The organism is Delftia sp. CH05 (genome assembly GCF_009827015.1).
Taxonomy (GTDB): domain Bacteria; phylum Pseudomonadota; class Gammaproteobacteria; order Burkholderiales; family Burkholderiaceae_C; genus Comamonas; species Comamonas tsuruhatensis.
The window spans coordinates 1-56739 of record NZ_WUMG01000007.1 but is presented as its reverse complement, the minus strand read 5'-3'; the positions used below and the strand labels follow the sequence as shown (position 1 = coordinate 56739).

General features: G+C 69.1%; 49 protein-coding genes (1 of these 49 only partly in view). 26 read left to right on the top strand and 23 right to left on the bottom strand.

Annotated features, from left to right (window positions below):
* Positions 1-529 carry the 5' end (the start) of a UDP-N-acetylmuramate dehydrogenase gene (gene murB, locus GRX31_RS08485; protein ID WP_016449248.1) on the bottom strand. Its footprint begins 572 nt before the window's first position, so the window shows 529 of its 1101 coding nt (coding positions 1-529); its start codon is at positions 527-529; its stop codon lies off the left edge, out of view.
* 104 nt (positions 530-633) lie between these two features.
* On the opposite strand from murB, the gene GRX31_RS08480 reads away from it, so the two are divergent.
* The 3 genes from GRX31_RS08480 to GRX31_RS08470 are packed head-to-tail and all read left to right on the top strand — an operon-like array spanning position 634 to position 2851.
* Positions 634-1119, top strand: coding sequence for a YajQ family cyclic di-GMP-binding protein (locus GRX31_RS08480; RefSeq protein WP_012206580.1), 486 nt, complete (start codon positions 634-636; stop codon positions 1117-1119).
* 36 nt (positions 1120-1155) lie between these two features.
* Complete coding sequence (locus tag GRX31_RS08475) at positions 1156-1821, top strand: retropepsin-like aspartic protease family protein (RefSeq protein WP_016449247.1); 666 nt, start codon at positions 1156-1158, stop codon at positions 1819-1821.
* 40 nt (positions 1822-1861) lie between these two features.
* Entirely contained in the window at positions 1862-2851 is a 990-nt protein-coding gene (locus GRX31_RS08470; RefSeq protein WP_160852204.1) for an HD-GYP domain-containing protein, read from the top strand.
* A 45-nt stretch (positions 2852-2896) separates the two neighbouring features.
* On the opposite strand, the gene GRX31_RS08465 is transcribed toward GRX31_RS08470, so the two are convergent.
* The 7 genes from GRX31_RS08465 to ybaK all read right to left on the bottom strand — a co-directional run bounded on the left by GRX31_RS08465 (position 2897) and on the right by ybaK (position 11817).
* Complete coding sequence (locus GRX31_RS08465) at positions 2897-4657, bottom strand: FAD-dependent oxidoreductase (protein ID WP_202396528.1); 1761 nt, start codon at positions 4655-4657, stop codon at positions 2897-2899.
* Positions 4636-6180 (bottom strand): polyamine aminopropyltransferase, encoded by a 1545-nt coding sequence (locus GRX31_RS08460; protein ID WP_034363641.1) that lies wholly within the window; start codon positions 6178-6180, stop codon positions 4636-4638. Before GRX31_RS08460 ends, GRX31_RS08465 begins: the two co-directional genes overlap by 22 nt.
* A gap of 87 nt (positions 6181-6267) precedes the next feature.
* On the bottom strand, positions 6268-8418 hold the full coding sequence (locus tag GRX31_RS08455; RefSeq protein WP_160852200.1) for a TonB-dependent receptor: 2151 nt from the start codon (positions 8416-8418) through the stop codon (positions 6268-6270).
* Between the two features lie 187 nt (positions 8419-8605).
* Entirely contained in the window at positions 8606-8824 is a 219-nt protein-coding gene (locus GRX31_RS08450) for a DUF350 domain-containing protein (RefSeq protein ID WP_016449242.1), read from the bottom strand.
* An 18-nt stretch (positions 8825-8842) separates the two neighbouring features.
* Entirely contained in the window at positions 8843-10375 is a 1533-nt protein-coding gene (locus GRX31_RS08445) for a DUF4178 domain-containing protein (RefSeq protein WP_160852198.1), read from the bottom strand.
* Between the two features lie 98 nt (positions 10376-10473).
* Positions 10474-11154 (bottom strand): glycerol-3-phosphate 1-O-acyltransferase PlsY, encoded by a 681-nt coding sequence (gene plsY / locus GRX31_RS08440; protein WP_016451416.1) that lies wholly within the window; start codon positions 11152-11154, stop codon positions 10474-10476.
* A gap of 168 nt (positions 11155-11322) precedes the next feature.
* Positions 11323-11817: a Cys-tRNA(Pro) deacylase gene (ybaK, locus tag GRX31_RS08435; protein ID WP_160852196.1), complete on the bottom strand. Its 495-nt coding sequence runs from the start codon at positions 11815-11817 to the stop codon at positions 11323-11325.
* A gap of 57 nt (positions 11818-11874) precedes the next feature.
* On the opposite strand from ybaK, the gene GRX31_RS08430 reads away from it, so the two are divergent.
* The 4 genes from GRX31_RS08430 to GRX31_RS08420 are packed head-to-tail and all read left to right on the top strand — an operon-like array spanning position 11875 to position 13423.
* On the top strand, positions 11875-12423 hold the full coding sequence (locus tag GRX31_RS08430) for a DUF2975 domain-containing protein (protein ID WP_016449239.1): 549 nt from the start codon (positions 11875-11877) through the stop codon (positions 12421-12423).
* Entirely contained in the window at positions 12420-12578 is a 159-nt protein-coding gene (locus GRX31_RS30525; protein ID WP_016449238.1) for a hypothetical protein, read from the top strand. The genes GRX31_RS08430 and GRX31_RS30525 overlap by 4 nt, the downstream gene beginning before the upstream one ends.
* 3 nt (positions 12579-12581) lie before the next feature.
* Positions 12582-12797: a helix-turn-helix domain-containing protein gene (locus tag GRX31_RS08425; protein WP_013801570.1), complete on the top strand. Its 216-nt coding sequence runs from the start codon at positions 12582-12584 to the stop codon at positions 12795-12797.
* Positions 12794-13423 (top strand): hypothetical protein, encoded by a 630-nt coding sequence (locus tag GRX31_RS08420; RefSeq protein WP_160852194.1) that lies wholly within the window; start codon positions 12794-12796, stop codon positions 13421-13423. Before GRX31_RS08425 ends, GRX31_RS08420 begins: the two co-directional genes overlap by 4 nt.
* A gap of 17 nt (positions 13424-13440) precedes the next feature.
* Here the strand turns inward: GRX31_RS08420 and GRX31_RS08415 are convergent, their stop codons facing one another.
* From GRX31_RS08415 to GRX31_RS08405, 3 genes are all read right to left on the bottom strand, one after another.
* Complete coding sequence (locus GRX31_RS08415; RefSeq protein ID WP_043790114.1) at positions 13441-14502, bottom strand: aldo/keto reductase; 1062 nt, start codon at positions 14500-14502, stop codon at positions 13441-13443.
* A 104-nt stretch (positions 14503-14606) separates the two neighbouring features.
* Positions 14607-15701, bottom strand: coding sequence for a 4-hydroxyphenylpyruvate dioxygenase (gene hppD / locus GRX31_RS08410; protein WP_160852193.1), 1095 nt, complete (start codon positions 15699-15701; stop codon positions 14607-14609).
* Between the two features lie 21 nt (positions 15702-15722).
* A complete protein-coding gene (locus tag GRX31_RS08405) occupies positions 15723-17147 on the bottom strand; it encodes an amino acid permease (RefSeq protein ID WP_160852191.1) in 1425 nt (474 codons plus the stop codon).
* A 320-nt stretch (positions 17148-17467) separates the two neighbouring features.
* Here GRX31_RS08405 and GRX31_RS08400 point away from each other — a divergent pair, with 320 nt between their 5' ends.
* Positions 17468-18115, top strand: coding sequence for a TetR/AcrR family transcriptional regulator (locus GRX31_RS08400; RefSeq protein ID WP_160852189.1), 648 nt, complete (start codon positions 17468-17470; stop codon positions 18113-18115).
* Here GRX31_RS08400 and GRX31_RS08395 read toward each other — a convergent pair.
* The 4 genes from GRX31_RS08395 to GRX31_RS08380 all read right to left on the bottom strand — a co-directional run bounded on the left by GRX31_RS08395 (position 18088) and on the right by GRX31_RS08380 (position 23346).
* Positions 18088-18999 carry a LysR family transcriptional regulator gene (locus GRX31_RS08395; protein ID WP_061287831.1) on the bottom strand — a complete coding sequence of 304 codons (912 nt, stop codon included), beginning with the start codon at positions 18997-18999 and terminating at the stop codon, positions 18088-18090. The two genes, GRX31_RS08400 and GRX31_RS08395, sit on opposite strands and share 28 nt — an antisense overlap.
* Before the next feature lie 83 nt (positions 19000-19082).
* Positions 19083-20174 (bottom strand): ABC transporter ATP-binding protein, encoded by a 1092-nt coding sequence (locus GRX31_RS08390; protein WP_160852187.1) that lies wholly within the window; start codon positions 20172-20174, stop codon positions 19083-19085.
* A gap of 6 nt (positions 20175-20180) precedes the next feature.
* Positions 20181-21920, bottom strand: coding sequence for an ABC transporter permease (locus tag GRX31_RS08385; protein WP_012206599.1), 1740 nt, complete (start codon positions 21918-21920; stop codon positions 20181-20183).
* Positions 21921-22017: 97 nt separating this feature from the next.
* Positions 22018-23346, bottom strand: coding sequence for an ABC transporter substrate-binding protein (locus GRX31_RS08380; protein WP_160852185.1), 1329 nt, complete (start codon positions 23344-23346; stop codon positions 22018-22020).
* A gap of 209 nt (positions 23347-23555) precedes the next feature.
* Between GRX31_RS08380 and GRX31_RS08375 the strand changes: the two genes are divergently transcribed.
* Complete coding sequence (locus GRX31_RS08375) at positions 23556-24533, top strand: alpha/beta fold hydrolase (RefSeq protein WP_017404109.1); 978 nt, start codon at positions 23556-23558, stop codon at positions 24531-24533.
* 35 nt (positions 24534-24568) lie between these two features.
* Here GRX31_RS08375 and GRX31_RS08370 read toward each other — a convergent pair whose 3' ends face one another.
* Positions 24569-27103, bottom strand: a complete 2535-nt coding sequence (locus GRX31_RS08370; protein ID WP_160852184.1) for a penicillin acylase family protein — start codon at positions 27101-27103, stop codon at positions 24569-24571.
* A gap of 185 nt (positions 27104-27288) precedes the next feature.
* Between GRX31_RS08370 and GRX31_RS08365 the strand changes: the two genes are divergently transcribed.
* Positions 27289-27669, top strand: coding sequence for a hypothetical protein (locus GRX31_RS08365; RefSeq protein ID WP_034363630.1), 381 nt, complete (start codon positions 27289-27291; stop codon positions 27667-27669).
* A 133-nt stretch (positions 27670-27802) separates the two neighbouring features.
* Here GRX31_RS08365 and GRX31_RS08360 read toward each other — a convergent pair whose 3' ends face one another.
* The 4 genes from GRX31_RS08360 to GRX31_RS08345 all read right to left on the bottom strand — a co-directional run bounded on the left by GRX31_RS08360 (position 27803) and on the right by GRX31_RS08345 (position 32478).
* A complete protein-coding gene (locus tag GRX31_RS08360) occupies positions 27803-28552 on the bottom strand; it encodes a sterol desaturase family protein (protein WP_016449226.1) in 750 nt (249 codons plus the stop codon).
* Between the two features lie 19 nt (positions 28553-28571).
* Positions 28572-29564 carry an LD-carboxypeptidase gene (locus GRX31_RS08355; RefSeq protein WP_126312158.1) on the bottom strand — a complete coding sequence of 331 codons (993 nt, stop codon included), beginning with the start codon at positions 29562-29564 and terminating at the stop codon, positions 28572-28574.
* Positions 29565-29856: 292 nt separating this feature from the next.
* Positions 29857-31176 (bottom strand): tRNA adenosine(34) deaminase TadA, encoded by a 1320-nt coding sequence (tadA, locus tag GRX31_RS08350; RefSeq protein WP_202396532.1) that lies wholly within the window; start codon positions 31174-31176, stop codon positions 29857-29859.
* Between the two features lie 60 nt (positions 31177-31236).
* Positions 31237-32478: a branched-chain amino acid ABC transporter substrate-binding protein gene (locus tag GRX31_RS08345; RefSeq protein WP_034363626.1), complete on the bottom strand. Its 1242-nt coding sequence runs from the start codon at positions 32476-32478 to the stop codon at positions 31237-31239.
* Between the two features lie 468 nt (positions 32479-32946).
* On the opposite strand from GRX31_RS08345, the gene GRX31_RS08340 reads away from it, so the two are divergent.
* Complete coding sequence (locus GRX31_RS08340; RefSeq protein WP_016451402.1) at positions 32947-34953, top strand: peptidase U32 family protein; 2007 nt, start codon at positions 32947-32949, stop codon at positions 34951-34953.
* On the opposite strand, the gene GRX31_RS08335 is transcribed toward GRX31_RS08340, so the two are convergent.
* Both GRX31_RS08335 and GRX31_RS08330 read right to left on the bottom strand, forming a co-directional pair.
* The gene (locus tag GRX31_RS08335) at positions 34917-35198 is read right to left on the bottom strand and encodes a hypothetical protein (RefSeq protein WP_160852182.1); all 282 of its coding nucleotides are present in this window, start codon (positions 35196-35198) and stop codon (positions 34917-34919) included. The genes GRX31_RS08340 and GRX31_RS08335 overlap by 37 nt on opposite strands.
* Positions 35199-35208: 10 nt before the next feature.
* Positions 35209-37551 carry an FdhF/YdeP family oxidoreductase gene (locus GRX31_RS08330; protein WP_160852180.1) on the bottom strand — a complete coding sequence of 781 codons (2343 nt, stop codon included), beginning with the start codon at positions 37549-37551 and terminating at the stop codon, positions 35209-35211.
* Positions 37552-37679: 128 nt separating this feature from the next.
* Here GRX31_RS08330 and GRX31_RS08325 point away from each other — a divergent pair, with 128 nt between their 5' ends.
* Positions 37680-38138, top strand: coding sequence for a GNAT family N-acetyltransferase (locus GRX31_RS08325; RefSeq protein ID WP_160852178.1), 459 nt, complete (start codon positions 37680-37682; stop codon positions 38136-38138).
* Between the two features lie 12 nt (positions 38139-38150).
* On the opposite strand, the gene GRX31_RS08320 is transcribed toward GRX31_RS08325, so the two are convergent.
* Entirely contained in the window at positions 38151-40913 is a 2763-nt protein-coding gene (locus GRX31_RS08320) for a LuxR C-terminal-related transcriptional regulator (protein ID WP_160852177.1), read from the bottom strand.
* A 177-nt stretch (positions 40914-41090) separates the two neighbouring features.
* On the opposite strand from GRX31_RS08320, the gene GRX31_RS08315 reads away from it, so the two are divergent.
* From GRX31_RS08315 to GRX31_RS08245, 14 genes are all read left to right on the top strand, one after another.
* Positions 41091-41873 (top strand): SDR family NAD(P)-dependent oxidoreductase, encoded by a 783-nt coding sequence (locus GRX31_RS08315; RefSeq protein ID WP_160852175.1) that lies wholly within the window; start codon positions 41091-41093, stop codon positions 41871-41873.
* 133 nt (positions 41874-42006) lie between these two features.
* Positions 42007-43191 carry an acetyl-CoA C-acetyltransferase gene (locus GRX31_RS08310; protein ID WP_160852173.1) on the top strand — a complete coding sequence of 395 codons (1185 nt, stop codon included), beginning with the start codon at positions 42007-42009 and terminating at the stop codon, positions 43189-43191.
* Positions 43192-43259: 68 nt separating this feature from the next.
* Entirely contained in the window at positions 43260-44084 is an 825-nt protein-coding gene (locus GRX31_RS08305) for an ABC transporter ATP-binding protein (protein ID WP_046240651.1), read from the top strand.
* Positions 44068-44793 carry an ABC transporter ATP-binding protein gene (locus tag GRX31_RS08300; protein ID WP_160852171.1) on the top strand — a complete coding sequence of 242 codons (726 nt, stop codon included), beginning with the start codon at positions 44068-44070 and terminating at the stop codon, positions 44791-44793. The genes GRX31_RS08305 and GRX31_RS08300 overlap by 17 nt, the downstream gene beginning before the upstream one ends.
* 5 nt (positions 44794-44798) lie before the next feature.
* Positions 44799-45671: a branched-chain amino acid ABC transporter permease gene (locus tag GRX31_RS08295; RefSeq protein ID WP_160852169.1), complete on the top strand. Its 873-nt coding sequence runs from the start codon at positions 44799-44801 to the stop codon at positions 45669-45671.
* A gap of 130 nt (positions 45672-45801) precedes the next feature.
* Positions 45802-46839 carry a branched-chain amino acid ABC transporter permease gene (locus GRX31_RS08285; RefSeq protein WP_160852167.1) on the top strand — a complete coding sequence of 346 codons (1038 nt, stop codon included), beginning with the start codon at positions 45802-45804 and terminating at the stop codon, positions 46837-46839.
* Between the two features lie 29 nt (positions 46840-46868).
* Positions 46869-47735, top strand: coding sequence for an enoyl-CoA hydratase-related protein (locus tag GRX31_RS08280; RefSeq protein WP_160852166.1), 867 nt, complete (start codon positions 46869-46871; stop codon positions 47733-47735).
* A gap of 156 nt (positions 47736-47891) precedes the next feature.
* Positions 47892-49118 carry an ABC transporter substrate-binding protein gene (locus GRX31_RS08275; RefSeq protein WP_160852164.1) on the top strand — a complete coding sequence of 409 codons (1227 nt, stop codon included), beginning with the start codon at positions 47892-47894 and terminating at the stop codon, positions 49116-49118.
* A gap of 35 nt (positions 49119-49153) precedes the next feature.
* Positions 49154-50809, top strand: a complete 1656-nt coding sequence (locus tag GRX31_RS08270; protein WP_160852162.1) for a long-chain-fatty-acid--CoA ligase — start codon at positions 49154-49156, stop codon at positions 50807-50809.
* A 12-nt stretch (positions 50810-50821) separates the two neighbouring features.
* A complete protein-coding gene (locus GRX31_RS08265; RefSeq protein ID WP_012206624.1) occupies positions 50822-51904 on the top strand; it encodes a CaiB/BaiF CoA transferase family protein in 1083 nt (360 codons plus the stop codon).
* Between the two features lie 9 nt (positions 51905-51913).
* Complete coding sequence (locus GRX31_RS08260) at positions 51914-53476, top strand: long-chain-fatty-acid--CoA ligase (protein WP_160852161.1); 1563 nt, start codon at positions 51914-51916, stop codon at positions 53474-53476.
* Between the two features lie 25 nt (positions 53477-53501).
* Positions 53502-54650, top strand: a complete 1149-nt coding sequence (locus GRX31_RS08255; RefSeq protein ID WP_016449209.1) for an acyl-CoA dehydrogenase family protein — start codon at positions 53502-53504, stop codon at positions 54648-54650.
* 77 nt (positions 54651-54727) lie between these two features.
* Positions 54728-55618: an SDR family oxidoreductase gene (locus GRX31_RS08250; protein ID WP_074921410.1), complete on the top strand. Its 891-nt coding sequence runs from the start codon at positions 54728-54730 to the stop codon at positions 55616-55618.
* A gap of 17 nt (positions 55619-55635) precedes the next feature.
* Entirely contained in the window at positions 55636-56448 is an 813-nt protein-coding gene (locus GRX31_RS08245) for a crotonase/enoyl-CoA hydratase family protein (RefSeq protein WP_160852159.1), read from the top strand.
* Positions 56449-56739 lie beyond the last annotated feature (291 nt).

The window sequence follows — 56739 nt, the reverse complement described above, 5'->3', positions numbered from 1 at the left end:
GCGTGGGCTCGGCCGGCGCATGCTTGAACACCGAGTCGCGGTAGCCGAAGGCGCATTGGGCGGCATCCAGCGTGAAGGACTCCCCCGTGGCCAGGTCGATGGCATCCAGCGACTCGAACCGGTCCTGCAGCTCCAATCCGTAGGCGCCGATGTTCTGCACCGGCGACGCGCCCACGGTGCCGGGAATCAGCGCCATGTTCTCCAGGCCGCCGTAGCCCTGCGACAGGGTCCAGGCCACCAGGTCGTGCCAGCGTTCGCCGGCACCGGCCTCGACGATCCAGTGGCGATCGGTCTCGCGCAGCAGGCGCATGCCCGCTATCTCCATCTTGAGGACCACGGGATCGACGTCGCCCGTGATCACCACATTGCTGCCGCCGCCCAGCACGAACACGGGCTGGCGGCCCCACAGCGGATCGGCCAGGAAATGGCGCACGTCCTCGTCGCTGCGCACGCGCACCAGGGTGTGGGCACGGGCGGCGATGCCGAAGCTGTTGCAATGCTGCAGCGGAACATTTTTCTCGACTAACATCGACCGGATTGTCGCACCGCCTCCCTGCGCCGCCGGCCCCGCGCCCGCATCGCCCGGCCGCGCGCTGCGGTACTTTTTCAGAACATTTACAGGAAATATTTGCCATGCCTTCTTTTGACACCGTGTGCGAAGCCGACTTCGTCGAAGTGAAGAACGCCGTGGAGAACACCGCCAAGGAAATCGGCACACGCTTCGACTTCAAGGGCACCTCGGCCGCCATCGAGCTCAAGGACAAGGAAATCACGCTGTTCGGCGATGCCGACTTCCAGCTGCAGCAGGTCGAGGACATCCTGCGCAACAAGCTGACCAAGCGCAGCGTGGACGTGCGCTTCCTGGACATCCAGAAGGCCCAGAAGATCGGCGGCGACAAGCTCAAGCAGACCATCAAGGTCAAGAACGGCATCGAGGCCGAGCTGGGCAAGAAGCTGCAAAAGCTGATCAAGGACAGCAAGCTCAAGGTGCAGGCCGCCATCCAGGGCGACGCCGTGCGCGTCACCGGCGCCAAGCGCGACGACCTGCAGGCCGCCATGGCCCTGATCCGCAAGGACCTGGCCGACCATCCCCTGTCCTTCAACAACTTCCGCGACTGATCGCCTGGCACCCGCCTCTGCGCCACAAGCCACCCCATGCGCCACCTACGTGCCGTACTTCTGAGCCTGGCCGCAGCGGCCGCGCTGGCTCCACCATCGGCGACGGCGCAGTCCGTGGCGCTCAGCGGCGTGCTGGGCAGCAAGGCCTTGCTGGTCATAGACGGCGGCACGCCGCGCGCGCTGGCGGCGGGCGACAGCCTGCAGGATGTGCGCGTGCTGCAGGTATCGGGCGACACGGCCGAGGTGGAAATCAAGGGCCGCCGCCAGACATTGCGCCTGGGCGAGGCGCCCATCAGCCTGGGCGGCCGGGGCGCGGCGGCGGGCGATCCTGCGCTCGGCCGGCGCGTGGTGCTCAAGGCCGACAACCGGGGGCACTTCATCGAACGCGGCCAGATCAATGGCAAGACCATGGTCTACATGGTGGACACGGGCGCCAGCTCGGTCGCCATCGGCCGGTCCGACGCCGAACGCATGGGCCTGCCCTTTCTCAAGGGCCAGCCGGTGATGATGCGCACCGCAAACGGCGATGCCCAGGGCTGGCGCCTGCGGCTGGATTCGGTGCGCGTGGGCGATGTCGAGGTCTTCGGTGTGGACGCCGTGGTCGCCCCTCTTCCCATGCCCTATGTGCTGCTGGGCAACAGCTTTCTTGCCCACGTCCAGATGACCCGCCAGGGCAGCGAGATGGTGCTGGAGCGGCGCTGATGCGGCCTGCATGCGCCCCGCTTCCCGCACCCCGCCAACGATGAGCCGACGCCCCGACGATTCCTACGAAGACCTGCTGGGCCTGTGGTCCGACCTGGAGGCCGCACTGTCGGTGCTGCTGTCCGCGCCGCTGCAGGTGCAGGACTTCCTGGTCAAGCTGCAGCAGATCGACCTGTGGCTGCAGGAGCTGATCGCCCACGACAGCGATGCCGCGCTGTACCTGATGTTCCAGCGCGCCTGCTCGTCCACCGTGGGCTACAGCGCCTCCCATGCCCTGGTCTGCGCCTGCCTGTGCCATGTGCTGGCGCGTGAGCTGCGCCTGGACGAGTCCGAACACCGCACCCTGGTGTATGGCGCACTGACCATGAACATCGGCATGAACGCGCTGCAGGACGAACTGGCGCTGCAGCGCGAGCCGCTGACCCCCGCCCAGCAGCAGGCCGTACAGCGCCACCCGCTGCACAGCCAGGCCCTGCTGGCGCGGCTGTTCGTCAACGATGCGCTGTGGCTGGAGCTGGTGGGCCACCACCACGAGGCCGTGCCGCAGCAGCCGCTGTCCACGCTGGCGCCCGTGCAGCGGCTGGTCCGCATCCTGGGCACGGTGGACCGCTACGCCGCCCTGATCAGCCCGCGCAAGTCACGCGAAGGCCGCAGCGCCGCCGAGTCGCTGCGCGCGCTCACCCAGCAGCAGCGCTACTCCGACGAGGTGGGCTTCGCGCTGGTGCGCGCCGTGGGCCTGTGCCCGCCGGGCACCTATGTGCGGCTGGACAACGGTGACATCGCCGTGGTGCTGCGCCGTGGCGAGCCGCCGCAGCCGCCGCTGGTGGCCAGCGTGATCGGCGCCGACGGCGCGAGCCTGTATCCGCCCGTCATCCATGAAGGCGAGGACGGCCCCCGCATCCGCTCGGCACTGGCGCGCGCCGCCATCACGCTGGAGCTGGACCCGCGCACGCTGGCCCAGCTGGGCGTGCTGGCCGCACGCGGCAGCCAGTCGCTGTACCGCATGGTGCAGATGCCCGGGCCTGTCTGACCGATCTGGCGCCTGAAGCGCGCGACACCGGCGCCGCGGCCCGTGTCAGGTCCGCGCGCCAGCCCACAGGCCCGCATGGTGGCCACGCGTGAAGGCCTCCTCCAGTACCGAGTAGCCGGCCCAGTCGGAATGTGCGAACCACAGGCGGCGCGTGCCCGGCGTGGGCAGCAGGGCCACGCGCTCGCCGGCGCACAGCGCGCTGCGCCCCCGGTGCAGCGACTGCAGCGCCACCTGGCTGAGCAGCTGCTGGTCACCGGGCCGGGGTATGGCCATGGCGTGGCCGTAGCGCGTGATCTCCATGCGCGTGGCCTTGTGCAGCAGGTCGGGATGGGGGACGAGCAGGCTGCCGACGATGCGGTCCCGCCAGAAGCCGAAGGGCTGGCCCAGCAGTTGGGCGCGCCCGTCAGGCCAGTCGCCCAGCGCCTGGTAGTAGCTGAGCACCGTGGGCCGGGGCGTGAGCCGGTCCAGGCCCTGGTGGCCCGCGTCCACATAGCCCAAGCCGCCCGCATTCGGATCGGCAAACAGCACGTTGTCCCAGGCCGGATCGGCGCCGGGCCGGTCGGCCAACGGCCGCTGCAGATGGATGTTGGCCACCAGCCAGGGCGCCCAGTCCAGCCGGCCGGCCACCGCGCGCAGGAAGTCCGGCGCATCGCGCACCACGCGTGCCGCGATGAAGCTGGGCAGGGCCACGATGCAGCGCGCGGCCAGCCAGCGCTCGTGCTGCTGGCGACCGTGGTGGTAGACGTCGATCTCCACGCCATCGGCACTCTCGGCAATGGATAGCACGCTGCAATCCGTCTGCAGGTCGGTGGAGCCCAGCCCGGCCACCAGTTGCTGCGACAGCCAGCCATTGCCCTGGGGCCAGGTCAGCACGGCATCACCCGCGTCTTCGGGCGTGCGCTCATCCTGGCGGCGCGGGGCCGAGAAGCCGTGGCGGCTGGCGAAATAGTGCAGGCCCGCCCAGGCCGACACGCGCGCCAGGCCCGCGCCAAAGTCGTCGCGGCAGCAGTACTCCAGATACCAGATCAGCTGCGCATCATCGATGCCCTGGCTGGCCAGCCAGGCCTGCATGGTCTGGCCGTCCAGCGCGGCATGGGCGGCGGGCAACCGGCCCTGGCGCTGCCAGACGCGGATGGACGGCATGGCAAAGGGCGCCCTGTCCATCTCCTTGGCCACGCTGCGCGCAAAGAGTTCGTACTGCTCCAGCGTGCGCGGCGCCACGCCATCGACGGGCAGCAGGCCCTCATGCCAGGCGCCCTGCCAGAACAGGCGCTCCTGCGGGCTGTGGCACAGATGGCGCTCGTCGTACTGCCAGCGGCCTGCGCGGCGCTGGCGCAGGCCCAGGGCCTCGAGCCAGTCCTGGACCTCGGATGCATCGTCGCCAGGCAAGGGCAGATAGTGGGCGCCCAAAGGACAGGCCAGCCCGGACATGCTGCCGCCCTGGCTGTTTCCGCCCATGGCCGGCTGCGTGTCCAGCAGTGCCACACCCTGCACCCCCGACAGCTCCAGCGCCCGCGCAGCCGCCAGGCCCGCCATGCCGCCACCGGCGATCACCACGTTGGCACGGTGCACCACGGCCGGCGCCGGCAGCGCCAGGCCCTGGCCCAATCGCTGCCAGAACGCGCGCAAGGCATGGCCGCGCTCCAGCGCCACGCCGCTGAAGCCACCAGGCAGGTCTTCCAGACGAGGCGGCGTTGGCGTGCAGCCGACCAGGCCTGCGGCCGCACCGCCGGCCAGGCCCTGCAGCCATTGGCGCCGGCTCCACAAAGACGGGCGGTCGGGGCTCAACGCTCCACCCTGCCCCATTCGCGTTCGTAGGTATTGACCAGCACCTGGTTGGACAGGCGGTTGACCTCGGCCGGCACACGCGCCATGTCCAGCGGAAAGTCGAACATCAGCGCCATGGTCTGCGCGCTCAGAAAGCGCAGGCCCGCAGGCAGGGCATCGGGCTCGCGCCAAGGCCGGTGGCTGGCGATGACGAAGCCCCATTCGCCAAAGCTGGGCACATGCGCGTGGTAGGGCGTGGCCTGCAGGCCGATGGATTCGATGGTCTGCACCACGGTCCAGTAGCTCTTGCGTGCGATCAGGGGCGAGGTGGTCTGCACCACGGCGTAGCCGCTGGCCGCCAGGCGCTTGTCCAGCAAGGCATAGAAGCTGTTGGTGAACAGCTTGCCGATGGCGAAATTGGTCGGGTCGGGGAAATCGACGATGACCACGTCGAAGGTGTCTCCGCCCTGCTGCAGCCAGTGGAAGGCATCGGTGTTGACGATGCGCACGCGCGCATCGCTGAGCGCATCGCCGTTGAGCCGGCGCAGCATGGCGTTGTCCTTGAACAGGTCGGTCATGGCCGGGTCCAGCTCCACCAGGGTGACCGACTCCACCGAGGGGTACTTGAGCACCTCGCGCACAGCCATGCCGTCGCCGCCGCCCAGCACGGCCACGCGCTTGGGCGCGCCATGCGCGGCCATCACGGGATGGACCAGGGCTTCGTGGTAGCGGTACTCGTCGCCTTGCGCGAACTGCAGGTTGCCATTGAGGTACAGCCGCGCGCCCTGGCGTCCCTGCGTCACCACGATGCGCTGGTAGGGCGAGCTGCTGGAGAGCACGATGCGGTCCTGGTAGAAATGGTCGTCGGCCAGGCGCGTCAGATGGTCGGCTCCCCAGATGCCCGTGCCCAGCAGGGCCAGCACGGCCGCGCAGGCCAGGGCATGGGCGCGCGGGCGCCGCAGCTCATGCCGAAACAGCAGCAGCGCCCACACCGCCACCGCCGCATTCATGAAGCCGAACAGCAGCCCCGTGCGCACCAGGCCCAGCTTGGGCACCAGCAGCAGCGGAAATGCCAGCGACACGGCCAGCGCGCCCAGGTAGTCGAAGGTCAGCACCTGGGACACCAGGTCCTTGAGCGTCACATTGCGCTTGAGGATGCGCATCACCAGCGGAATCTCCAGCCCCACCAGCGTTCCCACCACCAGCACCATGCCGTACAGCAGGAACCGGAACGCGCCGGGCGCGTAGGCATTGGCAATGAACAGCGTGGCCGGCAACGCACCGCCGATCAGGGCCACCATCAGCTCGATGCGCAGAAAGTGCGCAGGCAGGTGGTCCTCGAAATAGCGCGACAGCCAGGAGCCTATGCCCATGGCGAACAGGTAGCTGCCGATGATGGTGGAGAACTGCAGGACGGAATCGCCCAGCAGATAGGAAGCCAGCGCGCCCGCAGCCAACTCATAGAGCAGGCCGCAGGCCGCGATCACGAAGACGCTGACCAGCAGGGCGATGTCGATGGGGCGCGCCGGCTGCGCGCCGGCAAGAGAGGCTGAGGTTTGCACGGCCGGTATTGTGCGCGATGCGCCCCTTCCCGCGTGCAACGGACACCGTGCAAAGCGGGAAGGAGCGCAGCGCCTCGGGCGCCGCCGTCAGAACTGGTAGTTGGCGCTGACCAGAACGCTGCGCGGTGCGCCTGGCATGGAGCTGGAGCGCCAGTACTGCTTGTCGAACAGGTTGGACAGCGCCACGGTCACCGTCCAGGCGTCCTGGCGCCAGCCCACCAGCGCATCCCAGCGCGAGTAGCCGGGCAGGATGGCCGTGTTGGCGGCGTTGGTGAAGCGGCTGCCCGTGTAGGTCACGCCGACTTCGCCATACCAGGGTCCCTTGGGCGCATAGCGCAGGAACAGGTTGCCGTTGCGCTTGGCCGTGTCACGCAGGTACAGGCCCACGTTGGCGGGGTTTTGCGCGTCTTCAGCCACCTTGGCCTGCATGAAGGCCACGCCGCCGCGCACATACCAGGAACCGGCCACGCGGCCGGCCGCGCTGAACTCGATGCCGCGCGAACGGTCCTTGCCCCGGATGGCCCAGGTGTAGGGATCATTCTCGGGATCGGGGCGGTAGCGGATGTTGTACTTCTCCAGCTGGTAGACGGAGACCTGGGTGGACAGCGCACCGCCCAGCCAGTCGCTCTTGACGCCGACCTCGGACTGGCGCGAGTACTGGGGCTCGTCGTCCGGCACCGCGCCCACGGCGGTTTCCACGGTCAGGATGCCGCGCCCGCCATAGGGCGAGTAGCTCTTGTTCCAGGACGCATAGAAGCTGTGCTCGCGCACCGGCTGCCACACCACGCCCACGCGCGGGCTGAAGCCGTTGCCGTCGGTCTTGCGCGTGAGGTTGGCGATCTTGTTGGTGCTCTGGAAGTCATAGCTGTCGTAGCGCAGGCCCAGCAGCAGCTTCCACTGCTCGGTCAGGCTGACCAGGTCCTGCATGTACAGCGCCTGGCCTTTGCCCTTGTGATAGTTGTCCTGGGTCGGCTTGCCCTGCGCCGGACGGCTAGGCCAGACGATGGGCTGCAACGGGTCATAAGCGAAGGTGCTGCCGGGCTGGCCGACGCGCGGCGCGCGCTCTTCCTCGCTGGCCTCCAGGCCCACCAGCAGGTCGTGCTTGATGCTGCCCGTGCTGAACTTGCCCGTCAGGTCCAGCGTGTTGGACAGCGTGGTGTTGCGGGTCTGCTGCCAGGCGTAGTTGGGCGTGATCTTGCCGGTGGCGGCACGATAGGTGCCGGCGAAGTAGTGGTCGAAATCCTGGCTGGCCTCGCGCTTGCTGGCCACCCAGCGCAGACTCCAGCGGTTGTTGAAGTCGTAGGACAGGTCGGAGCGCAGCACGCGCAGGCGGTCTTCCACATAGTCGCCCGGCGCCGCAAAGCCCTTGCGGATGGAGACACCGGCTGGCAACTGGTCGTAGACCGGGCCGCGATCGGGCACGCGCCAGACGTTGTCATAGGTGTACTGGCCGGTCCAGCGCCAGCCCGTGCGCGAGTCCACCAGGATGCTGGGCGAGACCATCTCGTTGCGGTTGCGTATGCCTTCGCGGAAGCTGTGGGCCTGCTCGCGGTCGGCCGTCAGTCGCACGGCCACGTTCTCGTTGAGCACGCGGTTGATGTCGATGGTGCCGCCCACGTTGTCCCAGGAGCCGCCGCGCAGCGTGATGCTGCTCTTGGCATCGAAACGCGCCTGCTTGCTCACCATGTTGACCACGCCGCCGCCCGCGCTGCGGCCATAGAGCACCGAGGCCGGGCCCTTGAGGATCTCGATGCGCTCCACATTGGCGGTGCTGCGGCGTACCTGGCCGCTCTCGCGCACGCCGTCGCGGTAGATGTCGCTCTCGTCGGCCTTGAAGCCTCGGATGTACACGCCTTCGCCGCGCATGTCATAGCTGGTGTTCACGCCGGGAACGCCGTCCAGCATGGTGGCCAGGTCGTTGATGCCGTAGCTCTTGTACTTGTTGACCTCCAGCGTGTCGATGGTCTGCGGGATGTCCTTGGGCGCCAGGTAGGTCTTGGTCGCCGTGGTCACGCCTTCGGGCCGCACGTCGTCAGGGTCGTACTGGGAGGCGTTGACCTGCAGCGTGGGCAGGGTGTGGGCCTGTTGAGGATGCGTCTGCGTCTGCGTCTGTGCCAGGGCCGGATCGGCTGGAGCGGCCTCCTGGGCATGGACCCCGCCCGCCAGCGCGGTGGTGATGATGCCAGCGGTCACACCCACTGAAAGCCTTGCCCTGCGGGCAGCTTGATGGTCTGTCATGGAAACCCTCTCTTCGAATGAAGGGGGCGATTTTATTTAGAATGCAAACGAATATCATTTGCAAACTCACTATCGACAAGGAATTTGTTGCGACGCAGCAACGCCGCCATGCGCAGCGCAGCCGCACCTTTTCAGGCGGGCTGCGTGTCGGCAGGAGATGGGGAATGCGGGGGCCAGGCGGCCCCGTTCAGTGGATGGCGGCCGCGACGATGATGCTGATTCCCAGGCACATGGCGGCCACCACCATGGCCAGCGCCTTGTTGTGCTTCTCGACGATCTCGGCCCACATGTCCACGGGTGTGATCTTGTCGATGATGAAGAAGCACAGCCAGAACACCACCACGCCCACCAGCGCATAGAGGATCGAGCCGAAGAAGGCGGCGGGGTTGAGCCAGTCGAAGTTCATGATCAGTTTCTCCGTTGTTTACTTGTGGCTGCCGCCCGAGGTGTAGCCACCCCAGGAGCCGCCGCTGCTGCGGGTGTAGCTGTTGCAGTTGGCGTCGGTATTGGGGTCGCAGTTGGTGCGCGATGCGCAGCCGCGCAAGGTGACGAACACCAGCCAGAGGATGAGCAGCCCGATGATGATGGTCCACAGCCCGAAGCGGCTGCCCGACATCACACCGACCTGCGAGCGGTCACGCAACTGCTTGAGGCCGAAGGCCATTGCCAGCGTGGTGGCCGAGACGGCGCTGCCATGCGACCAGGTGGTCTCGCCGCTCTCGGTCTCGCTGGCCAGGAAGGCCTTGTTCTGCGCGCCTGCGCTCACATAGTCCACATTGCGCGTGGTCTGGCCGCGCTGCACGGGCCAGTAGAACTCGCCCAGGGCGTAGGTGGTCTCGGCCGTGTAGCGCGATTCAAGCTGGTACTGCCGGCCCATGTACTTGGCCGTGCTGCGGTTCTTGGAGAGCTTGGGCACGCCCGTGGTCACGCGGGCCATGCTCCAGCCATCGGAGGAATCGACCAGGAATGCGAAGCCGGCCTTCTGGTTGAACAGCAGGTACTCCTCCCAGCCAAAGCTCTCGTCGTCGCCAGGCTCCTGGCCCATGCGGTGCTGAAAGCCCACCACCTGCCATTGCTGGCCTTCCAGCACACCCTTGCTGCCCAGCGGGATGGCCGGGCGCACGGGCTCGTTCTGTTCCGCATAGGCCAATTCCTTGCCAATGCCCTGGCTCAGGTCCACCAGCGACCCGCAGCTGGGGCAGCTCAGGCTCTTGGTGGTGGAAAAGCGCACGGGCACCACGGCGCCGCACTTGGGGCAGTTGAAGTGCCGGCCCTGCTCACCCTTGAGCGAGGCGCCGTCGCGCAGCCCCTGCATCCTGAGGTCGTCCAGCACCACGCGCTCGCCCAGGCTCAGCGCGGGCGGCTGGACGGAGAAGTCCACGGACAGCACCTGGCCCTGCTCGCTGCGCAGCTCCACCAGCCGGTACGGTGTGCCGGGCTCGGGCAGCTGCGCCAGCTCGCCCTGGGCCGATACCAGCCGCGCGTTCTGCACGCTGCTGACCGTGAAGCTCTTGCCGCCCAGCACACGCTGCGAACCCAGCAGCCAGTCGGAGGCCTTGAACGGCCCGTTGCGCAGGGCCTCGGCCTCCCAGGGCCAGGACCAGACGAACTGGCCGTTGTCCTCGCTCAGGAAGCCCAGCGCGCCATCGCTGAACGCGGCCACCCATTCGCTCCAGGCGCCCGCCTCGCTCTTGAGCTGCAGCCGCCCGACCAGGGTGAAGTGCTCGGGCTTGCCGTTGCGCAGCATCTGGCCCGTGGCGCCGATGCGCAGGGGGCTGTAGTCCTCGAAGACCTCGGCCATGGAGCCACGGCGCTGCAGCACATCGCCCTGGCGCACCACGGTGCTGCGGCAGAACTCGCAGACGGCATAGCTGGCCTGGGCGCTGGCAAATTCCACGGGCGCGCCGCAGCCGGGGCATGGTGCGCGGTACACGCGCTGCGATGGACTGGATGCCATGTGAGAGGGTCGTCAGTGAAGAGAGGGCCTGGAGCGTGACCGGCCGGCCACGCCCCGCACGCAAGCTGCGCCCGTGGTGCGCAGCGCGGCGGCGACGGTCAATGCGGCTTGCCTTTGGCCGTGCCGGGCTTGGCCGCGGCGGCTGCCGGGTCGGCCTTCTTGCTGCCCAGCCTGGATTCCTTGCCGGCCATCAGGCGCTGGATGTTCTCGCGGTGGCGCCAGATCAGCAGGGCCGCCATGGCGACGATGGCGGCGGCAATCGGTGTCTCGGCATACCAGACCACGCCACTGCACAGCAGGTAGTAGACGGGGGCGAACACGGAGGCCACCAGGGCCGCCAGCGAGGAATAGCGGAAGAACACGGCAATGATCAGCCAGGTCAGCGCCACCGCCAGGCCCAGCCAGACGCTGATGCCCAGCAGCACGCCCAGGGCCGTAGCCACGCCCTTGCCGCCCTTGAAGCGGAAGAACACCGGGTACAGGTGGCCCAGGAAGGCAGCCAGCGCCACCATGGCCACCGTGCCATCTCCCATGCCGAAGCGGCTGCCGAACCATTGCACCAGGGCCACGGGCAGCCAGCCCTTGGCGGCGTCCAGCAGCAGGGTGACGGCCGCTGCCGCCTTGCTGCCGGAGCGCAGCACATTGGTGGCGCCGGGGTTGCCGCTGCCATAGGTGCGCGGATCATTCAGGCCCATGGCCCGGCTGACGATGACGGCGAACGACAGCGAGCCGATCAGGTAGGCCGCCACGGTGGCGAGAAGGGGGTAGAGCGCGTTCAATTGAAGTCCTTGGCCGGTCTGTGGAGCGCCGGCGCGCGATCCGGCCGGCCCTGATGGCCCGCCCTCCCTGATCGCCGACACATGTTTTTCATCAGGACCTGCGCGAACCCGGTGGAGGCGGTGGCCGCCTTCCCGTGTGCGCAAGTCGTGTTCATTTCTTCAGGGCATCTATTCTGCCAGCGCGCAGTGCACGGGCCGTACATCCAGCAGCCGCACGCAGACCCGCGGGTCCAGCTGCACCAGAAAGCCCCGGCGCCCGCCGTTGATGGCGATGCGTGGCAGCGCCAGGATGCTCTCTTCGATATAGACCGGCATGTCGCGGCGCGTGCCGAAGGGCGAGGTGCCGCCGACCAGGTAGCCGCTGTGGCGGTTGGCGACTTCGGGCTTGCAGGGCTCCACGCTCTTGGCCCCGATCTGCCGCGCCAGGTTCTTGGTGGAGACCTTGCAGTCGCCATGCATGAGCACGATCAGCGGCCTGGCGTCCTGGTCCTGCATCACCAGGGTCTTGACCACCATGTGCTCGTCCAGCCCCAGGCTGGCCGCGCTGTGCTCGGTGCCGCCGTGTTCCAGGTACTCATAGGGGTGCTCGGTGAACTCCACCTTGTGCGCGCGCAGCAGTTGGGTGGCCGGTGTCTCGCTGACATGAGAGTTTTTCTTGGACATGAATTTTTTATCGTTTTACAATAAATTTTTATCGATTCATCAATACAAGGCTGCGCCATGAACTATACGCCCCACGCCGCAGGCAACGCCCTCAGGCGCCACTCCCAGGCGGCGCGCATCCTGATTGCGCTCGGTGCCGTCGCGCTGCTGGCCCTGCCGGCAGCCGCCCTGCTGTCGCCGCAAGATCTTTCGGGCCAGGCGCAAGGCCTGCTGGGCATGCCGCCCGGCCAGCCGCTGGACATGGCTGCGCGCTGGCGCACCGCACTGGTCAGCCTGCTGCCCGTGGGCTGCGGGCTGTATGCGCTGCGCCAGTTGTGGACACTGTTCGGCGAATACCTGCAGGGCCGTGTCTTCGGCCAGCAGGCGCAGCACGCCCTGATGCGCTTTGCCTGGACGGTGCTGGCGGGCGCGCTGGCCCTGCCCTTCACGCGCGCGCTGATGTCGGTGGCCGCCAGCATGGGCAATCCGCCAGGGCAGCGCTTCGTCACGCTGGGCCTGTACTGGCACGATGGCCTGCTGGTCCTGCTCGGCGTGGTGCTGGTCTCCATCGCCCATGTAATGCTGCAGGCGCGGCGCATCGCCGACGAGAACGCGGGATTCGTATGAGCGGCGTTCCCATCACGATCCACCTCATGGTGCTCCCCGGCCAGCGCCCGCTCTCGCTGCACCTGTACGAGGCCGCATTGGTGCTGCTGGGCCTATTCCTGCTGACCCTGGTGATCTTCCTTCGCGACGCCAACCGATTCCGGGATGGCGACTGAACCATGCCCATCATCGTCCACCTCGATGTGATGCTGGCCCGCCGCAAGATGCGCTCGCGCGAACTGGCCGAGATGGTCGGCATCACCGAACAGAATATTTCCCTGCTCAAGAGCGGCAAGGTACGCGGCGTGCGCTTCGACACGCTGGAGCGCATCTGCGAGGCACTGCAGTGCCAGCCCGGCGACCTGCTGGAATGGGTCGCAGGGCCCGAGGCTTGAGCAGCGCACGGCTGCGGCTGATCGCGGGCCTGCTGCTGTCGCTGCTGCTGCACGGGGCGCTGCTGTGGCAGGGTCTGGCCCCGGACATTGCGCGGCCCGGCACCGGGCAGGCCGAGGCGCACCGCCTTCAGGTGGTCTGGGTCGAGACGCCGACTTCGACGCCGACGCCGGCGCCGGCGCCATCTCCTGCTGCAGCGGCTGCCCGGCCCGGACCGGCGCCGGCGCCCGCGCCCGCGCCTACGCGACGGCCGGACACCGCCGCCGTCACACCGCCATCAAGGCAAGGCGCAGGGGCTGCAAAGGCCATGGAGGAAGACGCAACAGCCGCCGCGCCGCAAGCGCCTGTGCCCGCCGACACCGAGGCCGCTCCGGACGCCGCGCGCAGCGCCAGGGCCATGGGCCGCCTGCTGGACTCGGCCGCAGGCCGCGAGGCCGTGCAGTCGGCGGCCCGGCAGGGCCTGGTCAGGCCCCAGATTCATGCGCAGCGCGAGGACCCGCTGGCCAGCGGCATGCGCGAGACCGCCCAGGGCGACTGCATGAAGGGCGAGTTCAAGGGCGGCGGCATGGGCCTGCTGAGCCTGCCCATGCTGGCGGCCGCTGCGCTCCAAGGCGAGTGCAGCCGTTGAAGGCGCAGGGCCTAGGCCTATTGCGCAGGGTCGCGCACTTCCCAGCGGATGGCGTCGATGGCCGACAGCAGTTCGGGCGACAGTTGCGTACCCCAGGCGTTCAGGTCCTCATCGAGCTGGGCCACCGAGGTCACGCCGATGATGGTGCTGGCCACCTGCCACTTGGTGTAGCAAAACGCCAGCGCCAGCTGCGTGGGCGTCATGCCATGCTCGCGCGCCAGCGCGTTGTAGCGGCGCGCGGCGGCCAGGGCTTCGGGCCGGCCCCAGCGCTGCTTGCGCACAGACTCGTAGCGCGCAATGCGTGCGGCCTGCGGCGCAGCGGGATCGGTGGGCGCATGCACGTCGAACTTGCCCGTGAGCAGGCCGAAGGCCAGCGGCGAATAGGCCAGCAGCGACACGCCCAGGCGGTGGCAGCTTTCATCCATGCCGTTTTCCCAGCTGCGGTTGAGCAGGCAGTAGGCGTTCTGCACCGAGGCCACGCGCGGCAGGCCGTGCTGCTCGGCCAGGCGCACGAATTCGTGCACGCCCCAGGGCGTTTCGTTGGACAGGCCGATGTGGCGCACCTTGCCTTCACGGACCAGGCGGCCCAGCGCCTCGAGCTGCTCATGGATGCCGGTCTGCGAGCTTTCCTTGGACGGGTCGTAGTACAGCTGGCCGAAGGCCGGCACATTGCGCTCGGGCCAGTGGATCTGGTAGAGGTCGATCACGTCCGTGCCCAGGCGGCGCAGGCTGCCTTCGCAGGAGGCGGCGATGTCGGCCGCCGTCATGCCCTTGCCCTCGCGCACCCAGGGCATGCCCCGCGAAGGACCGGCCACCTTGGTGGCCAGCACGACCCTGGCGCGCGCGCCAGGGCGCTGGGCGAACCAGCGGCCGATGATGGTTTCGGTGGCGCCGCAGGTTTCGGCGCGTGCGGGCACGGCATACATCTCGGCCGTGTCGAAGAAGTCCACGCCGCGCTCCAGCGCGCGGTCCATGATGGCAAAGGCCTCGGCCTCGCCGACCTGCTCGCCGAACGTCATGGTGCCCAGGCAGATGGGGCTGACTTGCAATGCGCTTTGACCGAGCGCCACCGGTTGCATCGAGGGGGAATTCATGGGCACCGAGTGTAGGGCCGCCCGTGTTTACCCTGACGACAGCGCGCCCACCCGGCCAGGGCCGGGCGGGCGCGTTGCGTCCGTCGGGATCAGGCGCCCTGCGGTGCCTCGGCCTGCAGCACGCCGCGGTTGATCTGGTCGCGCTCCATGGACTCGAACAGGGCCTTGAAATTGCCTTCGCCGAAGCCCTCGCGGTAGTTGCCCTTGCGCTCGATGAACTCGAAGAACACGGGCCCCAGCATGGGCTGGGAGAAGATCTGCAGCAGCAGGCGCGGCTGGCCGCCCTCGGTCGTGCCGTCCAGCAGGATGCCGCGTGCCTGCAGCTCGCCCACGGGCTGGCCGTGGCCGGGCAGGCGGCCTTCCAGGTTCTGGTAGTAGATGTCGTTGGGCGCGGTCAGCAGCGGAATGCCGGCCATCTGCAGCTGGTCGATGGAGTCCAGCAGGTTGTCCGTCAGCAGCGCGATGTGCTGGATGCCCTCTCCGTTGAACTGCATGAGGAATTCCTCGATCTGGCCGCCGCCCTGGCGCGATTCCTCGTTCAGCGGGATGCGGATCAGGCCGTCGGGCGCCGTCATGGCCTTGGAAGCCAGGCCAGTGTACTCGCCCGAGATGTCGAAGTAGCGGATCTCGCGGAAATTGAACAGCTTGCTGTAGAAGTCCGCCCAGTAGGTCATGCGGCCGCGGTAGACGTTGTGCGTCAGGTGGTCCACCACCTGGAAGCCGTGGCCCTTGGGGTTGCGGTCCACGCCGGGCAGGAACTCGAAGTCGATGTCGTAGATGGACTTGCCTTCGTCGAAGCGGTCGATCAGGTACAGCGGCGCGCCGCCGATGCCCTTGATGGCCGGCAGGCGCAATTCCATGGGGCCGGTGGGAATTTCCACGGGCTGCGCGCCCAGCTCCAGCGCGCGCTTGTAGGCCTGGTGCGCATCCTTGACGCGGAAGGCCAGGCCGCAGGCCGAGGGGCCGTGCTCGGCAGCGAAATAGGCGGCCTGCCCCGGCTCATTGTTGATGATGAAGTTGATGCCTCCCTGGCGGTACAGCAGCACGTTCTTGGAACGGTGCCTGGCCACCAGCGTGAAGCCCAGCTTCTCGAACAGCGGCTCCAGCACGCCGGGCGTGGGCGATGCGAATTCCACGAATTCGAAGCCCATCAGGCCCATCGGGTTGTCGAACAGGTCTGCCATGGTTGGTTCTCCTTGAAGGTTTCAACGGGGGATGTGCGCGGGTTCCAGTACGGATTCCAGCACAGGCGTGGGACGTTGGCGGAACACGAGGCGATAGGCCCCGTAGACCACCAGGACCCAGATCGGAATGGCCAGCGCGGAGGACCGCACCGACGGTGTCAGCAGCATCACGCCCACCACCAGGGCCATGGCGGCCAGGCAGATGGCATTGGTCAGCGGCGCGGCCGGTGCGGGAAAGCCCAGCACGGTCTTGCGCGCCACATGCGCCCGGCGAAAGCGCCAGTGCGCCACGATGATGATGGTCCAGGTAATCACCAGCGCCGCCACGATCAGCGACATCAGCAACTCCAGCACGCCGGCCGGCGCCACATAGTTCAGCACGATGGCCAGCGCCGTGAAGATGGCCGGATAGACGATGGCCCGCACCGGCACGCCGCGGCGGTTGACCTGCATCAGCGAGCGCGGTGCATTGCCTTCGCTGGCCATGCCGTACAGCAGGCGGCTGTTGCTGTAGACCATGCTGTTGTAGACCGACAGCGTGGCCGTGAGGATCACGAAGTTCAGCAGGTGGGCGGCCACGTTCTCGCCCAGGCCCGAGAACACCAGCACGAAGGGGCTGCTGCTGTAGGTGTCGCCGCCGGCCTTGAGCTGGCCCAGCAGGTCGGTCCAGGGCATCAGCGACATCAGCACGGCCATGGAGCCGATGTAGAACACCAGCACGCGGTAGATCAGCTGGTTCACGGCCTTGGGGATGACGGTGCGCGGCTGGTCGGTCTCGGCCGCCGCGAAGCCCAGCATCTCCACGCCACCGAAGGCGAACATGATGAAGGCGAAGGCCATCACCAGGCCTGAGAAGCCGTTGGGGAAGAAGCCGCCGTGCGTCCACAGGTTGCGCACGGTCTGCTCGGGCCGGTCGGCGCTGAACAGCAAATACAGGCCTGCGCCGATCATGGCCATCACGGCCACGATCTTGATCAGCGCGAACCAGAACTCGAACTCGCCATAGGCCTTGACGTTGATGAAGTTCACGCCGTTGATCAGCACGAAGAACACCGCCGCCGTCACCCAGGTGGGTATGCCGGGCCACCAGAACTGGATGAACTTGCCTGCGGCCGTCAGCTCCAGCATGCCCACGAGCACATACAGCGCCACACAGTTCCAGCCCGCAAGAAAGCCCGCGAAGCGGCCCAGGTAGCGGTTGGCGAAATAGCTGAACGAGCCCGCGTTGGGCTCCTCGACCAGCATCTCGCCCAGGAAACGCATGATGAAAAAGATGATCAGCCCGCCAATGGCGTAGCCGAGCAGCACGGACGGGCCGGCCAGCTCGATGATGCCGGCCGAGCCCAGGAACAGGCCCGTGCCGATGGTGCCGCCCAGCGCGATGAGCTGGATATGGCGGTTCTTGAGCCTGCGCTCCAGATGGCCCTGCGAAGAAGAACTGTGCATCAAGGGGGTGCTCCGGCTCTCAGCAAGGCGCGCGGCGGCGCAGGGGTTGGAACACTTCGGAGGTCTTCACGGCAATGTCTCCTCGTGGGGTGCCTGTTGGAATGCGGGGCCTTGTGCGCCCCTTGTTGATGGGTATCAACTATAAAAAACAATAAATTATTATTTCTTGTAATTTATCCCTATGGACAAGCCCAAAAAGAAGGAGTAGCGAAGGCCATCGACGCATTGCCGCCCGCCATGCCGCACTGCGGCAACGGTTGAACGCCCGCAACAAACAAAAACAATCTACTATTATTTTTTTGCCCTCTGGAGCCCAGAACATGACGACGTCCGCCACGCAGCGGCGCGCACGCACGCCGCAGACCGAGCGTGTGGAGACAACGCAACGCAAGATCATCGACTCCGCCCTGGCGCTGCTGCGCGAGGGCGGCTTCAAGAGCGCCACGCTGCAGGCCATCGCGCGCGGCGCCGATGTGTCGCTGGGCGCGCTGCAGCACCACTTCGAGAGCCGCGATGCGCTGATGGAGCGGCTGGTCATCGAGGTCATGGAGCCGCTGAGCGACCAGGGCACGGTCTGGCCCGACAAGGCCCTGCCCCTGCGCGAGCGTGCACGGACCTTCGTCACCCTGGCCTGGGACAACATCTTCGGCGCGGCCAACTACCAGGCGGCCTGGAGCATGTTCTTCGGCTGCAAGGCCTCCCCCTCGCTGTTCGACCGCGTGGACGCGCGCCGGGTACATGTGGACAGCGTGTTCTACACCCGCTTCCTGGACGTCTTCCCCGAGATCGCGGCCCACCATCCCCGCCCCCAGGGCTTTGCGGCCATGGCCTTCGCCATCCTGCGCGGCACCGGCGTGCTGGAGCTGTTCGAGGTGGGCGAGCAGGAACGCCAGGGCAGCCTCGATGCGCTGGTCGAGGCCATCGTCCAGGCAGGCACCCCTCAGGCCGGCGGCGGCGCCGCCGCCTGAACCTCGGTCAGTCCCCAGACCCTGCGCAGCTGCGACAGCGTGGCCACCAGGGCCGGGTCGTGCTCGGCCTCGCGCGGGTGGATGAAGCCCAGCTGCGCCGACACGCGCGCATGCGGCCAGATGGCCACGCAGCCATGCTCGGCCGCGGCCAGGGCGCGGTCCTCGCGCAGCAGCGCCAAGCCCAGGCCGGCGCGCACCAGGCTCTCGGGCGCGGCGGCGGCATCGCTTTCCACGATCTGATTGGGGCTCAGCCCCTGGCGGGCGAACAGCGCCAGCAGCAGGGCCTGCTCATGGTGCTGCGCGGGCGCACCGATCCAGGGCAGTTGCGCCAGGTCCTTCCAGCCCGATTGCAGGACGCGCTCGCGCAGCGCGGGCGGCGCCGCCACGCGGTAGTGCAGTGTCTGCAGCACCAGCGCGCCCAGGTCGCGCGGCATGTGGGCGCCGATGTAGAACGCGCCCTGCAGGCCGCCGGCCGCGACCTGCGCGCGCAGCTCCTCGGCCCAGCCATGGCGTGTCTTGATGTCCAGCAGCGGCAGCGCCTCCACCAGGCCATGCAGCAGCGAGCCCAGGCGCAGCGCCTCGGGGTCGGCCACCGTGCCCAGCAGCAGCTGGCCGGTGACCTCGCCCTGCAGCTCGCGGGCCTGGCCCTGCAGCCGTCCTGCCGCATCCAGCACCTGCCGGGCGGGCTCCATCAGGGCCTCGCCGGCCCGCGTGAGGCTGATGCGGCCCGGGCGCCGGTCGAACAGCGCCACGCCCAGCTCTTCCTCCAGCGCCTTGATCTGGGCCGTGATGGCCGGCTGGGTCAGGTGCAGGGCCTCGGCCGTGCGCGTGACGCTGCCTAGCGTGGCCGCCGTGACGTAGGCGCGCAGCTGATACATCTCCATGGGCGGCCAGCCTAGCGCAGGCGCCAGGGCCTGCGGCCCGGGCAGGCCCGGGTGTCAGGGAACATCCCTAGCCGTCTCATCGTTCACTCATCGAGGTAGCGCAGCTGCGTGGGCTCGATGCCCAGGCGCACCGGCATGCCCATGGGGAACATGGCAATGCCCGCGTAGTGCGCCTGGTCGGCGACCACGGCCACCTCACCCACGCGCACGCGGTAGCGCGAGAACTCGCCCAGGAATTCGGCGCTCTCGATCTGCCCTTCCACCCACACACGCGAGGCATCGCCCGCATCGTCGCGCACCGCAATCTGCACCTGGTGCGGCCGGAAGGCCAGCGCCGCACGCCCCGGCGCGGGCGGCTGGGCCGGGCGCGGCAGGGTCAGCGTGCCCAGGCCCGGCACCTTGAAGACCAGCGACTCGCCTGTCGTCGGCAGCACCTCGCCCTCCAGCACATTGGCCGTGCCGACAAAGCCCGCCACGAAGCGGTTGGCCGGATAGTCGTACAGCCCGGCCGCCGAGCCCACCTGCTGCAGCACGCCCTTGTCCAGCACGGCCATGCGGTCGGCCGTGGTCATGGCCTCTTCCTGGTCGTGGGTGACGAAGATGGTGGTCAGGCCCAGCTTGCGCTGCAGGCTGCGCAGTTCCTCGCGCATCTGCACGCGCAGCTGCTTGTCGAGGTTGGACAGCGGCTCGTCCAGCAGCAGCAGCTTGGGCGCGATGACCACGGTGCGCGCCAGCGCCACGCGCTGCTGCTGCCCGCCCGACAGCTGGCCCGGGCGGCGCTGCGCGTACTGCGACAGGCCCACCAGCTCCAGCACCTCGCCCACCTTGCGGCGGATGGTGTCGCGGCTTTCGCGGCGCTCGACCAGGCCGAAGGCCACGTTGTCGTACACCGTCATGTGCGGCCACAGCGCGTAGTTCTGGAACACCATGCCGATGTTGCGCGCATGCGGCGGCACGCCCGTGATGTCCTGCCCGCCCACCAGCAGCTCGCCGCGCTGGTGCCGGTTGAAGCCCGCGATCAGCCGCAGCAGCGTGGACTTGCCCGAGCCCGAAGGCCCCAGCAGCGCGAAGAACTCGCCGGGCTCGATCTTGAGGTTGACGTCGCGCAGCACTTCGTTGCTGCCGTAGCTCAGGCTGATGTGCCTGCATTCGAGGGAGACAGGGTCCAGGTGCATGGCGGTTCACTCCGAAGTCGATTGCACGGTGGCGCGCGAGCGCTCCACGAAGCGGTGCGAGAAATACGTGCCCAGGCCGACCACGACCACGGCCAGCACGCCCAATGCCGCACCAGGTCCGCGCCCCGAGATGCTTTGCATGTACAGGTAGATGCCGTAGCTCATGGGCGCCTGGCTCTGGGCCGAGGCCAGCATGATGGTGGCCGACAGCTCCACCGCCGCCGTGATGAAGCTGGTGACGAAGCCGGCCAGGATGCCGCCGGCCATCAGCGGCACCATCACGCGCCGTATCACGCTGGTGCGGCCCGCGCCCAGGCTTTGCGCGGCCTCCTCCAGCGAGATGTGCACCTGCTGCAGCGCCGCCATGCACGAGCGCAGCGCATACGGCAGCCGCCGCACCGCATAGGCCAGCATGATCAGCACCCAGGTCGTGACGATGGGTGTGTCGGTGAAGGGCAGGTTTACGCCCTTGAACAGGCGCAGGTAGCCGATGGCCAGCACCAGCCCCGGAATCGCCAGCGCCACCGAGGCCAGGTAGTCCAGCCACTGCCGGGCAGGCAGCCGGGTGCGCAGGATCAGGTAGGCGATGGCGGTGCCGATCACCACGTCGATGCCCGCTGCCATCAGGCAGTACAGCAGCGTGTTGCCGATCATGTAGCCCGAGTCGGTGAACACCGTGGCGTAGTGCTCCAGCGTATAGCTGTCGGGCAGCACCGAGAAGCTCCAGACCTTGGAGAAGGACATCAGCAAGATGCCGATGTGCGGCGCCAGCACCACCAGCAGCACCAGGGCGATCCAGCCATAGGCCAGCAGCGCCTCCCAGGCCGACAGCCGGCGCTTTTGCAGCGCGCTTCCGCCCTTTTGCAGCGTGGCGTAGTCCTTGCCCTTCATCACCCGCGCAGCCAGCCACAGGGCGACGATGGAGAACGCGATCATGATCACGCTGATCACATAGCCCAGCGGATCATCGAGCCCCACCGAGGTGATGCGCAGATAGGCCTGGGGCGCCAGCATATTGGTCACGCCCATCACCAGCGGCGTGCCCAGGTCGTCGAACACTTTCACGAACACCAGGGCCGCGCCCGCCAGGTAGCCGGGCATGGCCAGCGGAAAGATCACGCGCCGGAACAGCCGGAATCCACGCGAGCCCAGGTTCAGCGCCGACTCCTCCATGGCCCCGTCGATATTGCGCATGGCCGCCACGAGGTTGAGCAAGATGAACGGGAAGTAGTGGATGCTCTCCACGAAGATCACGCCCGTCAGCCCCTCCATGATGGGCACGGTGAAGCCGAACCAGTCGTCCAGCAGCAGGTTGACCGAGCCGCTGCGCCCGAAGATCAGCTGCAGCGCCACCGCCCCCACGAAGGGCGGCATGATCAGCGGCAGCACGCCCAGCGTCTGTATCAGCAGCGCGCCCCGGAACTCGAAGCGCACCGTCAGGTAGGCCAGCGGCACGGCGATCAGGCTGGCGAAGAACACGCTGGCCAGGGACACGCCCAGGCTGTTGAAGAACGACTCGCGGAAGACGGTCTGGCCGAAGAAATTGCCGAAGTGCCCCAGCGTGAGCCCGCCGCCCTCATTGACGAAGGCCGTGTAGACCACCATGCCCACGGGCACGATGAGAAAGGCCAGCAAAAAGGCCAGGATCAGCGCGAAGGCCAGCCACGGCCCCCAGCCCGACGGAATGCGCCGTGCGCGCGCAGCAAGGGGGGCGGCGCCGGGCGCCGCCATGGAATCGATGCTCATGCGAATGCTCCGCAGCGAAAGAGACTGTCAAGGGGAGTGCATGCAGGCGCCCGGTGCCGGGCCCCTGCGCCACCTACCACGCCACCTACTGCGCCACCTACCGGGCCAGGCCGCGCGCCTCGGCCGCCAGCTTGGCCGCGCGCTCGTAGTTGGCACGCGCCTTGTCGGCCCACATCTGCTCCAGGCCCGTCAGCTCCTTGGACACGGCCACATCGCGCCGGCTCTTGCGGAACAGCTCCAGGAACTGCTCGTCCTTCACATTGGCTTCGCCCACCAGCGGCGAGTAGGCGATGTCGCGCGCCTGCGCCAGCAGCTCCTGCCCCTTGGCATTGGGCTTGGCCTGCAGGGCCTTGTGCGCCTCCTGGATGGCGCGCGTGGCCGCCTGCAGCTCCTTGAGGCGGAAGGTCACCATCTGGTCGAACAGGCTGATCACCACGGCATAGCGCGACTCGGACAGATTGGCATCGAACTGCACCTTGGCGCGCTGCGCCACCTCCTGCGGCACGGGGTAGCCGGCCGGCGCCTTCAGCTGGTTGTAGGGCAGGATGGGCAGGCGGCTGATCTTGGGGTCGAACAGCAGCTGCTGGCCGGGCACCGACATGGTGAAGGCCATGAACTTGCGCGCCTCGTCGGCATTCTTGGCGCCCGCGATCAGCGCGATGTTGGCCGGCACCACGGCCGTCATCGCCGGATAGGCGAAGTCCACCGGGAAGCCCGAGTACTTGCCCGCCAGCCCGAAGAAATCGATCACGATGCCTATGCCGTACTGGCCGTTGTTCACGCCATCGGGCACGGCAAAGCTGCGGTCGGTCACGGCGGCGGCGTTGCCCATCATGGACAGCAGCTGGCGCCAGCCCTTGTCCCAGCCCTCGCCCTGCAGGATGGTCTCCACCGTCAGCTGCGTGGTGCCCGAGCGCGAGGGCGAGGAGATGGCGATGTGGCCGAAGTACTCGGGCCGCGTCAGGTCGCTCCACTCCTTGGGCGCCGCCAGCTTGTGCGCCTTCAGGTAGCGCGTGTTCCACATGATTCCGTAGCCTGCCAGCGCCTGGCCGTAGTACAGGCCCTGCGGGTCGTTGAGCGGGTAGTTGCCGATCTTGGCGGGCGCGGCCGGATTGCGCGTCTCGGGCGCGGCGGTCAGCAGCTTGTTGCGCGCCAGCACCTCGAAGGCATCAGGGGCGCTGGCCCACATGATGTCGGGCCGCTGGCCCTCGGGCAGCTCGCGCACATAGGCCACGGCGGCCGTGGTGTTCTTGTTCAGGATCTCGATCTTGATCCCCGGATTGGCCGCCTCGAAGGCCTTCTGGTAGGCCGTGGTCAGCTCCTTGGGAAACGAGGTCAGCACCGTCACCGTGCCGGCCTGCGCCGCCATGGCGGCGCCCCACAATCCTGCGGCCATGGCGGCCGTCAGCCATCTGCGTTGCTGCATTGCTGTCTCCTTCGGGTTGTTGTGCGGTAGATCTGCAACCCACTGTAGGCAGCGCCGGCCCGGCCGGCCAATCATTGTTTCTGATGCCGTGCATCAGCGGCGGCGGCGCTCGGGTTACTACCTGCGGGTCTGCCGCCACAGGGAAATCCCGCGCCACCGCTGTCCCGCCCCTGACTGCTGCACAGCAGCAAACCGGAATAATCGGCGGGATGCTGCAAGCCCCCTCTTCCCTCCCCGCCACGGCCGCTGAAGAAGCACCCATCTACGCTCCCACACGCCCCTGGCGCTCTCGCATGGTGCCGGTGCGCACCATGGAGTACCACGTGCGCGAGTGGGGACCTGTGGATGGCGATCCCGCGCTGGCGCCGCTGGTGCTGGTGCACGGCTGGATGGATGTGGCGGCCTCCTACCAGTTCGTGGTCGATGCCTTTGGCGAGGCCTTCATGGCGGGGCGCCGCATCATCGCGCCGGACTGGCGCGGCTTCGGCCTGAGCCGGCCGGCCTGGCCTGCCGACCGGCATGACTTTGCCGACTACCTGGGCGACCTGGACCATCTGCTGGACACCCTGGCGGGCGATACGCCCGTGGACCTGGTGGGCCACAGCATGGGCGGCAACGTGTCCATGATGTATGCGGGCGCGCGGCCTGCGCGCATACGCCGGCTGGTCAACCTCGAAGGCTTCGGCATGCCGGCCACCCGGCCAGACCAGGCGCCTGCGCGCTATGCGCAGTGGATGGACGAGCTGCGCCAGCTGCGCAGCGGCGGCATGGAACTCAAGAGCTATGACAGCGTGCAGGACGTGGCCCGCCGGCTGATGAAGACCAACCGCCGCCTGCCCGAGGACAAGGCGCTGTGGCTGGCCCACCACTGGGCGGCGCCCAATGCGCAGGGCCGCTGGGAAATCCTGGGCGACACGGCGCACAAGCTCATCAGCGCGCAGCTGTTCCGCGTGGAAGAAATCCTGGCCCTGTACCGTGCCATCACCGCGCCCGTTCTGGCCATCGAAGCCAGCGACGACAGCCTGGGCATGTGGTGGAAGGACCGCTACACGCTGGCCGAGTACCACGAGCGCATCGGGCAGATTGCCGACTGCCGCACGGCCGTGGTCCAGGACGCCGGCCACATGCTGCACCACGACCAGCCGGCGGCCGTGGCCGGGCTGATCGAGCAATTCCTCGGCACCTGAGGCCTGCGCGCGCCGCTGCTGCAGCCTGCTGCAACCTACTGGGGCCGCAGCATCATGGAATGGCGCCAGCGCGCGGGCGCCATCTGCAGCGGCCGGTAGCGGCCGTCGGCCCATTCGGCAGACATGTCCGCATAGCGGCTGGACAGGGCCACGCCGCTTTGGCCGGTCTGGTAGATGAACAGCGAGCGCTCGGGCTCGGCCAGGTCGTAGATGGCGCGCAGCGATGCCGCATGGCGGTTGGCGAACGGCGCCCTGGCATCGCCGGGCAGGTACTGGCCCACGTTGACGGTGTAGCTGTCGCCGCCCGATGGCACGCTGACATTGAAGATGCCTGCCAGCAGCCCCACGCTGCCCAGCGGCCGGTGGCTGCTCAGGGCCGCATGCACCGCGCCCCAGCGCCAGCGGCCCAGGTCGCTGCCCTGCGTGGCCTGCAGGCGCGCCAGCGCCCGGTCCAGCGCCTGGCTGACCTGGGCGCTGCAGCCCGCCGCTGCGCACCACCAGCCATCGCGGCGCTCCAGCATGCCTTCGATGCCCGCGCGGTAATCGCGCTTGCCATAGGTGGCCGCAAAGGTCTGCGCACCAATGCGCGGGATCACCAGGCCGCGCGTGAGTTCGTCCACCCAGGCGGCAAAGATCAGGGGCGCGGCCTGCGCGGCATCCATGCGGCCGTCGAACTGCGCCATCACCCGGCGCGCCTGCCCGGCCAGCGGATGTGTGGCCGGCGCTTCGTCCAGGGCCTTGAGCATTTGCGGCAGCAGGGCGCGGGCGGCCAGCGAGGTCTGGTCGTTCTGGATGGAGGCCATGCTGACCACGTCGTGCCTGTCCTTCGCATCGATGAGTTCGGTGATGCGCTGGTGCCGGTACGGCAGGCTCCAGTCCTGGGTGAGGAAGTGGGCATAGCCCTCGCGCGTGATGCGCTGGTTGGCGGTGGCCAGATAGCCCTGCGCCGTTCCATCGTCCTGCGGGGCCTGGTCGTAGGGCAGCCAGCCCTGCCAGTCGTAGCGTGCCTCCCAGCCCGGCGCGGGCGCCACGCCGCGCAGGTCGTTGTCGGCCGCGCGCAGCGGCACCCGGCCTGCGGCCTTGAAGCCGATGTCGCCATGGACATCGGCCGCGACGATGCTCTGCATGGGCGAGTGGTAGTCGGCAAAGGCCTCGAACAGCTGGGCCACGCTGCGCGCCTCGTTGGCGCGCAGGCCGGCCTGCACGGTGAGGTTGTCGGTGTCCAGCGCGGCCCAGCGCAGGGCCACGGCGTAGCGGCGCTTGTCGAGCACGGCCTCGTACTGGGGCTGCACATCGCTGATCACGGGACCGTGGCGCGTGCTGCGCAGCGTGAGCTGCACATCGGCCCGGCCCTTGACCCTGATGCGCTCGCTGCGCTCGGTGAAAGGCGCCCAGCCGTCCGGCGTGCGGTAGCGGCCCGGGTTGCCTGGATCGATCTGCTCCAGGTACAGATCCTGCACATCGGGATTGGTGTTGGTAAAGCCCCAGGCCACCTCGCGCGTGCGCCCCAGCACCACGAAGGGCAGGCCCGGCAGGGTGGCCCCCACCACATCGATGGGCGCCAGCGGCGTGCCGTCCTGCGCATGGCCGGCGGGCGACTGCAGGCGCGCGTAGTACCAGATGGCGGGCGCGCTCAGGCCCAGATGGGGATCGTTGGCCAGCAGGGGCTTGCCGCTGACCGTGCGGCTGCCCGACAGCACCCAGTTGTTGCTGCCCTTGCCGTCGTTGGTGCCCGCATCGCGCACCATGTCGCGGGACCAGCGGGCCCAGGCATCGCTCGCCTCGCCGGCGGCAGCCACCTTGGGCGCAGACGCCGCCTGTGCCTCCTGGCGGTACACGCCCAGGCCCCGGTAGAGGGCCGCAAGGTCGGTGGAGGTGGCCGGCGCCTCGCCCGGATAGGGTGGCATCAGCTGCCACAGCTGCTGTGTGTCCAGTTGCGAGAGCGCGGCCAGCCGCGCGAACTCGTTGCCCCAGTTGCCGCCCAGGTCCAGCGCCATCATCAGCGCCCAGCCCACGCTGTCCTCGGGCGCCCAGGCCGAGCTGTCGCCTCCGCCCGGCGTGGTGCCCAGCAGCATGAATTCGGGCACCTGCGGATGCTGGCGCATGGGCAGGGCCGCATAGAAGGCCGCGATGCCCTCGCTGTAGGCCTGCAGCGCCTCGCGCGCGTTGGCAGGCAGGGATGCGTACTGGCGCCGCGCCGCGCCGCGTATGTCCAGCGCACGCATGAGCTTGTCGGTGTCCAGCGTGGCCGGCCCGAGGATCTCGGACAGCGTGCCGTGCATCAGGCGGCGGTTGAACTCCAGCTGCCAGCCGCGCTCCTGCGCATGCACATGGCCCAGCGCGCGCCACAGGTCCTGCGGCGTGAAGGCGCTGATGTGGGTGATGTCGGCCTCGTCGCGCCGCACACGCACGGGCTGCTCCAGGCCGGCCAGCGTGAGCTGTCCGTCGAGCACCGGCTGCACGCGCACGGCATAGATGGCCACCGCGCTGCCGGCCAGCAAGGCCGAGCCGACCAAGGCCACGGCGCCCACGCTCCACCATCGCGAGTTCAGGATTCGCATGATTCCCATTCTTCTCCCTTCCCCCTGCCTTTTTTCATATCGTAGTGTTGCAGTTTGTAGCATATGAACTGGTCCATTGCTCACATTGCTCACGACGAATCGTCAGCAAGTCTGGCCCCGCCTTCAGGCGACAATCAGCGCCCGCCCTGCGCAAATGGATGCAGGGCGCCAGACAGAAACAGGAAGTACCAGGAATGTGGCCTTTCAGCCTCTTGAAGAAGCTCAGCCAGGACCCGCCCGTGGGCCAGCCCCGTGGTGACTACATAGGCTGCTACCTGCTGGGAACCGAGGCGCCGGGCCAGGCCGGCGTCAGCTACGTCTCGCTGGCCACCACGCGCGAGCAGCTGCAGGCCGATGCCCGCGCCTACCTTGAAGGCTTCGTGCGCGATCATCCCGAAGCGGCCGACACCGACCTGTCCGCCATCCGCTCCCTGCTGGAGAACCTGCCCCAGCGCCTGGACGCCCACCTGTCCGGCGACACCCGCGCGCCGCTGGCCGAGCAAGGCGGCACCGTGCTCTTCCTGCGCACCGGCATGCGCGCCCGCCGCAAGGAAAACGGCCGGTATCTCGAATAGCAGTCAGCCCCCACCGCCACCGTACAGAGCCTCAAAAACTGGCGCGGCCAAGAACAAGGGACAGCGAGCAAGGGTCTACGCCGGCCGCGCCGCCCCCCCCCGCGAAGCGAGAGAGGGGAAGGCGCGCAGCGCCTCAGGGGGAGTTCTGCTTGTGCACGTCTTGCCAGCGCAGCATGTCGGTCACGCGCTCGGCCTTGTCGGCATCAAAGCCCAGGCGCTCCACCCGCTCGGCCGGATTGGCCCAGGTGCCGAACAGCAGGTCCCAGACGGGCAGGCCGTAGTTCTGCGCATGGTGGCCGTACTGGTGGTGCACGGTGTGCATCTCGGGCCGCTGCACGATGTATCCCAGCCAGCGCGGCGTGCGGATGTCGGCATGCAGGAACAGGTCGAACGCCCCCGTGAGGCCGATGGCAAAGGCGGCAGCCAGCGGGCTGGCCCCCAGCACCCAGTAGCTGGACAGCGCGCTCAGCAGCACGGCGGCGGCCGTGTCCATGGGATGGGCGAAAAACGCCGTGAGCGCCTCCACGCGCGGCGCGCTGTGGTGCAGCTGGTGGAAAAGGCGCCACAGCGTGTCCGACCGGTGCGTGGCGCGGTGCCACCAGTAAAAGACAAAGCTGGTGAGCACAAAGCTCAGTGCGCCCACGGCCCAGGCCGGCCATTGCCGGCCCACGTCCAGCAGCGCATGGCGGCGGATGCCGTCCGAGAACAGATGGCCTACCGCCAAGGTGGTGGCCAGCGTGCCCAGGCCCAGCAGCGTGGACAGGATCAGCCAGCGCCGGTCGCAATGGTTGCGCGAGGCCGGCGCGATCACCTCGCGCGTGAAGATGCCGACGAACATCAGCGCCAGCAGCGGGTAGGCCGCGAACTCCCACATCTGCAGCATGCCGTCTGCTCCTTGCCGCTCAGTGCACGTGGCCCCAGTAGATCAGCGCATCGCGCCCTTCGACAGACAGCGACACGGGCGCGCCCACGGGCAGCATCACCTTGGTCGGCACATGGCCGTAGGGCAGGCCCTGCAGCACGGGGCACTTGACCTGGCTGCGCAGCCAGTCGATGACGGTCTGCAGCTTGAAGCCCTTGTCGTGCGAGCTGAGCTTGAACTCGCTGAACTGGCCGAACACGATGGCCTTTTGCTGGGCCAGCACGCCCGCATGCAGCAGCTGGGTCAGCATGCGTTCCACGCGGTAGGGATGCTCGCCCACATCTTCCAGGAACAGGATGCCGCCCTTGATCTGCGGGAAGTACGGCGTGCCCAGCAGGGAGACCAGCACGGCCAGGTTGCCGCCCCACAGCGTGGCGCCGCCGCTGATGTAGAAGTCCTTGACGGCAGGCTTGCCGTCTTCGCGCAGGCCGATCTTCGGCATCTGCCAGCCCGCGCCCTCGCCCTGGCCGCTGAGCAGGTCGTTGAAGCAGTCCAGCATGATGTCGTCCACGCCGCCCTCGGCATCGGGGCGGCCGAAGTCGTGCACCAGCAGCGGGCCGGCCCAGGTGGTGGCGCCGGTCTTGGCCAGCAGGGCCAGCGACAGCGCCGTGAAGTCGCTCAGGCCCACGAAGCGCGTGCCGCCTGCGATGGCCTTGGCCACGGCCTTGTACTTGATGCCCGGCAGGATGCGCGTGAGGCCGTAGCCGCCGCGCGTGGGCAGCGCCAGGTCGGCACCGCTGGCCGCCGCACGGTCGATGGCCGCCAGGCGCGTGGCGTCGTCGCCGGCAAAGCGCTGGTGGCTGCTCAGCGCATCGGCATCGATCTCCACCTGGTGGCCCATGGCCTCCAGGCGGCGCACGGCCCGCTTGAAACCGGCCTTGTCGCGCACGGCGCCGGCGGGCGAGTAGATGTAGATGTGGCGCGGACCCTGGTCATGCGCATGGTCGCAGCAGCTGCCGTCGGCGGCGTGCACATGCTCGTGGTCGTGGTCGTGGGCATCCCCATGGTCATCGGCACGCCCGTGGCCATGCGCGCAGCACTGGCCGTCGGCTGAATGCACATGCTCGTGCGAGTGATCTGCGGGAGCAGAAACGGGGGCTGAAACGGTAGCGGTAGCGGCTGCCGTTTTGCGGGGGGTGCGGGAACTGCGCGAAGTGGCCAAGGTGGTTCCATGCCGGCCCTGGCCGGCATGCTCCATATTGCAAGGGGAGTGAAGACGGGGACCTGGCGCCGCGCAGCCCCGGCAAGGGGCCGGCGGCGCTGGCCTATGGGCGGAAGTATTCCACAGCGTCGGCCACCATGCCGGCTGCGCACAGGGGAACCCAATGGCCGCACGGGGATAGGCGCAGCTGCGCCGGCGGCAGCTGTGGCAGCGCCTGCAGCCAGGCCTGTCGCCATGCGGGCGCGGGCAGCAGCACATCGTGCTCGCCGCCTTGCACCCACAGGCGCTGCTGCTGGCTCCACTGCGCCAGCAACGCCATCGGCAGCGCAGGCATTTCGGCCCGCACGCGGGGCCAGGCCTGCAGCGCGGCGCGGTGGCCGGGTTGGGAAAACGGCAGGTTCCAGGCCTGCGGCTGTGCGCCGGCCTCCTCGCCCACCTCGCGCATGGCGCGGCCCACGGGCCATGACGGCTTGCGCGCCGCCTGCGCAAACCATTGCATGCAGGCATCGGGCGCCGGGCCTGCGGGCCAGGCATTCATGAGCCAGGCGCCGCAAAAAAGGGCGGGCTCGGCCTGCGCCACGGCCAGGCCCAGGTGCGCGCCATCGTCATGGCCGACCAGCACGATGTTCCGCAGGTCCAGCGCCAGCACCAGCTCGCGCAGCACTTGCACATGCCAGGCCGCGCTGTGCGCCTTGTCCTTCTTGGGCTGGTCGCTGCGGCCAAAGCCCGGCAGGTCGGGAACGACCACGCGATGGCCGGCCTGGAGCCACCCGGGCAGCATGGGCTGGAACAGCTGGCCCCATGCCGGGCTGCCGTGCAGGCACAGCCAGGTCAGCGGTGCATCGTGCGGTCCTTCATCGACCACGGCCAGGCGCAGGCCTGCCAGCGCCGGCAGGTCGCTGCGCCACTGCGGCTGGGCAAAGCCGCCGAAGGTGGAATCCGCATGGCGCAGCGCCGTGTCCTTGAGCGGATGCGGCTGGGCCGCGCGCTGCTCGGCCCGGCGCGTGCGAAAGAAGTCCGACATCAGGGCCGCGCATTCGCCGGCCAGCACGCCGCGCGTCACCTGCGTGTGGTGGTTGATCTGCGGCAGCGCAAACACGTCCAGCACCGATCCGGCCGCGCCCGTGCGCGGCTCGGCCGCGCCATAGACCACGCGGCCCAGGCGCGCATGCAGCATGGCGCCGCTGCACATGGTGCACGGCTCCAGGGTCACGTAGAGCGTGCAATCGTCCAGCCGGTAGTTGCCCAGGTGCGCGGCCGCATCGCGCAGCGCCAGCACCTCGGCATGGGCCGTGGGATCGCCGTGGGCCACGGGCGCGTTGCGGCCCCGGCCGATGATGGCGCCGTCCTTGACGATGACGGCGCCCACGGGCACCTCGCCCGCCCCGGCAGCGGCGCGTGCCAGCTCCAGGGCGGCGCGCATCCAGGCCTCGTCGTCGGCCTGCGGCAAGAATGGGTGTTCGGCAGCCACGTTGTCAGCGCGTCAGGGCAGCGCCTTGCGCACGCCCTGCGCGTAGTGGTACAGCGTGACCACCGGCGCCTGCAGCTCGCCCTGGGGCGTGAAGGCAATCGGCGCCGTCACGCCCTCATACCTGGTCTGGCGCAGATAGGGGATATAGGCATCGGGCCGGATGGAGTCGGCCCGCACCATGGCCTGGGCCAGCACCATGGTGGCATCGTAGGCGTAGGGGCTGAAGACCTGGTACTGGTCGGCAAAGCGCTGGTCATAGCGCTGCTTCCAGGCAGCGCCGCCCGGCATGCGCTCCAGCGGGCTGCCGCCGACGGCGCAGGTCACGTTGCGCAGCGGCGCCGCGTTGCCGGCCAGCTCGGGCAGGCGCAGCGTGCACTGGCCGTCGCCGCCCAGAAAGCGCACCTTGTCCATGGCCAGCTGGGCCATCTGCCTGAGCATGGGGCCGGCCTGGGCATCCAGACCGCCGAAGAAGATGGCGTCGGGCTTCTTGCCCTTGATGGCTGTGAGGATGGGGACGAAGTCCGTGGACTTGTCGCCGGTGTACTGCTTGTCCACGATTTCGATGCCCTGCTCGCGCGCCTGGGCCTCGAACAGCGCCACGATGCCCTGGCCGTAGGCCGAGCGGTCATCGATGATGGCCACGCGCTTGACGCCCAGCTTGCCCACGGCGTGGGACACCAGCGCATCGACCATGGCGCGGTCGTCGGCGATCACGCGGTACGTGGTGTCATAGCCCGACTGGGTGATGGCCGGGTTGCTGGCCGCCGGCGTGACCATGACGATGCCGCAGTCCTGATAGATGGACGTGGCCGGCAGCGTGGTGCCCGACTGCAGGTGGCCGACCACGGCCGCCACCTTCTTGTCGCACAGGCGCCGGGCCAGGGCCACGGCCTGGCCGGGGTCGCCGCCGTCGTCGCCGGCCTCCAGCTTCCAGTGCAGCTTGCGCCCGCCGATCTCCAGGCCCTTGGCATTGAGATCGTCCAGGGCCATGCGCACGCCGTTTTCCTCATCCTTGCCCAGGCTGGCAATGGGGCCGGACACCGGCCCGGCATGGGCAATGCGCACCACCAGGGGCGCATCGGCTGCACCCGGTGCAGCGGCCGTACCGGGTGCAGCCGCCGCAGCGGAAGCCCCTGCCGCCTGCCCGTTGGCCGGGCCGCTTCCCGGCAGCGCCCAGGCCAGGCCGCCGCTGCCCAGCATGGCGCACAGCAGGGCCGGGCCGGCCCACGGGAAATGGCGAATCGAGGCGTGCATGGCAACTCCTGGAAAAAACGGTCAATCAGTGAAACGGCGCCTTGGCCAGCGAAATCCGCTGCGGCGTGGCCAGTCTGGCGCTGCCCGGCCGGTCAAGGACTGGCGCAGCGAAAGCGCACCAGGCAGAGGGCGGAGCAGGCACGGGCCAGGGTGTCCGGCATGGCGGCCCGGCCCGTGCAGTGCGCATCCTAAAGGATAGGCAAAAACCGGCGCTGCGCGTCCGGGCATCGGGCGCATACCCCCTGGCGCACGTTTTTTCGGGGCTGCGGCGATAATGCTGCGCCTCACCGCAAACGGGCTGCGAGGTTTTCGTCGCCGGACCGCCCCAAGACAAAAAGCGGCCCCCTTGGGGGGCAGCGGACCTTGCGCAGCAAGGGTAGCGTGGGGGCCAGTTTCCCCCCCGCATTGCGCCCGACGCCCGGCCCCCCACGCCGGTGCGGGTACGAACACAGAACACCACAAAGCCCCATGTCCCTCCTGCCCCACCAGCTCGAACTCCTGTCTCCCGCGCGCGATGCCGACATCGGCATCGAGGCCGTGAACCATGGCGCCGACGCCGTCTACATCGGCGGCCCGGCCTTCGGCGCGCGCGCCACGGCGGGCAACGACATCCGCGACCTGCAGCGCCTGATCAACCACGCGCACCGCTTCGGCAGCCGCATCTTCATCACGCTCAACACCATCCTGCGCGACGATGAACTCGAGGCTGCGCGCAAGATGGCCTGGCAGATCTACGAGGCCGGTGCCGACGCGCTGATCATCCAGGACATGGGCCTGCTGGAGCTGGACCTGCCGCCCATCCAGCTGCACGCCAGCACCCAGACCGACATCCGCACCCCCGAGAAGGCCCGCTTCCTGCAGGATGCCGGCCTGTCGCAGATCGTCGTTGCGCGCGAGCTGGACCTGCAGCAGATCGCCGCCGTGCGTGCGGCCACCGACCCGGCGCGCACCACCATCGAATTCTTCGTGCACGGCGCGCTGTGCGTGGCCTACTCGGGCCAGTGCTACATCACCCACGCCCACACGGGCCGCAGCGCCAACCGCGGCGACTGCAACCAGGCCTGCCGCCTGCCCTACGAGGTGCTGGACGCGAGCGGCCGCATCATTGCCCACGAAAAGCACGTGCTGTCCATGAAGGACAACAACCAGAGCGACAACCTGCGCGCACTGATCGACGCCGGCGTGCGCAGCTTCAAGATCGAGGGCCGCTACAAGGACATGGGCTATGTGAAGAACATCACGGCCCACTACCGCAAGCTGCTGGACGAAATCATCGAGGAGCGCGAGTTCTCCGACACGCCGCTGGCGCGCTCGTCCTCGGGCAGCACCACGTTCAGCTTCACGCCCGACCCCGACCAGAACTTCAACCGCGAGTTCACCGACTACTTCGTCAACGGCCGCAAGGACGACATCGGCGCCTTCGACACGCCCAAGACACCGGGCCGCGCCATCGGCTGGGTCACCAAGGTGGGCGAGAACTTCGTGGAGATCGAGACCTCGAGCCGCGACACCGAACTGCACAACGGCGACGGCCTGTGCTACTACGACCTGCAAAAGGAACTGGTGGGCCTGCAGATCAACCGCGCCGAGTCGGTGGATGCGAAGAAGTCGCTGTGGCGCCTGTTCCCCAAGGACCCCATCGCCGGCTTCAAGGATCTGCGCAAGGGCCTGGAAGTCAACCGCAACCGCGACATGGCCTGGGTGCGCACGCTGGACAAGAAATCCAGCGACCGCCGCATCGGCCTGTGGGCCGAACTCAAGGAAACGCCCGACGGCTTTGCGCTCACGCTGACCGACGAGGACGGCTTCACCGCCACCGCCGCCATCGTGCAGGAACACCAGGCCGCCACCGACGCAGCCCGTGCCGAGGCCACGCTGCGCGAGCAGCTGGGCCGCTTCGGCGCCACCATTTTTTCCGTGCATGACATCGGCCTGCAGCTGAGCCAGCCCTGGTTCGTGCCGGCCTCGGCCCTGAACCAGCTGCGCCGCGACGCCGTCGCCGCGCTGGAGGCCGCACGCCAGGCCGGCTTCGTGCGCCTGCCGCGCGCCCTGCCCGTGGAGCCGCCCGTGCCCTTCCCCGAGGACACGCTGACCTACCTGGCCAACGTCTACAACCAGAAGGCGCACGATTTCTACATCAAGCACGGCGTCAAGGTCATCGACGCGGCCTACGAGAGCAAGGAAGAAGAAGGCGAAGTCAGCCTGATGATCACCAAGCATTGCGTGCGCTTTTCCATGAGCCTGTGCCCCAAGCAGGCCAAGGGCGTGATCGGCGTCAAGGGCACGATCAAGGCCGAGCCGCTGCAGCTGATCAACGGCAAGGAAAAACTCACGCTGCGCTTCGACTGCAAGCCCTGCGAGATGCACGTGGTCGGCAAGATGAAGCGCGCGGTGATCAACCAGCACGCCAAGGAAATGCAGGAGTTTCCGATGCAGTTCTACCGCACGCGTCCCGTTCCCTCGGCCAGCGCCTGACCGGCCTCGGCCTCCACCCACAAGCGCCCGCGCTCCGTCAGGGCCGCCAGCCACCGCCCCTCTTCCTGCGCCAGCCTGACCCAGCCCGGCCCCGGTGTGCCGGCAATGGGCGCATCGCCCATCAGCGCCAGGCAGCGCATGAGCACGCTGGCGCCCTGCCCCAGGCGCTTGCCCAGCCTGGGCAGGGACATGGGTGCGGGCTCGGTGGCCAATTCGCGCAGGATGGCGGCGGCCAGTTCTTCCATGCCTTGCACTTCAGGCCGCCATTTCTTCCAGCGCGGGAGACGGCACGGCAGGCAGCCTGTGCGCCACCAGCTGCACGGGAATGGACTTGGAGCTGGGCGTGCCCGCCACGATGGCCGTGGCCGACAGCGGCACCAGCGGATTGGTCTCGGGATAGTAGGCAGCGATGCAGCCGCGCGGAATGTCGTAGGCCACGAGCCTGAAGCGCTCGGCGCTGCGCTGCTGGCCGTCATCCCACACCGTCTGCAGGTCCACCCAGTCGCCATCCTTCATGCCCAGGGCGCGGATGTCCTCGGCATGGATGAAGACCACGCGGCGCTGGCCGAAGACGCCGCGGTAGCGGTCGTCCATGCCGTAGATGGTGGTGTTGTACTGGTCGTGCGAGCGCGTGGTGAACAGCGTGAACACCGGCGATGCGCCGGGGCTGCGCGCGGCGCGTGCGCGGTGCACGGGCGTGTCGCGCGGCACGGCGTGCACGAAGAAGCCGGCCTTGCCCCGGGGCGTCTCCCAGATGCGCTCGCTCGCCGCATTGCGCAGCTTGAAGCCTCCCGGCACGGCCACGCGCGCGTTGAAGTCGTGGAAGTCGTCGAAGACCTGCTCGATCAGCTCGCGTATGCGTGCATAGTCGCCAGCCAGCTCCAGCCAGGGCACGGGCCGCTGCGCGCCCAGCGTGGCGGCGGCAAGGCGCGCGACGATGGCGATCTCGCTGAGCAGGTGCTCGGACGCAGGCGGGTTGATGCCGCTGGAGATATGGACCATGCCCATGGAGTCCTCCACCGTCACGCCCTGCGGGCCGCCGGCCTGCATGTCGATCTCGGTGCGGCCCAGGCAGGGCAGGATCAGCGCCTCGCGGCCGTGCACCAGGTGGCTGCGATTGAGCTTGGTGGTCACATGCACGGTCAGGTCGCAGCGGCGCAGAGCCTGCCAGGTGGCATGCGTGTCGGGCGTGGCCGCCGCGAAGTTGCCGCCCAGCGCGAAGAAGACCTTGCCCCTGCCTTCGAGCATGAGGCGGATGGACTCGACCACGTCCACGCCGTGGGCACGCGGCGGCTCGAAGCCGAAGACCTGCTGCAGCCGGTCCAGCAGCGCGGCCGGCGGCTTTTCCCAGATGCCCATGCTGCGGTCGCCCTGCACATTGCTGTGGCCGCGCACCGGGCAGGCGCCCGCACCCGGGCGGCCGATGTTGCCGCGCAGCAGCAGCAGGTTGACCAGCATCTGCACGGCGGCCACCGAATGCATGTGCTGCGTGATGCCCATGCCCCAGCAGACGATGGTGCTGCGGGCGGCGATGTAGACCTCGGCCGCCGTCTGCATCTGCGCGCGGCTCAGGCCGGACTCGGCCTCCAGCAGGCCCCAGTCCTCGGCCCGCAGGTCCTCGGCCAGGGCCTCGAAGCCGGTCGTGTGTTCGGCGATGAAGGCATGGTCCAGCACGCCGCCGCCCCCTTGCCCCAGTGCATCGTCCTGCGCGATCACATGCTTCATGATGCCCTTGACGGCCGCGATGTCGCCGCCCACGCGCAGCTGGAAGTAGTGCGTGCTGATGGGCGTGGCGCCCAGGGTGGCCATCTCCAGCTTGCTTTGCGGGTCCTGGAAGCGCTCCAGCCCGCGCTCGCGCAGCGGGTTGAAGCTCAGGATGCGCGCGCCGCGCTTGTGGGCTGCGCGCAGCTCGCCCAGCATGCGCGGGTGGTTGGTGCCGGGGTTCTGGCCGAAGATGAAGATGGCATCGGCCTGCTCGAAATCGGCCAGCTGCACCGTGCCCTTGCCCACGCCGATCTGCGGCTTCATGCCGCTGCCGCTGGGCTCGTGGCACATGTTGGAGCAGTCGGGGAAATTGTTGGTGCCGTAGGCGCGCACGAACAGCTGGTAGAGAAAGGCCGCCTCGTTGCTGGCGCGGCCCGAGGTGTAGAAGATGGCCTGGTTCGGGTCGGGCAGCGCGTTCAGGTGGCGGGCGATCAGCGCAAAGGCGCTGTCCCAGCCGATGGGCCGGTAGCGGTCGCTGGCCGCGTCGTACACCATGGGCTCGGTGAGCCGGCCCTGGTCTTCCAGCCAGAAATCGCTTTGCGCCATGAGCTCGGCCACCGTGTGCCGGGCAAAGAATTCGGGCGTCACGCGGCGCGCCGTGGCCTCGGCCGCCACGGCCTTGGCGCCGTTCTCGCAGAACTCGAAGGTGGAATGGTGGTTGCGGTCGGGCCAGGCGCAGCCCGGGCAGTCGAAGCCGTCGGGCTGGTTGGCCGACAGCAGCGTCTTGGCGCCCTTGACGGCGATATCCTGGCGCATCAGGGCCTGGCTCACGCTGCGCAATGCGCCCCAGCCGCCAGCGGCGCCCTTGTAGAACTCGATCTTTTGTTCGGACATGGGCCGGGAGTGTTCCGCCTGTCCATGATCCAGGTCAAATCACATCTCCAAATGGAGAGATTCAGCAAAGATATGAGCACGGCATCCTTGCCCTGCGCCATGCTGGCAACCTCCGCCCTGAACCACCGATGAACTCCACAGCCATACACACCGCCATCCCCGAAGACGCCGCGCTGATCGCGCCGCTGTTCGATGCCTACCGCCAGTTCTACGAGCAACCTGCGGATGCCGACGCGGCGCTGGCCTTCATCACGGCGCGGCTGGAGCGCGGCGAATCCGTGATCCTGCTGGCCCGCCGACCGGACGGCAGCGCCCTGGGCTTTTGCCAGCTCTACCCCTCGTTCTGCTCGGTGCTGGCCGCGCCCATCTACGTGCTCTACGACCTCTTCGTGGTGCCCGATGGGCGCCGCCTGGGCGTGGGCCGCGCCCTGCTGCTGGCGGCCGAAGCCCATGCCCGCGCCACGGGCCATGCACGCATGGACCTGACCACGGCACGCAACAACCTGCGCGCCCAGGCGCTGTACGAGTCGCTGGGCTGGGTGCGTGACGAAGTGTTCCTGACCTATGCGCGCCATCTGCAGGCTTGAGCCGCCAGCGGCCTAGCGCAGAACCCGCAGCTCCCGCGCCAGCGCCACGGCCTGGGTGCGGCTGCGCGCGCCCAGCTTGAGGTTGATGCTGCGCAGGTGGGTGCGCACCGTGCTGTCGGAGACGAAGAGCTTCTCGGCCATGGCCGCATTGGAGTAGCCCGAGGCCAGCAGCTCCAGCACGCGCAGCTCCTTGCGGGTCAGGGGCTCGGCAAGCGCCGTGGCCGGCGCCGGGCCCTGGGGCGCATCCGCTGCCTGCAGCTCGGGGGGATCGGCGGGCTCGGCAGGCTCGCCCAGGGCAGACAGCAGCCGCTGCGCATGGGCGGCAGCCTCCGGCTCCGCCGCTTCCGTGCGGCGCGACAGTGAGGACGACAGTGAAGGAGACAGTGAGGGCGACAGCACGCGCTGCAGCACAGGCGCGAGCAGCGGCCCCTCATCGAGCATCAGGCGCACAAAGCCTTCGCTGGCCCCGTGGCGCAGCGGCTGGGCCAGCATGGCGGCGGCGGCGTCCAAGTCGCCGCAGCCTGCCTCGGCCAGCGCGCACAGCACCTGCAGCTTGAGGCTGCGGTGGCGGCGCCCGCGCAGTTGCGCATCGGCCAGCAAGGGGGCGATGGCATCGCGCACGTCACGGCAGTCGCCAAAGTGCAGCCCCCAGCGCAGCCGGGCGATGGCGATGTCCTCCACCTCGTGCGGCGGCAGGCGCAGGCGTTCCACGCGCGGCCATACGCCAGGGTCGTCGGCACGCTCCAGCGCCTCGGATGCGGCCGCCCGGTTGCCCTGCAGCACGAAGATGCGCGCATGTTCCAGCCGCGCGCTGGCCGTCACGCGCGGCAGCTGGCGCTCGTGCCCCAGGTATTCCAGTTCGGTGAGCAGGCCCACGGCGGCATCCACGTCGCCGCGCAGGAAGGCGATGCGCGCGCGCATGCGGTAGCTGGCGATCACGTGGTCGGGCAGGCCCACATCGCGTGCCAGCGGCAGGTAGACCTGCAGCAGGTGATCGGCGCCGTCGATGTCATTGCCCTCGTAGAGCACCCCCGCGTACAGGACGCCTGCCCAGGCATTGCCGTTGGTGGGGTTGTAGGCCGCGCTGCGCGGCGTGGCAGCCAGCGCCACCCTGAAACGCGCTGCCGCCTGGCGCAGCCGGCCGGCGGACAGGTCCAGCACGCCTTCCATGGCCTCGGTGTACATGCGGCTGAACAGGCTGCCGGCCTGGGTGCTGCGTGCCGCATCCAGCAGGCGGCGGGCCTCGTCGGTATCGCCCAGCACCGATGCCACGTAGGCCATGGCATTGGTCAGCGAGCTGTCCGCAAAGGGCCGGCAGCTGGGCAGGCGCGCCAGCGCCTCGCGGCCCAGTGGCGCAGCCTCTTCCACGCGGTCCATCATGGCCAGCAGCAGCGGCCGCAGGGCGATGACCAGGGCCTGCGCGGCAGGGTCGGCGGCCATGCCGGGCTCCAGCGCATCCAGCCACAGCTGTGCCTGCACGGGACCGCGGGTGAAGCAGTCGGCATAGGCGGCCACGGCCTGCAGCAGCGGCTCGCGCGCCAGCAGCGGCGCCGGCAGGGCCGTGAACCAGCGCGACAGCAGGCGCATGCGGCCCTGCTCCATCAGCGCCTCGGCATGGCGCCGCAGCAGCGCCAGCGCATGGGGCGGGTCGCCGCCCTCCAGCGCATGCTCGATGGCCGGCACCGGCCGGCCGCAGGATTCGTACCAGCCGCTGGCCGCCAGGTGCAGGCGCTGCACCTCGCCGGGGCGCTCGCGCTGCAGCTGGGCGCGAAGGAAGTCGGCAAACATGCTGTGGTAGCGCCAGCTGCGCCTGCCCTTCCCTTCGTCGGCCAGCGGCAGCAAGAACAGATGGGCCTGCTCCAGCGCCTGCAGCATGGCGGCGCCATCGGCGCGCGGCACCAGGGCCTGGCAGACCTGGGCATCCAGCGTGCGCAGGATGCTGGTGCGCAGCAAAAAATCGCGCACGGGCGCGGCCTGCTGTGCCAGCACGTCCTCGGCCAGGTAGTCGGCCACGGCACGCTCCGAGCCCGAGAAGCGCTCGATGAAGTCGCTGTGCGCCCCATGCCGCTCCAGCGCCAGCGAGGCCAGCCACAGCGCGCCTATCCAGCCTTCGGTCTTGTCCACCAGGCGCGCCACGGCCTCGCGCGGCAGCGCGCAGCCGCGCAGGCGAAAGAACTCCTCGGCCTCGGCCGCTGAAAAGCGCAGCAGCGCCGCATCGATCTCCAGCAGCTGGCCGCTGGTGCGCAACCGCCCCAGCCCCAAGGCCGGCAGCGCGCGCGAGCCTATGACCAGCCGGCCGTGCACGGGCAACTGCTCCATCAGCTGGCGCACCAGGCCCAGCACGGCATCGTTGTGCAGAACCTCGAAATCGTCGATAAACAACGCAAACGACCGGCCTTCGCCGGCCAGCGACTGCAGCGCCCGGGACAGCTCGCCCGGCCCGTCCGCCTCGCGCTCGGCCATGCCGCCCAGGCCGCGCACGGCCGCACCCAGGCATTGCAGAAAGCGCGAGACATCGTTGTCGGCGGCATCCAGCGTGAGCCAGGCCGTGGCCTGCCCTTCGGCCTGCAGGCGCTCGCGCATCTGGCGCATGGCCGTGGTCTTGCCGAAGCCGGCCGGCGCACGCACCAGCACCACGCGGGCGCGCAGCGCCTCGGGCCAGCGCGCGGCCACCGCCAGGCGCGCCACCTGGGCTGCGGCCGCGCGCGGCGGGCTCAGCTTGGCCTGGGGCACATAGCCGGAACCGGGAGCAGGAATGGGCACTGGGGACGGCATGCGGGCGAGGAGCACATGGCAGGAGTGAAGGAGCGGGCACTTTCGTCGGTTTCGACGATGGCGGCAATGCGGGGTGATTCCTAGACTGGCCTGCAGATCATAGGCAGCGCAGCGCGCCCTGTCGCGAGCCAAGGCGACAGCGCGCGCGGCAAAGACTCTCTCAAAGGAGACCTTCACATGCAGCTTGACGCAAGCATCAGCGCCGTCGTCACGGGCGGGGCATCGGGCCTGGGCGCGGCCACCGCGCGCCGCCTGGCCGCAAAAGGCGTGCGCGTTGCCCTGTTCGACCTCAACGAGTCGGCCGGGCAGGCGCTGGCGCGCGAGACAGGCGGCCTGTTCTGCCGCGTGGACGTGACCGACGAGGCCAGCGTGGACGCGGGCTTTGCCCAGGCCCGCGCGGCCCACGGGCAGGAGCGCATCCTGGTCAACTGCGCGGGCACGGGCAATGCCGTCAAGACGGCCAGCCGCGACAAGGCCACGGGCGAGATCCGGCATCTTCCCGTGGCCAATTTCGACCGCATCATCCAGATCAACCTGGTGGGCACCTTCCGCTGCATCGCCAAGTCGGCGGCGGGCATGCTCACGCTGGAGCCGCTGGCCGACGGCGAGCGCGGCGCCATCGTCAACACCGCCTCGGTGGCGGCGCAGGACGGGCAGATGGGCCAGGCCAGCTACTCGGCCAGCAAGGCCGGCATCACGGGCATGACCCTGCCCATCGCGCGCGACCTCATGGGCGAGGGCATCCGCGTGAACACCATCCTGCCCGGCATCTTCGACACCCCGCTGCTGCAGGGCGCGCCCGACAACGTGAAGGCCGCGCTGGCCGCCTCCGTGCCCTTTCCCAAGCGGCTGGGCCAGCCCGACGAATACGCCCACCTGGCCGAGACCATGATCACCAACGGCTACTTCAACGGCGAGTGCGTGCGCCTGGACGGCGCCATCCGCATGGCACCGCGCTAGGCGTACCGCCCAGGCCTCACGGCAGGCACCGTCCCCGCGTTTTCCCTGGCCGGAATCGTCGATTGCGACGATGCCCGGCCCGCGCCGGCCGGGCCACCATCCCCCCAGGAATACAGGAACAGGAGACATATCCATGGCACAGGCATACATCGTCGCCGCCACGCGCACGGCGGGCGGCAAGCGCGGCGGAAAGCTCTCGGGCTGGCATCCGGCCGATCTCGCGGCCCAGGTGCTGGACGAGCTGGTGCGCCGCAGCCAGGCCGACCCGGCCCAGGTCGAGGACGTGATCATGGGCTGCGTCAGCCAGGTCGGCCAGCAGGCGACGAACGTGGCGCGCAACGCGGTGCTGGCCTCGTCCCTGCCCGAGTCCGTGCCGGGCACCACGGTGGACCGGCAGTGCGGGTCGTCCCAGCAGGCCCTGCATTTCGCGGCCCAGGCCGTGATGTCGGGCAGCATGGACATGGTGATCGCCGCAGGCGTGGAGAGCATGTCGCGCGTGCCCATGGGCACGCCCAACGCCCTGCCCGCCAAGGCCGGCCTGGGCGTGTACATGAGTCCGGCCATGCAGCAGCGCTATCCGGGCGTGGAGTTCAGCCAGTTCATGGGCGCCGAGATGATGGCCGGCAAGTACGGCCTGGCCAAGGACCAGCTGGACGCCTATGCGCTGCAAAGCCATGAGCGCGCCGTGCAGGCCGCGCGCGAGGGCCGCTTCGACCGCGAGATCCTGGCCGTGCAGGCGCGCAGCGCCGAAGGCGGTGCCGAGGGCGAAGGCCAGCCGCACACGGTGGATGAAGGCATACGCTTCAACGCCACGCTGGAAGGCATTGCCGGCGTCAAGACCATCCGCGAGGGCGGCTGCGTGACCGCCGCCACGGCCAGCCAGATCTGCGATGGCGCCAGCGGCGTCATGGTGGTCAGCGAGCGCGGCCTCAAGGCCCTGGGCGTGCAGCCGCTGGCGCGCATCCACCACATGAGCCTGCTCGGGCATGACCCCGTGATCATGCTGGAGGCCCCCATCCCCGCCACCCAGGCCGCGCTGAAGAGGGCCGGCATGCGCATCTCCGACATCGACCTGTACGAGGTCAACGAGGCCTTTGCCCCCGTGCCGCTGGCCTGGCTGCAGGCCACGGGCGCCGATCCGGCGCGGCTCAACGTCAACGGCGGCGCCATTGCGCTGGGCCATCCGCTGGGCGCCTCGGGCACCAAGCTCATGGCCACGCTGATCCACGCCCTGCATGCGCGCGGCGGGCGCTACGGCCTGCAGACCATGTGCGAGGGCGGCGGCATGGCCAACGTCACCATCATCGAGCGCCTGTAGGCGCCGCCATGCCACCGTGCGGCCGGCGCGGCCCGCGCCGGCCGCCCACCATCGGGGGAGGGAAAGCCATGAGCCAGGACTCGCAGCCCCTGCTGCGCATCGAAGGCGTTTCGCTGCGCTTCGGCGGCATCGTCGCGCTGGACGGCGTGAGTTTCGATGTTGCGGCAGGCCAGATCTGCGGCCTCATCGGCCCCAACGGTGCGGGCAAGAGCAGCCTGTTCAACTGCCTGTCGCGGCTGTATGCCTGGCAGGCCGGCCACATCCGCTTTCGCGGCCAGCCGCTGGCCACGCTGGCGCGCCACCGCATGGCCGCGCTGGGCATGGGCCGCACCTTCCAGAACCTGGCCCTGTTTTCCAGCATGACGGTGGCCGACAACGTGCGCCTGGGCACGCACAGCCACCAGCACGCCGGCTTTGTGCGCGACGCCCTGCGCCTGCCCGGCGTGCGCAGGCGCGAGGAAGAAGCCCGCGCCCAGGCGCAATCGCTGATGGCCCTGCTGGAGCTGACGGGCGTGGCAGAGCGCCGCGTGGCCGACCTGCCCTTCGGCACGCAAAAGCGCGTGGAGCTGGCACGCGCCCTGGCCTGCCGCCCGCAGTTGCTGCTGCTGGACGAGCCGGCCTGCGGCCTCAACCATGAGGAGCTGGCCGGCCTGGGCGACCTGATCCTGTCGCTGCGCGACCGGCTGGGCCTGACCGTGCTGCTGGTGGAGCACCACATGGGCCTGGTCATGCGCGTGAGCGACAAGGTCGTGGCGCTGAACTTCGGCCGCAAGATCGCCGAAGGCACGCCGGGCGAGGTCCGCTCCGATGCCGAAGTCATCCGCGCCTACCTGGGCTCGGACATGCAGCCGCAGGATCAGGACAGGGAGGTTTCGCATGGCGGCACTGCTTGAAATCCGCGGACTGCATGCGGCCTACGGGTCGGTGCGCGTGCTGGACGGCATCGACATGGACCTGGCCGAAGGCCGCGTCACGGCCCTGCTGGGCGCCAATGGCGCGGGCAAGACCACCACGCTGCGCGCCATCTGCCGCCACCTCGTGGACACGCGCGGCGAGGTGCGCCTGGCCGGCGAACGCATAGACCGGCACAGCACCGAGCGCATCGCGCGCCAGGGCGTGGGCCATGTGCCCGACGGGCGCGGCACCTTCGCCCAGCTCAGCGCCGAGGAGAACCTGCGCCTGGGGGCGCAGGCCCGGCCCACGCGTGCGGCCCGTGCCGACGTGGCCGGCGACATGGAGCGCATGTTCGGCTACTTCCCCCGCCTGCGCGAGCGCCGCACCCAGCAGGCCGGCACGCTGTCGGGCGGCGAGCAGCAGATGCTGGCCATTGCCCGTGCCCTCATGGGCCGCCCGCGCCTGCTGCTGCTGGACGAGCCCTCCTTCGGGCTGGCGCCGCTGGTGGTGCGCGACATCTTCGGCATCCTGCGGCGCATCAACGCCGAGCAGGGCACGACCATCCTGCTGGTGGAGCAGAACGCGCGCCTGGCGCTGGAGCTGGCGCACAGCGCCTACCTGCTGGAGACCGGCCGCATCGTGCTGCACGGCCCCAGCGAAGCCATGCGCCGCAACGATGCGGTGCGCCAGGCCTATCTCGGGGAGTAGCGGCCATGGACGCCTTCATCCACCAGTTGCTGGCCGGCCTGGCCACGGGCGGCATCTACGCCACCGTGGCGCTGGCCCTGGTCATGATCTACCAGGCCACGCACCACATCAATTTCGCGCAGGGCGAGATGGCCATGTTCTCCACCTTCATCGCCTGGGCGCTGCTGCAGGCGGGGCTGCCGTACTGGTGGGCCTTCCTGGCCACGGTGGCGCTGTCCTTCGTGCTGGGCGCGGCGGTGGAGTTCGCCATCATCCGCCCCATGCACAAGGCGGCGGACCTGGCCCAGGTGGTGGTCTTCATCGGCCTGCTGATCGTCTTCCACAGCCTGGCCGGCTGGATCTTCGGCTACACCATCAAGGAGTTTCACAGCCCGTTCCCGGCCGACGCCTGGTATGGCAGCGCCCTGATGTCGGCCCATGAGGTGGGCACCATCTTCGTGGCGCTGTCCATCGTGGCCCTGCTGTTTGCCTTCTTCCGGCTCACGCCGCTGGGGCTGGCCATGCGCGCGGCCGCGCAGAACCCGGCCTCCTCGCGCCTGGTGGGCATCTCCGTGGGGCGCATGCTGATGCTGGGCTGGGGCCTGGCCGGCGCCATCGGTGCGGTGGCCGGGATGATGGTGGCGCCCGTGGTCTTCCTCGATCCGCACATGATGAGCGGCGTGCTGCTGTATGCCTTTGCGGGCGCGCTGCTGGGCGGCATCGACAGCCCCGCGGGCGCCGTGCTGGGCGGCTTCATCGTGGGCGTGCTTGAAAACCTGGTGGGCAGCTACGTGGTCGGCACCGAACTCAAGCTCTCGGTGGCCCTGGTGCTGATCGTGGGCGTGCTCATCGTGCGGCCGGCCGGGCTGATGGGCCGCAAGGTCGTCAGGAGGGTTTGAACAATATCCCCCCTGAGCGGCTACGCCGCTTCCCGTTGCACGGCGCCCCCTCTCTCGCTACGCGGGAGGGGGACGACACCCTCGCTTTTGGGCCACGCCAGTTTTGTGCCAAACGCCCTGGAGAACAATGATGTCCACACGATCCGCCTCCTCGTCTGACGCGCTGGTCGCCTCCACCAGCGCGCGCCGCCCCCTGCCCCTGGGCACGGTACTGATCGCGGCGCTGGCGCTGGCGGCCTGCTCGCTGGTCTTCGTGGCCAAGGGCTACCAGTTGTTCCAGGCCACCATGGTGCTGGCCTATGCCGTGGCCCTGGTGGGGCTGAACATCCTCACGGGCTACAGCGGCCAGATCTCGCTGGGCCATGGCGCCTTCTTCGCCATAGGCGCCTATGCGGCCGGCATCCTGATGGACCGCGCAGGCCTGGCCTACTGGCTGGCCGTGCCTGCAGCGGGCCTGGTGAGCCTGGCGGCGGGCTACCTGTTCGGGCGGCCCGCGCTCAGGCTGGAAGGGCTGTACCTGGCGCTGGCCACCTTTGCGCTGGGCGTGGCCATGCCCCAGCTGCTCAAGTACCGCCACCTGGAGGCATGGACCGGCGGCGTGGGCGGCATCGTGCTGACCAAGCCCGAGGCGCCCTGGGGCCTGCCGCTGGATGCCGACCAGTGGTTCTACCTCTATGCATTGGCCGTGGCGGCGCTGCTGTTCTGGATGGCGCGCAACCTCATAGACAGCGGCAGCGGCCTGGCGCTGCGCGCCATCCGCGACCACGCCATGGCGGCCGAGGCCATGGGCGTGGACAACGCGCACTGCAAGTCCATGGCCTTTGCGATTTCGGCCGGCTACACGGGCGTGGGCGGCGCGCTGTCGGCCATTGCCGTGCAGTTCGTGGCGCCCGACTCCTTCACCATGTTCCTGTCCATTTCGCTGCTGGTGGGCGTGGTGGTGGGTGGCGTGGGAACGCTGTGGGGCGCGCTGTTCGGCGCCCTATTCATCATGTTCATCCCGGGGCTGGCCGAGCAGGTGTCCAAGGCCGCGCCCTGGGCCGTCTACGGCACCGTGCTCATCGTCTTCATGTTCGCCATGCCCGGCGGCGTGATGGGCCTGCTGCACCGACTGGGCCGACCGGGCCGGCCGGGCCTGCACCTGCCCCGGCAGCGGCCGCGTGCCTGACTTTCCATCCCCACCCACAGGAGTCCCCCATGAATTCCAGTCCGGCCGTCCGCATGGAACGCCACGGCAACAACGGCGACAGCGGCAACAACGGCGAGATCGCCCTCATCGTCCTCCAGGACAGCGCCCGCATGAATCCGCTGGGCAGGCCCTTGCAGCTGCGGCTGCGCGAACTGCTGGCCGAGGTGCGCGAGGACAGCTCCCTCCGCGCCCTGGTGCTCACCGCCGAGGGCCGGGGCTTTTGCGTGGGAGCGGACCTGTCGTCCATGGGCGGCGCACAAGGCGGGGCACAAGGCGGGGCCCAGGCCGATGGCCGCACGCTGGGCGAGCAGACGGCCGACAACATGCAGCAGCTGTCCAACCGCCTCATCCTGGACCTGCAGCAATTGCCCGTGCCCGTGGTCTGCGCCATCAACGGCGCGGCAGCCGGGGCCGGCGTGGGCCTGGCCCTGGCCGGCGACGTGGCACTGGCGGCGCGCTCGGCCTACTTCTACCTGCCTTTCCTGCCGCGCCTGGGCATCGTGCCGGACCTGGGCACCACCTGGTTCATCGAGCGCCGGCTGGGCCGTGCGCGCGCCATGGGCCTGTCCCTGCTGGGCGACAGGCTGGGCGCGCAGCAGGCCGCCGACTGGGGCCTGGTCTGGGCCTGCGTGGACGACGAGGCCCTGCGCGAGCAGGCCCTGGCCACGGCCGCCCGCCTGGCGCGGCTGCCGGCCGGTGCCGTGCTGGAAGCCCGCCGCGCACTGGACCATGCAGCCGCTTCCACGCTGGAGCAGCAGCTTCACTACGAGGCTGAACGCCAGCGCGAGCTGGTGGGCGCGCCGGCCTTCATGGAAGGCGTGCAGGCCTTCATGCAAAAGCGCGAGCCCGTGTTCGCGCCACGCCAGCCGGGCTGACCACCGCGCCTTCCCGCCCCGCCTTCCCGACGCACCTTGCTGCGCCCGCACATGCATTCGTCGGAATCGACGATGGGCGCGCGCCGGGCCGGTTCCTACCATGGACCGGCCACCACAAGAAAAGCGGGCACGGCGCCCGCAAGCCAGGAGACCACCATGCGCAACCCCTTCGCCCGCGGCCCCCGGGCCCTGATCGCCTGCCTGGCGCTGGTCCTGCCGGCCGTCACCCAGGTGCCAGCCCAGGCCCAGACCCAGACCCAGACCCAGAAGAAGTACGACACCGGCGCCAGCGACACCGAGATCCGCATCGGCAACTTCGTGCCCTACTCAGGTCCCGTGTCGGCCTATGGAACCATAGGCAAGGCCCATGCGGCCTACTTCGCCAAGATCAACGCCGAAGGCGGCATCAACGGCCGCAAGATCACCTACCTCTCGGCCGACGACGCCTACAACCCCGCCCAGAGCGTGGAGCAGACGCGCAAGCTGGTCGAGCGCGACGGCGTGCTGCTGATGTTCGGCGCGCTGGGCACCTCGCACAACCAGGCCGTGCATCGCTACATGAACCAGCGCAAGGTGCCCCAGCTGTTCGTCTCCACGGGCGCCACGCGCTGGGGCGATCCGAAGAACTTCCCCTGGACCATGGGCTGGCAGCCCACCTACCAGCTCGAAGGCCGCACCTTCGCCCAGCACATCCTGGCCACGCGGCCCCAGGCCAAGGTGGCCGTCCTGATGCAGAACGACGACTTCGGCAAGGACTACCTCAAGGGCGTGCTCGACGGCTTCGGCGAGCAGGCCAAGCAGCGCATCGTCGTGCAGCAGACCTACGAGGTCGGCGACCCCACGGTGGACAGCCAGATGGTGGCGCTCAAGGGCTCGGGGGCGGACACCTTCATCAACATCAGCACGCCCAAGTTCGCGGCCCAGTCCATACGCAAGGCCGCCGACATCGGCTGGAAGCCTGCGCACTACCTGGTCAGCGTCTCGCTGTCCATCAGCTCGGTGCTCAAGCCTGCGGGCCTGGACAACGCGCGCGGCGTGATGACGGCCAGCTACCTGCGCGAGCCCTCGGACCCCACCAACCAGGGCACGCCCGAGCTGGCCGGCTACCTGGCCTTCATGAAGCAGTTCTACCCGGCCGGCGACCCCAACGATTCGCTCAACGTCATCGGCTACTCCCAGGCCCAGACCCTGGTGCAGGTGCTCAGGCAGGCAGGCGACGAGCTCACGCGCGCCAACATCATGAAGCAGGCCGCCAGCCTGAAGATGGACCTGCCCATGCTCTACCCGGGCATCAGCCTGCAGACCGGTGCGGACGATTTCTTCCCCATCAAGAAGATGCAGCTCGTGCGCTTCGACGGCAGCCGCTACGCGCCCGTGCAATGACCCCGGCCTTCAGGACAACGACAGGAGACACCCCCATGCCCGCCTTGCAAGGACTGATGCAGGACCGCCCGCTCATGATCTCGTCGCTGATCGAGCATGCGGCGCGCTTTCATCCGCACACCGAGATCGTCTCGCGCCTGCCGGAAACCCGGGACGGTGGCCTGCACCGCACCGACTGGGCCGGCATGCGCCGCGCCTCCTGCCAGGTGGCCAACGCCCTGCAGTCGCTGGGCGTGCAGCCCGGCGAACGCGTGGGCACGCTGGCCTGGAACAGCTGGCGCCACCTGGCGCTGTACTTCGGCGTCTCGGGCAGCGGCGCGGTGCTGCACACCATCAACCCGCGCCTGTTTCCCGAGCAGATCGAATACATCGCCAACCATGCCGAGGACCGGGTGCTGTTCTTCGACGTGACCTTCGCGCCGCTGGTGGAAAAGCTCGCACCGCATCTGAAGACCGTCACCACCTATGTCTGCATGAGTTCGCGCGAGCACATGCCCGCGCTGGACCTGCCCGACCTGCACTGCTGGGACGAACTGGTGGGCAACCAGAGCGAGGACTTCGAGTGGCCCGAGTTCGACGAGCGCACGGCCTCGTCGCTGTGCTACACCTCGGGCACCACGGGCCACCCCAAGGGCGTGCTGTACTCGCACCGCTCCACCGTGCTGCACACGCTGATGGAGCTGGCGCCCGACACCTTCGGCCTGAACGCGCGCGAGACCGTGATGCTCATCGTGCCCATGTTCCATGCCAACGCCTGGGGCACGCCCTATGCGGCGGCCATGGCCGGCGCACGGCTGGTGCTGCCCGGCCCCCACCTGGACGGCCAGAGCGTCTACGAGCTCATGCGCGACGAGAAGGTCACCTTCTCGCAGGGCGTGCCCACCGTGTGGCTGATGCTGTTCCAGTACCTGGATGCGCATCCCGACATCGACCCGCGCGCGCTGGGCGTCAAGAGCATAGGCATCGGCGGCGCGGCCGTGCCGCGCGCCATGCTGGAGCGCTTCGAGAACCAGTTCGGCGCCCAGGTCGTGCAGGGCTGGGGCATGACCGAGACCAGCCCCATCGGCGTGGTCAGCAAGCTGCTGCCCCGGCACGACGCGCTGTCGGGCGAGGAACTGGTCAAGGTCAAGCTCAAGCAGGGGCGCGGCGTCTGGGGCGTGGACCTCAAGATCGTGGACGACGACGGCCGGCCCCAGCCCTGGGACGGCCAGGCCCGGGGACACCTGCGCGTGCGCGGCCCCTGGATCGCCAGCGGCTACTTCAAGGGCGAAGGCGGCTCGCCCGTCGATGAGGAAGGCTTCTTCACCACGGGCGACGTGGCCACCATCGATGCCGACGGCTTCCTGCAGCTGGTGGACCGCGCCAAGGACGTGATCAAGTCGGGCGGCGAGTGGATTTCCTCCATCGACGTGGAGAACGCCGCCATGGGCCATCCCGGCGTGGCCGAGGCCGCCATCATCGGCGTGGCCCATCCCAAGTGGCAGGAGCGGCCGCTGCTGCTGGTGGTGCCGCGCGCAGGCCACAGCGTCAGCCGCGAGTCCATGCTCGATTTCCTGTCCACGCGCATCGCCAAATGGTGGCTGCCCGACGATGTGCTGCAGGTGGCCGAGCTGCCGCACACGGCCACGGGAAAACTGCTAAAGACCAAGCTGCGCGAGCAGTACAAGAACCATCCACTGCCCACGGCCTGAAAGGAGACCTCCATGCCAGGACCGCTTGAAGGCGTGCGCGTGGTCGAGTTCGCGGGCCTGGGCCCGGGGCCGTTCTGCGCCATGCTGCTGGCCGACATGGGTGCCGAGGTGCTGCGCATCGCGCGGCCCGGCACGCCGGTCGATGCACAGGACATCACCACGCGCAGCCGCAGCCAGGTCGAGATCGACCTGCGCGGCGAGGAAGGCCAGGCCTCGGCCCTGGCGCTGATCGCACGCGCCGATCTGCTGATCGAGGGCTTTCGGCCCGGCGTGATGGAGCGCCTGGGCCTGGGGCCCGAGCCCTGCCTGGCGCGCAACCCGCGCCTGGTCTACGGCCGCATGACGGGCTGGGGCCAGCACGGGCCGCTGGCGCATGCGGCGGGGCATGACATCAACTACATCGCCATCTCCGGCGCCCTGCACGCCATCGGCCGCGCGGGCGAGGCGCCCGTGCCGCCGCTCAACTACGTGGGCGACTTCGGCGGCGGCGGCATGCTGCTGGCCGTGGGCCTGCTGGCCGCCCTGCACGAGGCCGGGCGCAGCGGCCGGGGCCAGGTCATCGATGCGGCCATGACCGATGGCACGGCCCTGCTGTCGGCCTTCATGTACGGCTTCAAGGCCAAGGGCCAGTGGAGCAACCAGCGCGGAGAGAACCTGCTGGACGGCGGCGCGCACTTCTATGACACCTATGCCTGCGCCGACGGCAAATACATCGCCATAGGCGCCATCGAGCCGCAGTTCTACGCCGAGCTGCGCCAGCGCTGCGGCATACAGGACCCGCTGTTCGACGCGCAACTGGACGCCGCACGCTGGCCCCTGCTCAAGCTGCGCCTGGCCGACGTGTTCCGCACGCGCACGCGCCAGCAATGGTGCGAGCTGCTGGAAGGCAGCGATGCCTGCTTCGCCCCCGTGCTCGACTGGGACGAGGCGCCCCAGCATGCCCACAACCGCGCGCGCGCCACGTTCACCGAGGCCGGTGGCGTGCTCCAGCCCGCGCCGGCGCCGCGCTTTTCGCGCAGCGTGCCCGAGCAGCCCCGCCCCCCGCGCGCCGCCAGCCTGCAGGACACGCTGGCCGCCTGGAATGCCCGCTCCTGAGGAAACCCCATGCCCATGCATCTCACCCAGGCCATCCACAAGGGCCGCCGCGAAAGGGCCGGCGCCACGGCAGCCATCTGCGGCGCAGAGCAGGCCAGCTGGTCGCAGCTTGCGCAGCGCATCGAACGCTGCGCCGGCCTGCTGCGGGCGCTGGACGTGGCGCCCGGCGACCGCGTCGGCATGATGGGCCTGAACTCCATCCGCTACCTTGAATACTTCTATGGCTGCTGGTGGGCAGGCGCCGCGGTCAACCCCGTCAACATCCGCTGGAGCGCGCACGAGGTGGCCTACTCGCTGGACGACTGCGACACGCGCGTGCTCTTCGTGGACGATGCCTTCGCGCCCCTGGTGCCCCGGCTGCGCGAGCTGTCCTCCAGCCTGCGCACCGTGGTGTTCTGCGGCACGGGCGCCGCGCCCGAAGGCGCGCTGCACTACGAGCAATTGCTGGCCGCCGCCACGCCCTGCGCCGACGCGCTGCGCAGCGGCACCGACCTGGCCGCCGTCATGTACACAGGCGGCACCACGGGCCGGCCCAAGGGGGTGATGCTCAGCCACGACAACCTGTTCATCAACGCCCTGTCCAATGCCAGCAACGTGCCGCGCCAGCATGTGAAGGTGGGCATGGTGGTCACGCCCATGTTCCATGTGGCCGGCTGCGGCCTGGCCCTGCTCATGGCCCAGCGCCTGGTGCCCCAGGTCATCGTGCCGGCCTTCGACGAGCTGGCCATCCTCGCCGGCATCCAGCAGCACGGCGTGAACGAGCTGTTCCTGGTGCCCACCATGATCCGCCGGCTGATCGAGCATCCGCGCATGGCCGAATTCGACCTGTCCAGCCTGCGCCTCATGCTCTATGGCGCGGCGCCCATAGACGCCAGCCTGCTGGAGCGCGCCATGCAGGCGCTGCCCGGCGCCGACTTCGCCCAGGCCTACGGCATGACCGAGCTGTCGCCCACCATCGTGTCCATGGGCCCGGCCGAGCACCGCCCCGGCCCGCAGCGCGAGCGCCTGCTGCGCGCGGCCGGCCGGCCCGTGACCATTGCCGAGGTGCGCATCGTCGATGGCGAGGGCCGCGAGCTGCCGCCCGGCGAGGTGGGCGAGATCACGGCACGCGGCCCCATGGTCATGCAGGGCTACTGGAACAGGCCCGCCGAGACGGCCGCCGCGCTCAAGGACGGCTGGATGCACACGGGCGACATGGGCCGGCTGGATGCCGACGGCTACCTCTTCGTCGTGGACCGGCTCAAGGACATGATCGTCAGCGGCGGCGAGAACGTGTATTCGGCCGAGGTCGAGAACGCCATCGCCCAGCTGCCCCAGGTCGCCATGTGCGCCGTCATCGGCGTGCCCGACGAACGCTGGGGCGAGCGCGTGCACGCCGTGATCGTCGCGCGTGAGGGCCAGCCGCTGACCGAGGCCGAGGTCATCGCCCACTGCCGCGAACGCATCGCGGGCTACAAGTGCCCACGCTCGGTGGAGTTCCGCAGCGAGCTGCCGCTGTCGGCCGCCGGCAAGCTGCAGAAATTCCAGCTGCGCGAGCCCTACTGGCAGGGCCGCGAACGCCGCATCAACTGAACCCCTCAATCCACCGGTCCAAGCCATGCCACTGCAACTGACACGCTCCTGGAGCACCCCCGAACTGGAAAGCCTGCGCGCCACCGCCGTGCGCTTTCTGGAAACCGAAATGCAGCCGCAGGACGAAGCCGCACGCCAGCGCGGCAACGTGGGCCATGCCATCTGGCGCCGCGCCGGCGAGCTGGGCCTGCTGTGCACCGACATCCCCGAGGAATACGGCGGCGGCGGCGGCGACTTCCGCCACGAGGCCGTGATCCACGAGGAGATGGCGCGCCGCGCCCTCTCGGGCATGAGCAACTCCGTGCACTCCATCGTGGCCCACTACCTGCTCAACCACGGCACCGAGGCGCAAAAGCGCAAGTACCTGCCCGCCATGGCGCGCGGCGAGCTGGTGGGCGCCATCGCCATGACCGAGCCCGGCGCGGGCTCGGACCTGCAGGGCGTGCGCACGCGCGCAGAACTCAGGGACGGCCGCTACCGTATCAACGGCAGCAAGACCTTCATCACCAACGGCCTGCTGGCCGGCCTGATCCTCGTGGTCTGCAAGACCGACCCGGCCCAGGGCGCGCGCGGCACCTCCATCCTCATCGTGGAGACCCGGGACTGCGCGGGCTTTCGCGTGGGCCGCGTGCTCGACAAGATGGGCATGAAGGCCCAGGACACCTCGGAGCTGTTCTTCGACGACGTGACCGTGCCGCAGGACGCGCTGCTGGGCGGGCGCGAAGGCCAGGGCTTCTACCAGCTCATGGGCGACCTGCCCTACGAACGCCTGATCATCGGCCTGGCCGCCCTGGCCTGCATGGAAGGCGCCTATGAGGCCACGCTGGCCTATGTGCGCGAGCGCCGCGCCTTCGGCCAGGCCATTGCCGACATGCAGAACACCCGGTTCAAGCTCGCCGAGGTGGCCACCACGCTGACCGTGGGCCGCGCCTTCATCGACCGCTGCGTGGAGCAGCTGGTGGCCGGCACGCTGGACACGGCCACGGCCTCCATGGCCAAGCTGTGGGGCTCGGAAGCGCAGGGCCGCGTGCTCGACGAACTCGTGCAACTGCATGGCGGCTACGGCTACATGAACGAATACATGGTCACGCGCATGTACGCCGATGCGCGCGTGCAGCGCATCTACGGCGGCACCAGCGAAATCATGAAGGAAGTGATCTCGCGCGTGCTCTGACGCTCCGATCCCCTGGCGGCGCCAAGCGCTGCCGCAGTCCCCCTATCCCTTCCCCGGCAGCACAGGAGACAGCAGCCATGACCCTCGACGACCTCATCTACAAGCCCGGCCTGCTCAAGGGCGAACGCATCCTCGTCACTGGCGGCGGCACCGGCCTGGGCCGTGTCATGGCCGAGGCCTTTCTCATGCTGGGCGCCGACATCCACCTGTGCGGCCGGCGCGGCGCCGTGGTCGAGCAGACAGCGCAGGAGCTGGTGCAGCAGCACGGCGGCCGGGCCACTGGCCATGCCTGCGACGTGCGCCAGCCCGAGGCCGTGGAGCAGATGATCGAGGCCATCTGGGCCGACGGCGGCGCGCTCACGGGCCTGGTCAACAACGCGGCCGGCAACTTCGTGAGCCGCACAGAGGACCTGTCCATGCGCGCCTTCGACGCCGTGGCCAACATCGTCATGCGCGGCAGCTTCAACCTCACGCTGGAGTGCGGCCGCCGCTGGCTGGCCGAGGGCCGCAAGGCCAGCGTGCTGTCCATCCTCACCACCTGGGTCTGGAACGGCTCGGCCTTCACCGTGCCCTCGGCCATGGCCAAGTCGGGCGTGCATGCCATGACGCAGTCGCTGGCCGTGGAATGGGGCAACCGGGGCATACGCTTCAACGCCATCGCGCCGGGCCTGTTTCCCACCGAAGGCATGAGCGCGCGGCTGAACCCACAGGGCGGCGAGCATGTGCGCGCTGACAACCCCATGGGCCGCAACGGCCGCATGCCCGAGCTGGCCAACCTGGCCGTCTTCCTCATGAGCCGCCAGGCCGAGTACCTGACGGGACAGACCATCGCCATAGACGGCGGACAATACCAGGCGACGGGCGGCAACTTCGCCGGGCTGGCCAGCTGGAGCGACCAGGACTGGGCGAATGCGCGCAGCGCCATCGAATCGCGCAACGCGGCCGACCGCCAGCAAAGAACCGCATAGACACAAGGAGACAAGCCATGAGCCAAGAACGCGTGCGCATATCGGTGAACCACGGCGTGGCCGAGGTGACCCTGGCCCGGCCCGACAAGATGAATGCGCTGGACCCCGCCATGTTCGACGCCCTGATCGACGCATTGGCGCGGCTGCGGGACACGTCCGGGTTGCGCGCCGTGGTGCTGCATGGCGAGGGGCGCGCCTTCTGCGCGGGCCTGGACATGGGCAGCATGGCCGGCATTGCCGACGGCCAGCAGACGGCAGACATGACGGACCTGGCCGCGCGCACGCACGGCATTGCCAACCGCTTCCAGCAGATCTGCTGGGGCTGGCGCGAACTGCCCGTGCCCGTGATCGCCGCCGTGCACGGCGTGGCCTACGGCGGCGGCCTGCAGCTGGCGCTGGGCGCGGACATCCGCCTGGTGGCCGAGGATGCGCGGCTGTCCATCATGGAAATCAAGTGGGGACTGGTGCCCGACATGGCCGGCTGCGCGCTGGCCGCGCCGCTGGTGCGCGGCGATGTGCTGCGCGAGCTGGTCTACACGGGCCGCATCGTGCCCGGCCCCGAGGCCGTGGCCCTGGGCCTGGCCACGCGCGTGAGTTCCGCGCCGCTGGAGGAAGCGCGCCACCTGGCCCGCCAGATCGCGGCCAGCAGCCCGCACGCCATGCGCGCGTCCAAGCGCCTGATGCAGCTCAGCGAAACGGCATCGCCCCAGGACATCCTGCTGGCCGAGGCGCGCGAGCAGCAGGCCCTGCTGGGCAGTGCCAACCAGGCCGAAGCCGTGCGCGCAGGCCTGGAAAAACGGGCCCCGGTGTTCAGCGACCAAGGCCTTTAGACACCTCTTGAAACAACCACCGGACCCTGCCCACGGGTCCGGCGCGGCCATCCGTAATTACCCTTAATCGACGCCCTTTCGCCACTGCGCTGATTTTTTAGGCATTCCGTGGAAAGCCTTGCAGGGCGCGGATTCGGCAAGTTACACCCGGAGTTTTCCACAACTCCGTCCACATGCATCGGGGATAAAAACCCGGGGCCGAAGGGACATGCAGGAGCAGGCATACTTGACGGCTCGCCTCGGCCTCCCCCCCCCCTTTCCCATGCCCCGCCTGCACGCCCCCAGCAAGGA

What these genes read in the sequence shown, in the direction of transcription:
- GRX31_RS08480 (WP_012206580.1), top strand. Translation starts at nt 634, where the DNA reads ATGCCTTCTTTTGACACCGTGTGCGAAGCCGACTTCGTCGAAGTGAAG.
- GRX31_RS08475 (WP_016449247.1), top strand. Translation starts at nt 1,156, where the DNA reads ATGCGCCACCTACGTGCCGTACTTCTGAGCCTGGCCGCAGCGGCCGCG.
- GRX31_RS08470 (WP_160852204.1), top strand. Translation starts at nt 1,862, where the DNA reads ATGAGCCGACGCCCCGACGATTCCTACGAAGACCTGCTGGGCCTGTGG.
- GRX31_RS08465 (WP_202396528.1), bottom strand. Translation starts at nt 4,657, where the DNA reads ATGGGGCAGGGTGGAGCGTTGAGCCCCGACCGCCCGTCTTTGTGGAGC.
- GRX31_RS08455 (WP_160852200.1), bottom strand. Translation starts at nt 8,418, where the DNA reads ATGACAGACCATCAAGCTGCCCGCAGGGCAAGGCTTTCAGTGGGTGTG.
- GRX31_RS08450 (WP_016449242.1), bottom strand. Translation starts at nt 8,824, where the DNA reads ATGAACTTCGACTGGCTCAACCCCGCCGCCTTCTTCGGCTCGATCCTC.
- GRX31_RS08445 (WP_160852198.1), bottom strand. Translation starts at nt 10,375, where the DNA reads ATGGCATCCAGTCCATCGCAGCGCGTGTACCGCGCACCATGCCCCGGC.
- ybaK (WP_160852196.1), bottom strand. Translation starts at nt 11,817, where the DNA reads ATGTCCAAGAAAAACTCTCATGTCAGCGAGACACCGGCCACCCAACTG.
- GRX31_RS08430 (WP_016449239.1), top strand. Translation starts at nt 11,875, where the DNA reads ATGAACTATACGCCCCACGCCGCAGGCAACGCCCTCAGGCGCCACTCC.
- GRX31_RS30525 (WP_016449238.1), top strand. Translation starts at nt 12,420, where the DNA reads ATGAGCGGCGTTCCCATCACGATCCACCTCATGGTGCTCCCCGGCCAG.
- GRX31_RS08425 (WP_013801570.1), top strand. Translation starts at nt 12,582, where the DNA reads ATGCCCATCATCGTCCACCTCGATGTGATGCTGGCCCGCCGCAAGATG.
- GRX31_RS08415 (WP_043790114.1), bottom strand. Translation starts at nt 14,502, where the DNA reads ATGCAACCGGTGGCGCTCGGTCAAAGCGCATTGCAAGTCAGCCCCATC.
- hppD (WP_160852193.1), bottom strand. Translation starts at nt 15,701, where the DNA reads ATGGCAGACCTGTTCGACAACCCGATGGGCCTGATGGGCTTCGAATTC.
- GRX31_RS08405 (WP_160852191.1), bottom strand. Translation starts at nt 17,147, where the DNA reads ATGCACAGTTCTTCTTCGCAGGGCCATCTGGAGCGCAGGCTCAAGAAC.
- GRX31_RS08400 (WP_160852189.1), top strand. Translation starts at nt 17,468, where the DNA reads ATGACGACGTCCGCCACGCAGCGGCGCGCACGCACGCCGCAGACCGAG.
- GRX31_RS08395 (WP_061287831.1), bottom strand. Translation starts at nt 18,999, where the DNA reads ATGGAGATGTATCAGCTGCGCGCCTACGTCACGGCGGCCACGCTAGGC.
- GRX31_RS08390 (WP_160852187.1), bottom strand. Translation starts at nt 20,174, where the DNA reads ATGCACCTGGACCCTGTCTCCCTCGAATGCAGGCACATCAGCCTGAGC.
- GRX31_RS08385 (WP_012206599.1), bottom strand. Translation starts at nt 21,920, where the DNA reads ATGAGCATCGATTCCATGGCGGCGCCCGGCGCCGCCCCCCTTGCTGCG.
- GRX31_RS08380 (WP_160852185.1), bottom strand. Translation starts at nt 23,346, where the DNA reads ATGCAGCAACGCAGATGGCTGACGGCCGCCATGGCCGCAGGATTGTGG.
- GRX31_RS08375 (WP_017404109.1), top strand. Translation starts at nt 23,556, where the DNA reads ATGCTGCAAGCCCCCTCTTCCCTCCCCGCCACGGCCGCTGAAGAAGCA.
- GRX31_RS08370 (WP_160852184.1), bottom strand. Translation starts at nt 27,103, where the DNA reads ATGGGAATCATGCGAATCCTGAACTCGCGATGGTGGAGCGTGGGCGCC.
- GRX31_RS08365 (WP_034363630.1), top strand. Translation starts at nt 27,289, where the DNA reads ATGTGGCCTTTCAGCCTCTTGAAGAAGCTCAGCCAGGACCCGCCCGTG.
- GRX31_RS08360 (WP_016449226.1), bottom strand. Translation starts at nt 28,552, where the DNA reads ATGCTGCAGATGTGGGAGTTCGCGGCCTACCCGCTGCTGGCGCTGATG.
- tadA (WP_202396532.1), bottom strand. Translation starts at nt 31,176, where the DNA reads ATGCGCGCCGCCCTGGAGCTGGCACGCGCCGCTGCCGGGGCGGGCGAG.
- GRX31_RS08345 (WP_034363626.1), bottom strand. Translation starts at nt 32,478, where the DNA reads ATGCACGCCTCGATTCGCCATTTCCCGTGGGCCGGCCCGGCCCTGCTG.
- GRX31_RS08340 (WP_016451402.1), top strand. Translation starts at nt 32,947, where the DNA reads ATGTCCCTCCTGCCCCACCAGCTCGAACTCCTGTCTCCCGCGCGCGAT.
- GRX31_RS08335 (WP_160852182.1), bottom strand. Translation starts at nt 35,198, where the DNA reads ATGGAAGAACTGGCCGCCGCCATCCTGCGCGAATTGGCCACCGAGCCC.
- GRX31_RS08330 (WP_160852180.1), bottom strand. Translation starts at nt 37,551, where the DNA reads ATGTCCGAACAAAAGATCGAGTTCTACAAGGGCGCCGCTGGCGGCTGG.
- GRX31_RS08325 (WP_160852178.1), top strand. Translation starts at nt 37,680, where the DNA reads ATGAACTCCACAGCCATACACACCGCCATCCCCGAAGACGCCGCGCTG.
- GRX31_RS08320 (WP_160852177.1), bottom strand. Translation starts at nt 40,913, where the DNA reads ATGCCGTCCCCAGTGCCCATTCCTGCTCCCGGTTCCGGCTATGTGCCC.
- GRX31_RS08315 (WP_160852175.1), top strand. Translation starts at nt 41,091, where the DNA reads ATGCAGCTTGACGCAAGCATCAGCGCCGTCGTCACGGGCGGGGCATCG.
- GRX31_RS08310 (WP_160852173.1), top strand. Translation starts at nt 42,007, where the DNA reads ATGGCACAGGCATACATCGTCGCCGCCACGCGCACGGCGGGCGGCAAG.
- GRX31_RS08305 (WP_046240651.1), top strand. Translation starts at nt 43,260, where the DNA reads ATGAGCCAGGACTCGCAGCCCCTGCTGCGCATCGAAGGCGTTTCGCTG.
- GRX31_RS08300 (WP_160852171.1), top strand. Translation starts at nt 44,068, where the DNA reads ATGGCGGCACTGCTTGAAATCCGCGGACTGCATGCGGCCTACGGGTCG.
- GRX31_RS08295 (WP_160852169.1), top strand. Translation starts at nt 44,799, where the DNA reads ATGGACGCCTTCATCCACCAGTTGCTGGCCGGCCTGGCCACGGGCGGC.
- GRX31_RS08285 (WP_160852167.1), top strand. Translation starts at nt 45,802, where the DNA reads ATGTCCACACGATCCGCCTCCTCGTCTGACGCGCTGGTCGCCTCCACC.
- GRX31_RS08280 (WP_160852166.1), top strand. Translation starts at nt 46,869, where the DNA reads ATGAATTCCAGTCCGGCCGTCCGCATGGAACGCCACGGCAACAACGGC.
- GRX31_RS08275 (WP_160852164.1), top strand. Translation starts at nt 47,892, where the DNA reads ATGCGCAACCCCTTCGCCCGCGGCCCCCGGGCCCTGATCGCCTGCCTG.
- GRX31_RS08270 (WP_160852162.1), top strand. Translation starts at nt 49,154, where the DNA reads ATGCCCGCCTTGCAAGGACTGATGCAGGACCGCCCGCTCATGATCTCG.
- GRX31_RS08265 (WP_012206624.1), top strand. Translation starts at nt 50,822, where the DNA reads ATGCCAGGACCGCTTGAAGGCGTGCGCGTGGTCGAGTTCGCGGGCCTG.
- GRX31_RS08260 (WP_160852161.1), top strand. Translation starts at nt 51,914, where the DNA reads ATGCCCATGCATCTCACCCAGGCCATCCACAAGGGCCGCCGCGAAAGG.
- GRX31_RS08255 (WP_016449209.1), top strand. Translation starts at nt 53,502, where the DNA reads ATGCCACTGCAACTGACACGCTCCTGGAGCACCCCCGAACTGGAAAGC.
- GRX31_RS08250 (WP_074921410.1), top strand. Translation starts at nt 54,728, where the DNA reads ATGACCCTCGACGACCTCATCTACAAGCCCGGCCTGCTCAAGGGCGAA.
- GRX31_RS08245 (WP_160852159.1), top strand. Translation starts at nt 55,636, where the DNA reads ATGAGCCAAGAACGCGTGCGCATATCGGTGAACCACGGCGTGGCCGAG.